This window comes from Paenibacillus caui (assembly GCF_019904135.1).
GTDB classification, from domain to species: domain Bacteria; phylum Bacillota; class Bacilli; order Paenibacillales; family Paenibacillaceae; genus Fontibacillus; species Fontibacillus caui.
Genome location: NZ_JAIOGQ010000013.1, coordinates 1 through 56,294, shown reverse-complemented (window position 1 = coordinate 56,294; position 56,294 = coordinate 1). Strand labels below are relative to the sequence as shown.

Sequence of the window (56,294 nt, the reverse complement as noted above, 5' to 3'; positions counted from 1 at the left end):
ATTTAGTTGTCATAACAACTATATGGAACTCGTGTATCCCTGTCAATAAAAAAAATGCGCTCACGGACCGGATCATCCATGAACGCAAAGGAATTATTGTAAATTACAAACTGCCAAATGTATCGGTAAGCACAGGAACGATCTGCGATTTACGGGAGACGACTCCCTTAAGTACAGCCTTGTTGTCCTGAAGGCTTACGTTGTAGGCTTTTTCAACCGCGGAAGCCTTGCTTCCAAGCGCTACGCCGACGGAATCATTATTCAGAATGTCCGTGACGACAAACAGGAACAAATCCAGTCCCTTTTTCGAAATGATTTCGGACAGGGCAGCCTCAAGTTCATCCTGACGGCTGAGCACATCATTGACGTCTACTGCGTTAACCTGAGCGATCTCGACTTTGGAACCGCCCATTTGGAATTCCTTGGCATCGAGAGTGACGAGCTCGGCAATCGTTTTTTGGCTAAGATCGGCTCCGGCCTTCAGCATGTCCAGTCCGTAAGCATCCGCATCCACGCCGGCGATTTCAGCCAGTTCGCGGGCTGCGGCCACATCTTCCTCCGTGCAGGTCGGGGATTTGAACAGCAAGGAATCGGAGATGATCGCCGACAGCATGAGCCCCGCAATGTTGGCCGGAATTTCGATGCCATTCTCCTTGTAGAGCTTTTTCAGAATTGTAGCTGTGCAGCCAACCGGCTCTGCCCGGTAATAAAGCGGTCCGCTTGTCTCAAAATTGGCGATCCGGTGGTGGTCGATAACCTCGATAACCCGCACCTTCTCGATATCGGAAGCGCTTTGTTGGCGCTCGTTATGGTCAACCAGAATGACTTCTTTCGCTTCTTCGGCTACGGCTTCTACAAGACGCGGAGCTTCGGTTTCAAAACGGTCCAGCGCAAACTGGGTTTCTCCGTTGACGGAACCGAGACGTACCGCCTCGACCTCTACACCAAGCTCTTTTTTCAAATGCGCATAGGCAATTGCCGAACAAATTGTATCCGTATCCGGATTCTTATGACCAAAGATCAATACTTTTCCCATGTCACTGCTCCTTTTATTTCGACTTTTTGGCGAGACAAGTATAACCTATCTCGTGATTTACTATCAAGATTATACCCGAAATAATAGCTTATTCCTATCCTATTAATAGGAATAAGCCTTTCCTTTGAAGCTCTAAATATTCAATCTTTCTCTTAAAGCTGTAATATGGGCAATATGATGATTGCCATGCCAGGCATAGAAACCCAGGTTATAGTCCAGGCTGATGGATTGACCGGATTCGGGATGATAAAACTGCTTTTTAAAGTCAACTTCATTTAACGAGTTCAGCAGTATGACCCATCTTGTGTGCAAGGCTTCGAGCAGCTTGATCGAAATTTGGATGTCGCCGGTCAAGGCGTCCGAAAGATTGGCCCAACGGTCTTCAAAATAAGGTTTTATAGCCGGTTTCTCTTCCGTGAGAGCCAGTTTGAACCGGGTATAACTGTTGATGTGACTATCCGCCAAATGATGCACAACCTTCCTTACGGTCCATCCTCCCTCCCGATACGGAAGGTCCAGCTGTTCTTCGCTTAATCCTTGTACAGCTTCTTTCAATTTCCCAGGAAATTCGCTAATTTCAGCAATCCACTTCTCTCTCTGGGCTGCCGGGATTTCACCCTCGAACTCGAACTTGCCAATAGGGTACCTAATGTCCATAAAGAGGATTCTCCTTTTGCGCCTGGTCTTCCAGGTTTTTGCGGTTTACGGGCTTTGCAAGTTAGCATAATTTATATCTCTATGTCCGTCAATCCACCGTCCTCCTGTATCTATCCGAATATGATTTTCGTTATTATAGATAGTAAGCCTATGCTTCCGAAGCAAGTTTTGTTGCGAAGTTGATCATGGGAGCTTATGCTTCACAAAACTATGCCTATGCTTCCGAAGCAAGTTTTGTTGCGAAGTTGGTCATGGGAGCTTATGCTTCACAAAACTTTTAGGAGGAACGGTATGAAGGTATTGGTACTCGGCGGTACCCGTTTTTTTGGCAAAAGATTGGTGGAACTGCTCATTGAAGCAGGCGATCAGGTCACGATCGCTACACGCGGCCTGACAGCGGATTCGTTTGGGGATCGCGTAACCCGGGTAAAGGCGGACCGGCAGGTGCGGGAAGATTTGGAGGACTTGGTGAAGCACGGGCCATGGGACATCATTTACGATAATATCTGCTATGCCTCGCAGGATGCACAGGATGCGGCCGATCTGTTCGCCGGCTTCACTAAAAATATATTCTCACCTCCTCTTTATCCGTCTATAAAGAAGGGAGCGATCAGCGCAAGGAGGATGAAGTGGATACGCTGCATTACCCGGTAACCTTGGGCAGACGCGAGCAGTTCAGCTACGATGAAGGCAAACGCCAGGCTGAAGCTGTGCTGCTGCAGCAGGCGTCTTTCCCTGTGGCGGCGGTAAGATTCCCATTTGTTGTCGGGGAAGATGATTACACGGAGCGCCTCCTGTTTCATGTAAGGAAGGCGGCAGCGGGCAAAGCGGTACAGGCCTTTAATCCCGACGCGCGCATCTCGTTTATCTCGTCTCAGGAAGCGGCGCAGTTTCTGTTCTGGCTTGGCCGGCAGAGCCTGTCGGGGCCGGTAAACGCCTGCTCCAAGGGGGCCCTGTCCCTGCAGGAGATCATGAACATCATAGAACGGGCGACCGGCAAACGGACGGAGATTGAACACATAAGTCCGGGGAAGGAAACGGATCCTTTCCGCCTTACCCCTTATGCCGTTCAAGCTTCTTACGGCATGAACACCGATAAGGCTGAAGCCGCCGGCTTCACATTCTCCCGTACGGAAGACTGGTTCCCGGGCTTGATTCAAAGCTTCGCAGCGGTACATATTACGAAAGAATAAAGGAGCAGATGTTGCTTCTTTGTCTTGTACGATATAGGGGCTTCCCGGCTGTATGGACGGGAAGCCCCTGTTCACTTTAAAAGCAGCCGTTAGCTGAACTGCGGCAGCCAATCTCCATGCGCTTCAATCAAATCATCGCAAAGGCTGACAATATCGTCGATCGACAATTCAGCCGAGGTGTGCGGATCGAGCAGGGCCGCATGGTAAATGTGCTCTTTCTTCCGCGTGCGGGCCGCTTCCAGCGTAAGCAGCTGTGTGTTGATGTTGGTCCGGTTCAAGGCCGCGCACTGCGGCGGCAGATCGCCGATATAGGTTGGATTAACGCCGCTTCCGTCCACCAGGCATGGAACCTCCACACAGGCCTCCTTGGGCAGGTTCGTAATGAGCCCTTTGTTCATTACGTTTCCCCCGATTTTGAACGGTACGTTGGTTTCGATCGCTTCCATAATAAACGAAGCATATTCTTTGGACCTTTTGTGCTGCAGGTCCTTGTTGTTTACCAGATCATTTTTCATTGTTTTCCATTTGTTGATCTGGTTTACACAGCGTCTTGGATATTCATCAAGCGGAATGTTGAAGCGTTCGATCAATTCCGGATAATTCTTTTTGATGAAATAGGGATGATATTCCGCATTGTGCTCCGATGATTCCGTTATGTAATACCCGAATTTAAGCATCATTTCCAATCTCACCATATCATGATGCTTCTCCTTCTGTTTCTCTCTGGCGCGGCGTTTAATTTCCGGATACAGGTCCACGCCTTCACGGGTTACTTCAAGCAGCCAGGCCATATGGTTGATCCCCGCGATCCTCCCCGTAACGCCTGTAGGGTCCATCCCTACGTGCAAAAACAGATCCCGTATGCAGACCTGAACGCTGTGGCACAAGCCGACTGTTTCAATCCCGCCGTATGTATTCATCCAGTTCGTAAGTACGGCCATCGGGTTCGTATAATTCAGGAACAGGGCATTCGGACAAACTTCATGCATGTCGCGGGCTATGCCTTCAAGGACCGGGATCGTTCTGAGGTTGCGGAAGATCCCGCCAATTCCTACCGTATCGGCAATCGTCTGACGCAACCCGTATTTCTTCGGAATTTCAAAATCCGTAATCGTACAGGGATCATATCCTCCGACCTGAATGGCGTTGATGACATAATCCGCCCCCTGTAGAGCCTCCCTCCGGTCCGCGTATGATTTTATAGTACACCTGCTTCGGGCATTCTCTTTAATATTCCGCAGCATTTGCTCCGATTCCTGAAGGCGCTGCATATCAATATCGAACAAAGCCAGCTCAAAGTCTTGCAAAGCAGGGGTAAGCATGCAATCGCCGAGCACATTTTTCGCAAAAACCGTACTTCCTGCACCGATAAAAGTAATCCTGGGCATACCAGTAATCCTCCCTTGGTTAATCCTTAGTGATTTGTCGAAGACGCTTTTAATATAACGCAAAGGGAAGTTGGAAAATATAGATACTTGCTACACCAATATGGAGATTTGTAGTATTCTTAAATCAGCTTGCCGTACATTTTCCAAGGAGAGCCGGTGCTATTAACGATGAGCTTTCTTAAAATGATTCGTAATCCTGCGGCTGCGTCAAGCAGCGAGATTACCGTGCTGTTCTGCGGAGAACAGCAAACTCCGCCCGGGCACAAATATGTTCAGGTTCATCTGGATCATGTGCTTGTGCACTTTGTCCTTTCGGGGCGTGGACGCTTCATGCCCTCCGGGAAAGCATATGATTTAAATCCGGGCGACAGCTTTTTTATTTTCCCGGGCGAGGTATCCGGATATATTTCCGATGATGAGCAGCCCTGGAAATATCAATGGGTTGCGCTCAAAGGGGGTTATGTGCTGCGCTTCCTGAAGGAAATAGGCATCACTCCGGAATCCCCCATCTCCAGCACCGCCCGCCCCGAGAGGCTAATCAGGCTGTATCGCAGCATTTACCGGACGTTCGAGCAAAACCAGGTTTCCTGTGATATGGAGGCAGGAGGAACAGCACGTCTGCTGCTTGCCCGTTATATGGAGGATCAGCAGCTTCTCAGTCCCTCCATCGCTTCCATGGATACCGAGATCAAACAGCAAATCAACCAGATGGCCGGCTGGATCAACACCAGATACATGGAGCCGCTTTCGATTGAGGATATGTCCCGGCAGCTCGGCTATCACCGCACCTATCTGACCCGGATGTTCAGGGAGCAGCTCGGCATGTCCCCCATGCAGTATCTGACCTCTGTTCGCCTGGAAAGGGCCGCCGTCCTGCTGAGAAGCTCGTATCCGCTGACTATAGAAGAAGTCGGCCACTCGGTAGGCTATAGGGACGCCCTGTATTTCTCCAAGCTGTTCAAGCAGAAGTTTGGTACGGCGCCTTCAGCATACCGGATGCGGAGGATGGAATAACATGATTAATAGCAAAAAACGGCCGCTCCCCGTTAGGCTGGCAGGGAGCGGCCGTACATAAGAAGTCTGCTTTAGCCGGTCTTATCTTACCTTCAATCCATCATTCCATACTTTCGTTCCGGAGCACCATATGGATGTGGTCTTCCCACACCCCATTGATCTTCAAATATTTGAACGCAAGCCCTTCTTCGTAAAAACCCAGCTTTCGAACTGTCCGAAAGGAAGCTTCATTGCGCGGCATAATATTAGCCTCGATTCTGTGCAAGCCCAGCTCATTGAAGGCATACCCGGTCACAGCACCTAAGGCTTCTGTCATATAGCCTTTATTCCGTTCACTTTGATCCAGCTTGTAGCCCAAATGACAGGATTCAAAGACGCCTTTCACAATATTGCTGAGCGCGGCGGAGCCGATCAGCCGGCTGTTCTCCCCGCAGGTATAGATCCACACCTTGAACAATTGGCCGTCGTCCATTTTCCGAGCCTCATCCTGCAGAAGCCGCTTTTGGGTTTCAAGCGTGTAATAGGACAAATCCCTCCGGGGTTCCCAAGGTTCAAGAAATTCCTTGTTCCGTTTGATGTATTCCAGCACCTCCGGGGCTGCGGTCTCCGTAACACTCTTCAGAATCAGCCGTTCTGTTTCTATTGTTATATTCATGTTTAATCCTCCGTGCTATCTTAAACGTGATGATCCAAAAAGGCATGCCGCTTGTATTTGGCGAGAAGCTGCACAAGACAAACGTCAACGATCAGCAGCAGCGCGCCGATAACCAGAAGCGCAAGCGGACTTAACAAGAGCATCCCGGTCGCCTGACTGACAACAAGGCCGAGTACCGGCAGTACAGCAAGTCCCCCTAGCTGGTACGCTTCCTGGAACCCTTTGACCTTGGCGGAAATCAATACGTTAATCAAAATAACAAATAAGCTGACAGCCGGCACCACGACCAGCATCAACAAGATCCAGCTTGCATTCGGAAAGATGAGCCGGCCAAACATCGGATAAGCTACTACATCAACTATGATACCGTACATAATAATAGCTCCCGCTGTCAAAAGAAGCGACGGCACAAAAGCGGCCAATATTTTTCCAAGAAACAGTTCTTTCATCGTAATCGGCGTATAAAGCAGCCCTTCTAGCGTTTTGCGCTCTTTTTCTCCAGCGAAACTGTTGGCTGTAATAATGCTGGACGACATAATCGGAATAAGTAAAAATAACGGCGCGAACAAATACAGACTGAGAAAATAGACGAGCTGGTGGTTTTCGGAAGGCATCGATCCAAAGTCCGGCTTCCCACTGGAATTGGAGATCGACTGCAGCATCTGCACCAGTTTACCCAAGCTGCTCATGGCGGACAAATCGGCCAGCCGCGCCCAGGTAAGCAGAACACCCGGAAACACAATACCGAAGAGCACCGGCACGACAAGCATGGGCAGCCATAGCTGAACACTGGCGCGCAGCGCGTACACATCTTTTTTGGCAATCGTCCAAACCGCTTTTTTATCCAGCATGGCTATTCCTCCTGATTTGAAAATAAATGCTTTCCAGATCGGCGTTTCGCGTCTGGGCTCCGTACAGTTCCCCGGCACTCGCTAACCGCCGCAGCAGCTCCGCCATCTGTTCGCGGTCCGGTACCGTGAATCGAAAGCGGTCATCGTCCAGCCTGACGGGATGGAACTCGGCGAAGCTCTCCAGCGGCTCTCCGAGCGCCGCCTCCACCTCAACCGTCCGTTCGCGAATATATTTCCGTTCCAGCTCTTTCCTTGTGCCTTCCTCGATTTTGGTTCCTTTCTCCAGAAAAAGATAACGGGTACACACCCCTTCAAGCTGGCTGAGCACGTGGGAGCAGATTAGAATCGTCGTCCGCTCGTGCTGGTTGAGCGCTTTAATATGATCCAGCACCTGCTTCGTTCCGTCGGGGTCAAGTCCGTTGGTAGGCTCATCCAGCAGCAGGACGGCCGGACGGTGGAGCAGCACCTTGGCCAGACCAAGCCTTTTTTTCATCCCCGTACTGTACGTTCCGACGCTGCGCTCTACAAAAGAACGAAGCTCCAGCAAGTCAATCAGCTCCTCGATGCGCCCGGGATCACTGACATGATACAAATCGGCAAAAAAACGCAGGTTTGCCCGCCCGCTCATATGTTCATACAGTCCCGTATGCTCCGTAAGCGTTCCGCATAAAGCCCGCACACGCTCCCCTTGCCGTATCGGGTCCATCCCTTGCACCCTCACCTGGCCCGATGTCGGAGCAAGCAGGCCGTTCAGCAGCCGGATAATCGTTGTTTTGCCGGCGCCGTTCGGTCCTAACAGACCGACGATCTCCCCTTTGTCGATCCGCATATCCAGCTCTCTCACTGCACGGTTACTGCCGAACGCTTTGGTCAATTGCTGTGTGTCAATCATAGAACCTCTCCTTAAAGCAGAAATAAATGGTGACTTTAGTAGCTGTCTCGCTCTTTCTTGTCAGGGCGGTTATTCCGCCATTTACCTGTTAGACGTGCCAGAGAGCCGAATCGTTCAATACTGCTTAGCCAATTTTTGCAGCGCGCCATAAAAAAGGCCGCCCCTTTCGTCATCTTTGATGACTTTTGGGACAGCCCAGTTATTATTGTGCAGAAGCCAGCTCTTTCAGAACAGCCAGATCTTCCTCATCCAGTTCCGCTAAAGGACCGGCTTTAATCAGGTCTGAGAACTTTTCATCAGGCACCATGGTTGTGAGACAGTACATGCGAGTATTCCCCGTGTTGATAATATCATGGTGGTTGCCCGGCGGTATGACTATGAAAGATCCCTGCCGAATCGGAGTCTCATATTCACTGCCTACTTTGGCTATTCCTTCGCCTTTTAATACGTAAAAATATTCGTAGGCTTCGCGGTGTTCATTTGACGGGGTTCTGCCACCCACATCAAAAATTTCCAAAAATGAAGTGAACGACACCTGCTCCCTGTCAAACAGCAACACGAATTTATTCGTATCCTTCGCCGAAATTTTGTGTACGGGGTAATCTTCGAAGTTGCCCGCTATCAAACCTGGAATATGAACCATAGACATTAAACCTCGCTTTTTATATGATTGATAATCCGATAAAACTCATCCTTCAGTTTCATTCTGACGGGCAGGCGCTTTAGCCAATTCGCTCACAAGCCAATTGGAGTCAGCCACAAACCCGTAGCACTGCTTGATATTGTAAATGGTTGCTTCGGTGCAGTATGCCGGGGAGCTTGTTGCCGAGCAGTCCTCCAACAGTATGCAGTCGTACCCCAGACAGCCTGCGTCCTGCAGCGTATGCATCACGCATTGATCTAAATTAACTCCCGCAAACAGCACAGTCTGAATATCCAGATTTCTTAAAATACTATCCAGCGGCGTATCCCAGAATCCGCTCATGCGATATTTATCTACATAGATATCATCGGGTTTTGTATCCAAACCATCTACAATCGCCGCTCCCCAGCTGCCTTTCTCCAGCACCTTGGAGCCATTTCCCGGAAGATGGTCACCGATGCCGGTTCCCCTTCCATCCGAATTGTAAACGTGAAGGACGGAAGGAGGCACGTTCATACGGTCCTCCCGGTTCCCCCAATTCACCCAGATCACAGGAACATCCGCTTTACGCAATTCGGGCAGCAGGCGGTTCAACCGGCTGACCGGATTCATTAGCGGCGACGTATCGACGCCGATCGAATCCAGCCACCCTCCAGGCGTGCAGAAATCATTCTGCATATCTACGACAATGATTGCTGTACGCTCCAGATCAAAGATCACTTCCTGCGGCTGTGCCGGAAGAGTTACGGAGCGGCTCGGCTTACGGATGCGCCGAACATCCGCAAGCGTTCCGGATACCTGCCAATAACTTTTGCGATTCCCAAGTTTAAACATAAGCTTACCTCATTTTCTCGAAATCCTGATTTCAGCCGGCCCCATGTACTTGCATACACTGATGTTATGGCTTGGCTAGAAATTCAGTTCTAAATGCTTCTTTTACGTCCTGCTTCTTCGTCAAGCTGCCGCTTTCGATCATTTGATCCATCAAGGTGTTCCAACGTTCTTCCGTCATATAACCGATTCCACTGGCCTTAGTCTCTTCATTGATAATGAATGGTTTCTCTTGCTCAGCCTCGTAATTCATCGCTTCTACGGTCATATCCGGGTTATAGGTCTGAATGAGCGGATTGACGGTTTTGTAATTATCGAGGTAATAGCTCCAGCCTTGCTGGCTCGCCTGCACGACGGCCTTCACGATATCAGGATTTTTTTTCAAATAATCTTCAGTGGTAAAGAGCACATCCGCATAATTTGCATAACCGGAATCGGCAATTTTCAGATAATCTACGTCAACCCCCTGTTTGGAAAGCGCATAGGGTTCATTCGTGATATACCCCTGATTCAGCGAATTCGGATTATTGATAAAGTTTACAAGCTGTCCGTTGTACTTCATTTCATTTACTTCATTCAATTTGTACTTGCTCTTGATAAATTCCCAGTACGGCACGCCTGTACCAATATAAACGGTTTTGCCATTCAGATCGGAGAAATCGCCGATTTTCTGGCCTTTATGATAAATCAATACTTGCGGAGTGCTTTGAAAGCCTGCAAGAATGCCGACTACAGGAATCCCTTGTTCCCTTGCTTTTAAAATTTCATCGGCATAGGAAATACCGAAATCAGCCTTGCCAGCTGCGACAAGCTGCAAACCTGAGACCTCAGGTCCTCCGGGCTGAATCGTCATATCAATTCCCTTATCCTTATAATAGTTCTGCTGCAATGCCGCGAAGTAGCCGCCGTCTTCACCTTTTGCGTACCAGCCTTCAATCAGCCTCACTTTCTTCAGGTCGGCGCTTTTTTCTCCGCCTTCAGCTGAAGAGGAACCCTTATTGGAAGCATTATTGGAGCAAGCGCTCATCAGCATCAAGACCAACGCAGCGCCTGCCAACAGCCACTTTTTGGAACTTGGCTTGAATAAATGATTGAACATGTAGACCCTCTCCTCGCTGTGAATGTGTTCCTTAAAATTTTTTCAATCATAATTCTTCAAATCTTTGTTGTAAATATAGTTAACGCAGTTTTGGCTCAAGACCTAAGCGATAGCCTTTTCAATTGTATAAAAAACAAAATTATCGCATTTTGATGTAAAGTTATATGACATTCAGGTGGGATTAGGATTGCAGGCTTCTGCCGGAAAGCTTTATAATTTTTAAAAGCTTAAGACTGCGATTAGGCCGCAAATCAGGCTTATGCCATGCAGCGGGCGTAAGCGCCCATGCCAAATAAAGGGGAATTTCACATGCGCTTAACCGTTGAAGATGCTTTAAAGATCTATCCGTTATCTAAGGGAAAACTGGTGGCCGGCAAAGACGGAATCTCACGCATCATCAGTTCCATCAATCTTATGGATGCGCCGGATGTAATCAATTGGATGAAGGAAGGCGAACTGCTGCTGACCACAGCTTATGCCATCAAGGATTCACCTGAGGAGTTTGTGACTTTGCTGCAAAAGCTGAATGAACGAGGATCATCGGGACTTGGCATTAAGCTTGGACGATATTGGAGGGAAATACCGGAAATCGTGTTGCTTGAGGCTGACCGTTTGCAGATTCCACTGATCGAACTGCCTTTCGAGTTTACATTCTCCGAGCAGATCACGGCGCTTTTCCAGTCTGAATTCCAGCGTGACACCCGCAGGCTTAATGAGCTGCTTGAAACACAGAAAAAACTGGTGGACTTTGCAATGAGGGCGAATGAATATACCAACTATTTTCAGGGTGTTGCCGACATTTTAGGCCTTCCCCTTGCCGTAGTCAGATCGGACGGGCAGATTTTGTATAATGCAACCGGGTGTTCGCAGCAGGAACTGCTGACGGGTTGGCCTTGGCAGCCGGACAATCAATTATCCAAAACAGCCGACAAGCTGCTATACCGGATTCCACTGCTGAAAAATGGCAAATTGTACGGTTATCTGATGCTGCAAACGGACTATTTCAATGATGTTCATGATATGGAGGGTATTTTTCACCAGGCTGCCGTTATCTTGTCCTTTCACCTGGAGGTCATTCAGAATCAGGAGGCTTTCGCAGTAAGCAGTAAGCTCGGCATCATCATGGAGCGTTACTTGAAGGGGAGTACATCCTGGGAGCGGGTCCGTGAGTTTGCAGAAGCGCTCAGCAGCAAATTTTGGAATTCCCCTTATCTATTTATGATTTCTTCGGTTAGGGAAAACTCCGAAAATACGGAACAACAAGGGCGAGAATTACGGGAAATTCAAAACAGGTTGCGCGAGCATCCGAATACGGCGTCTATTGAATCCTATCATTTTTATATGATGAACAGGCTGTGCTCCCTCATCTCTATTCGGGAAGAGGAGGCCAGAGATAGCATCCGGTGTGAGCAAGTTGCCCGCCTATACGCAGACTTGATGTACTCCTGGGGCGAACCCAAAACCTCAAATACCAGTTATGCCAGCAAAGTCCGGATCGGAGTAGAAGAGTTTATTGAGAGTCTGCGGGAGTGTGTCGAAGCCGAAAGAATTAGTACAGAACTCGGTTTTGACCGGCCTGTCATTATGTTTGCCGATATCGAGTTCACTTACTTGTTCCGGCATATTCCCGAGGAAGTCATGAGCAATTATTGCGCTTACTTGTTCCGTCCTCTGATGGAGAGGGATGAAGAGTATGCGGGGGAAATGATGCGTACGCTTGAATCGTATTTTTCCAACTGCGGTCAGATTAATGAAATAGCCAGAGAACTGTTCATTCACCGCAACACTGTGTTTTATCGGCTGGAGAAAATCTCGGCGATTTTGAATCTGGACTTAAAAAACACGGATGACATGCTGAAACTAAAGATGGCATTTATGTTCAAGCATTTGATGTCGGTAGACAGATCGAAATAATGCTCGATGCCTTTTTATAATTGTAAAAGGAGAAAGTCCAAGCAACCTAAACGGGGCATTTCAGGTGGTTTAGGTTGCTAATCTGCTTTCCCTGACATACTTACTTAAATGCTGCTCAAGAAGCTCTGCATTCCGTTCTATAGCCGGTTCAATCCTCACAGCCTCGTAATCGCGAATCACTCCGTTCTCGTACTCACAATGATGATCATACACACGGTCATCGTTCAATATAGCGTCCAGTGTCCTCGGGATATTGGCAGCGACGCCCTGATTGCTCTCATGCAATATCCAGCCAATTTCCTTCCAGTCCAGAATCCCTTCGTCCGTCTTGACCGGTGTCTGAAAAACAAAGTCATCCGCCACTTCCGCCAAATAGGTGTACATGCCCCCGACTTCGGCGCCATCTACGCTCCACGTTATTAATCCTTTGAAGTGCAAGGTATAGTCCTCTATGCCCGTCTCTTCAGACATTTCCCGGACCATCGACTGACGCGATGTCTCGCCTTGTTCCAGCTTCCCGCCTATGCCGTTCCAGCATCCCATCCAGCTGGCCCGTTCCCGGTTAAGCAGCAAAAGCTGACCGCCTCGCTTGATAAAACAAATATTGTATTTGATCATGTCATGAGCCCCTCCCCGATCCTTTCATACCCACTTAAAAAATTTCTTCTCCACCATCGGAACCTTGTTCATTTTAGCCCAATGGGCCAACTCTTTCATAGCCTCGTCTTCGTCTTCCGCAAATTTGAACCCGAGCTTCATGGGCACGATTCTTCGGCCCTTCGGCCGGATGCCGATCAGCCGTCTTGCCAATCCGTTGATCAGAATTTCGTCCAATTCGGATGCCTCCAAGGTCCTTCCGTTTACCGTAATCGAGGTTCTGCCAAGCAGAAGCTCTGTCGGCTTCTTTACCACCTTTACCAAGGCCAAAATCAACATCCAGATGCAATACAACAGAACAAGGGCGAAAATATAAAACAGGAGATCCCCGTCACTTGCGTAGGTCCGGCGAAGGAGGTTGCCGACAACGATAACTGCGATCAGCATCACAACAACCGACTCCACTCCGGTGGCGCTTTTAATTCTGAATTTTTGCTCCGCGTGCTTCATAAAACTCTCCATTTCTTTAATCAGCTTGAAATATTCACCTATTATTATACAAGCATTCCGGTTTGGATGTTAGCCTTGTTTCTTTTCCGGATCCGTACATGAGCCTACGTGCTGTTTCCCGGCAAAAATAAATGAGGGCCGCACGGGCCCTCATTTTGTATGTCTATGAATGAAAATCAAGCCACTGCGGACTCAAGAATGAACGGCTTCCAGCGGAGCCACCCGGCCATAGGACGACTTGGCTCCTTGTACGGGAGCGGCCCACAATATGGCGTTCGAAATGACATGGAGAATTTCCGGTTGATGGTACACAGGGAATTCCTCATGCCCCGGTCTGAAATAAAAGATGTTCCCTTTGCCTCTTTTGTAGCAGCAGCCGCTGCGGAACACCTCTCCGCCTTCAAACCAGGAGATGAAGACCAGCTCATCCGGAGCCGGTATCTCGAACCGTTCCCCGTACATTTCTTCCTTTGGAATCTCGATATATTCACCCAGTCCGTTTGCGATAGGATGGCCGGGCTCAATGACCCAAATCCGCTCCTTCTCGCCATCATCGCGCCACTTCAAAATGCCAGTGTTCGTTCCCATCAGCTTCTGGAATATTTTCGATGCGTGTCCGGAATGGAGGACGATCAGTCCCATCCCATCCAGCACCCTCGCACGTACTCTTTCCACAATCTCATCCTGCACTTCGCCATGAGCCAGATGTCCCCACCAGATCAGCACATCCGTGTTGTTCAGCGTTTCTTCGGTCAGGCCGTGTTCCGGTTCATCGAGGACAGCCGTCTTGATTTCAAAGCTTTCATTGCCTGCCAAATGACCCGCAATTGCCATGTGAATGCCTTCAGGGTAAATGCCTTTCACTTTCTCGTTGTGTCTTTCGTGCCGGAATTCGTTCCATATCGTGACTTTGATTTTGCTCATGATCCATATCCTCCGTCATCTGATTTCGGTCTGCTGGCCGACTTAAGTCTATTCTCATGCTGCCATCTGGAATACCTATCCCAGTATAGGATGTGTTAGAATGAACTGGAATGTTCGATAGATACTCTTTTTGTACAAAAACGACTTTTAAATAATCACAGGGGGCTTTGGCCGTGCTGATCGTAAACATGCATTTTACACCCAATATCAAGCTGATGGGTTTTGTATCCTACCCCCACCCATGGCTTCACTTCAAAAGAAACGTCAATGAATACATCCTTTATTTCATTAAGAGCGGAGAGCTTCACATCCAGGAGAACGGAATCCCTTACGTATTGAAAAAAGGCGACCTGCTGCTGCTTGAGCCCAATCTCGATCACAGCGGCATCCAGGAGCACATTTGCGATTACTACTATATCCATTTTGAGCATTCCGATATTCAGAACGTAAAGACCGAAGATCCTCTAAGCGTGGCCCAGCGTTATCTGATTGAACAGGAACCGGAACAGCCCAGGGAGGACAGCCAAGCCTGCTATTTTCCCAAAACCTGCACCTTGTCCAAAAAAGGATTCCATCAGGCTCTCCACAGCATGAACGAGATGCTGCAGCTGTACAAACGCAAAAACTTCAACCGCATGTTAACCGCTTTAAAGTTTTCCGAGTTTCTGATTGACGTATCCCGCGACCATTTCCTGAGCGAACTGCAGGAGCCCGGAAACAGCCGCACCAAATCTTATATTAAGGTGCATGATCTGCTGGATTATATTCATGAGCATTACCCGAGCAAAATTACAAGCGCCGAAATTGAGCAGCAATTTGAATGCAATTACGATTACATCAACCGCGTGTTTACCAGGCTGACCGGGGATCCGATCATGCGTTATGTAAACAAAGTCCGCATCAACCATGCCCGGGAGCTGATCGAAGCGACCCATTTGAGCTTTTATGAAATCGGGTATTTGACGGGACTGAACGATCCGTTCTATTTCAGCAAAGTATTCAAAAAATACGTGGGCATGTCTCCAAAGCAGTATTACAAGACGATCAGGGAGGATCACTAAGGAGATTCATGCTTGAAAAAAATATCCAACTGTATATAATCATACATATACAGTATATACTGAAGTTACACATGAACTGAGGGAACAACAATGAGAGTGATCATCTCTAATTCAGCTGGATTGCCCATCTACACGCAAATCAAGAACCAAATCAAAGACGCCGTGCTCACCGGGGAATTCAAGGAAGGGGACGCCCTTCCTTCCATCCGCAAGCTGGCCGCCGAGCTTCGGGTCAGTGTGATTACGACAACCAAGGCGTACAGCGAACTGGAAGACGAAGGCTTCATCTCGGCTGTACAAGGCAAAGGTTATTTTGTCACGCTCAATAAGGAGAGGATCCGGGAGGAATACCTGTACAAAATTGAGCATCAGCTGCTTGAAGCCATCGAGTTCGCCAAAGCAGCTGGGATAACAAGGGAAGAATTGCTGGAAACGATGTCGTTTTTAATGAGGGAGGAAGATCTATGAGCGGCCATATTCTGGAGCTGCATCAGGTGCGCAAGCACTTTAGGAATTTTACATTGTCGGATATCAATTTTACATTGCCCAAGGGGTACATTATGGGATTGGTCGGGCCTAACGGAGCGGGCAAAAGCACGACCATCAAATCGATTATGAATACGGTGGACATTGACAGCGGCAGCATTCGTGTGCTTGGCAAGGATACAAAAAAGAATGAAGCTGCCGTTAAATCAACCATCGGTTATGTTTCGGACACTTGTATATTCGGTGACACTTGGACCGTTAAAAATGTGGCTTTTCTGATGAAGCATATCCATCCAAGCTGGAATTCCACCACGTTTAACGATTATGTCAAGGAATTTGAGCTGCCGTGGAACAAGCCGCTTAAAGATTTTTCGCGCGGTATGAAGCTTAAACTGATGCTGGCCGCGGCACTCTCCCGCGACACTTCCTTTTTGCTGCTCGACGAGCCGACAGGCGGGCTTGATCCCGTCATGCGGGACCGGTTTCTGCAGCTGATGCAGCAGTATGTCGAAGGCGGCGAGCACAGCATCTTATTTTCCACCCATATTACAACCGATCTTGAGAAAATCGCCGATTACATAACCTTTATTCACGGCGGTAACATGATCTTTACCGGTGAAACGGAGGAGCTAAGAAGCAGCTTCTGTCTCATAAAAGGCAGCGATCGGGAATTGAAAGAGCTTAAGGCAGAGCCTGTCGGCATTCGCCGCAGCTCATTCGGCTTTGAAGCATTGATGCGAACGGAACATATCCGGAGTTTACCGCACACCGTGGTGGTTGAAGCTCCAACCCTTGACGATATCGTTGTATTTCATACTCTGGGAAATAAGGAGAGTTCTCTGTTATGAACGCTATTAAAAATTGCCTGCTCGTTGACCTGATGTCGGTGATGAGCAAAAAAAGTCTCCTGCTATTTGTAGCCTTGCTATTGTTCTATACCTACCTGCAGTCCGGTCCTATCATGATTATCTTGCCGTTTATGTTTGCTTTTTTTCCGTTTGTGAATGAGGACAAAGGCGTAACCGCACTCTATTTCTCACCTTCCGGCAAAAAAGACGTCGTCCGCGCCCGCTATCTGTACTGCATGCTGCTCCTTCTGGCCACACTGTTGATCAGCGCTGTCGCCGTACCTGTAATGACCGCTGTTACGGATAAAGATTTGCAGCTTATGAACCCTTCCGAGTACCTGTTCTTGTTTGCCGCGTTCACGACGATGATGGCTATCCTGCTCCCTTTTTATTTCAAATACGGGTACGCCAAATGCCAATACTCGATGATTGCTGTTGTCTTTGGAGTGGGGATATTAGGTATGACCATTCGAAAAATCCCATGGCTCTCCAAAGCGCTTCAGCATTTAGCCACTCTTGACCAGACACTCGTTTCCGAGATTGCAGCCGGGGCAGCGGCCGTTATGCTGCTGGTTTCCCTGGCGGTTTCGACTTCGATTGTGGTGAAAAAAGATATTTGAAGAGCGATAGGATACTTCAAGAGTTACCGTCTCGATGCCAACTGCTTGATCTTATGCTTCATTACAAGGTCAAGCAGGATGGTGTTATTGCGGATCATTCAGGAACAAGGACATCCTGAAAGACATACATATATAAGGAAATGAGGCGTTTAAATGTTTAAATTAGGAAATATTGCGATACTAATAGGCATTTTTCTTATACTTGCAGCTGCAATTGGTAATATTCTGGATATTCTACCTGAAAATTTTGATTCCTACTATTTAGCAAGTGCAGGAACAGTGTTTACCGCTTCAGGGATCATTATAAAAAGAAGAAAACCGATTGATAGAAAATAGAGAATGCCGATTTTCTTACAAGCTTCACATCTCAGCGTCTAGGCTCGGGCGAAAGCGTACGGGCCTTGCCGAATCCCTAATGATATTTTGTCTGGACATGATCGCCCCAATCATCAACCCTCCATCTCATATTATCGGACTTATCAAAATTTGATCTGAAATTAGCTCTAGAAAATCCCGGTTAACCCGCATAAGCAGGAGGGAATTGGAGAACCTAAACTTTATTCAAAGGTGTAAACGGATTGATTGCTTGAGATAACCATGGGGAAGAACGAAACGATTCTCGCCGGAATAGGTGGCTGAATTAATATGAAAAGTAAAGAAAGAAATCGCATTTTATTAAACGGCATGTTTATTTCAATAGGTCTGTTAGCCGTACTTGATAATGTTTTTTCACACTGGCTTTTTAAGTGGCATAGAATTTTACCAAACGAGACCCTATCAGAATACTTAGAAGCTGCTTTATTTATTCTCGGGCTAGTATTGCTTGGAACAGGTTTACTCAGAGAGATAAGAAACAGAAGGACTAAAGATTCTTAGAAATTCCTTTAGGATATCCTCCCAACTAATAGTCTTGCCTACGCATTGTTGTTTGAAGGAGTTTATGAGCAATATATAGCACAAAAATAAATATGCATGCAGCAAATATATTAACCGTAAAGAGCGTTTGTCTTCCAATCCACGCTATTAATAAAAGGATAGCCATTACACTTCCGCCTATAAATCCACCTATTATGAACTTTATTGGTTTACTTTGCGTATGCTTCTTTTCCGGATTTAAGGATGTTCTTCCAATTACATGAACAATAAGCAAAGCGGCTGCAAGGATAATCACATAAGACAGCAAATGATCAATCGAAATAGAAATTTCAAATTTCAATGGCTGGCCTGCAATCACATTATGGATCAATGCAATGGTGTCTTTTGAAAAAATCAAATTTATTGTACCAAGAATGGTTGTACCCATCAGAATAGTATCAATTAAATCCAGGACCCGTTCTTTATTGCTTTTCTTAGGCAGACTTTCTATGACTTCGTCGCAAAATGCTTTGTAATCTTTACCGATCACCGTTTGGATATTGTCTCCGCGTTCTTGTGCAGATAACACCATCTCCAATAAGTCTTGCCGGATTACCTCCTGATGATAATCCCACATATTTGCCACGCGCAGGTAGCAGACAATATCGGTCATTGCTTTGCTGTTTTCTTCGTTCAACTGTTTATCCATTTCGTTATTCCTTCGATTCAGCATCTTTGTTTGGGCATTCATCGCTTGTTCCTCCAGTATAAAATAATTGATTTACAGCATGTTCAAGTTCTCGCCAGCTGACTAAGAAAGAATCTAATTCTTGTTCCCCTGCCCGCGTAATGGAAAAATATTTGCGTTTTGGCCCAAGAGCAGACTGGCGATATTGTGCTGTAATAAATCCATTCTTCTCAAGCCGAAGTAAAAGCGGATAAATTGTCCCCTCTGCAATATCAGAAAAACCATATTTCTGTATTTGTTGAGAAATCTCATAGCCATAAGTTTCTTTACTGCTGATTACTTTTAAAATACAGCCCTCTAATGTCCCCTTAAGCATTTGCGATGGGATCAATTACGCCACACCTCTTTTCACCAGCTACTTTGCATTGCAATATACTGTAGCTATATTGTTATAAAAAGTAGTTATGATGTCAATCGGTTACGCAAAAAATGTGCACAACAAAAAAATGAGTTGTCAGAATTGAAGCAGACAACTCATTTTTACATGGCAAAACTATTTATTCACTAAAATGCGTTCTACACAGCTTCTGTGGCTTCATCCGAGGGTCTTAGGACTAGGTCCCATCCGCGAGCTTCGGATTTCTTCCAAAGCAAGCTCTATAAAAGCTTGCAAACCCAGCACTTCCTGCTCCGCTTCTCCCCGCTTCCGTACGGACACCGTGTTCTCCGCTTTTTCCTGTTCGCCAAGCACCAGCATGTACGGCACTTTCTCCAGGCGGGCTTCCCGGATTTTGTAGCCGAGCTTCTCATTGCGGCCGTCGACCTCGACGCGAATTCCCGCTGCGGCCAGCGCCTGCTTCACCTGCAGGGCATAATCAGTGCAGTGGTCCGATACCGGAAGCACCTTAACCTGTACCGGGGCAAGCCAGAGCGGGAACGCTCCGCTGTAATGCTCCGTCAAAATGCCGATGAAGCGGTCGATTGACCCGTATACCGCCCGGTGAATGACGACAGGCCGATGCTTTCGGCTGTCTTCGCCGACATAGGAGAGATCGAATTTCTCCGGCATTTGAAAATCCAGCTGTACCGTCGCGCACTGCCAGCTTCGCTTCAGCGCATCCAAAATATGAAAGTCGATCTTCGGACCGTAGAAGGCTCCGTCTCCCTCATTGATGCGATAACTCATCCCGCGGCTGTCCAATACATTTTGCAGGGCCGATTCCGCCTGATTCCACAGCTCTTCGGAACCCATGGAATCGTCCGGACGCGTAGACAGCTCCACTTTGTATTCAAAGCCGAACACCTTGTAAAATTGATCAATCAGCGCCATGACCTTGCCGATTTCCTCCTCAATCTGGTCGGGACGGACAAAGAGATGAGCGTCATCCTGACAGAAGGTCCGCACCCGCATCATTCCGTTCAAGGCGCCGGAGTGCTCATGGCGGTGCACCTGACCGAACTCGGAGATTCTGAGCGGCAGTTCCCGGTAGGAACGCAGCTCATTTTTGAAAATGAGCATATGCCCCGGACAGTTCATCGGCTTGAGTGCAAAGCGGGTATCATCGACCTCTGTAAAATACATATTTTCATGGTAATGATCCCAGTGGCCGGATTGCTCCCACAGGCGCTGATTCATCATGAAAGGCGTGCGCACCTCTTCATAATCCTCTTTGGTCTGCAATTCCCTCGAGAAATTTTCGAGCTCGGTCCGGATGGTCATGCCCTTCGGGAGATAGAACGGCATGCCCGGAGCCTCTTCCGAGAACATGAACAGGCCCAGTTCCTTGCCGAGCTTCCGGTGATCCCGCTTCTTCGCTTCCTCAAGCATATGGAGATGTTCATCCAGTTCGGCCTGCTTCGAAAAAGCGGTGCCGTAGATGCGCTGCAGCATCTTGTTATCGGAATCGCCGCGCCAGTAGGCTCCAGCCACGCTCATCAGCTTGAAGGCCTTGATCCGGCCAGTGGAAGGCAAATGCGGCCCCCGGCACAAATCGACAAACTCGCCTTGTCGGTACAGCGTGATCTCCGCATCTTCCGGCAGATCCCGGATCAGCTCCAGCTTCAGCGGATCGCCGATTTGCTCAAAGGTCCGGATCGCTTCCTCCCGGCTAACCTCTTCGCGCCGAATCGGCAAATTTTCCTGCACGATCTTGCGCATTTCCGCTTCAATATCAGCCAGATCATCGGCTGAAATGGAATGGTCCAAGTCAATATCGTAGTAGAATCCATCCTCTATGACCGGCCCGATGCCGAGCTTGACGTTGTGCTCCCCGTATACGCGTTTCAGCGCCTGGGCCAGCAGATGCGCCGTACTGTGGCGGCAGACTTCAAGCCCTTCCTGGCTGTCCAGCGTAATGATTTCAACATGGCAGTCCGCATCCACCGTGCGGCTTAGATCGACCATCTTCCCGTTCAATTTGCCGGCAACCGCCGCCTTCTTGAGTCCGGGGCTGATCGATTGGGCAATGGCTTCTACGGTTGTACCGTATCCATACTCCCTGACCGATCCGTTCGGAAATGTAACTTGAATAGACATTGTAATTCCTCCGATATCCACGAAATTTGAACGCAAAAAAACGCATCACATCCCATAGGGACGAGTGCGTTCAGCTCGTGGTTCCACCCTAATTTGACCGTTCTCTGTCTTTCATCAGCCCACTTAGGAGCAAGTCTGAAAGGCGGGAAGGTCCTCATTAAAGCATCCGTTATCGGGGATGAGACGGTGAAATATACTTTCGCTTGCCGGGGGCAGGCGGGTTCCAAATCACAGCTGCAAAGGGGTAACTCCATCGCCGTCGTTGAAGGAGCTTTCAGCAGGCGCCCCTCTCTCTGTACAACTTGACCTATGGAATCTTGTCTTTGGTCATCGCTCTAAACTATGATTAATTCGAATTATAGTGCTTGATTTTGTTTTGTCAAGCGGTAAATCCACCATTGATTTTCAGCCCGAAAGGGGATACTATAGTTTCATGGATATTAAACAATTAAACAATGACGAGATCAAAGTCCAAATGCTCAAAGCGCTGGCCGACGAAACCAGACTGCAAATTGTAAGAATGCTTCGGGACGTGGAGGGTGAATTAAACTGCGGCGAGATCGGGGAGAGAATTCACATTTCAAAGTCCACAGCCGCTTATCACTTCAAGACTTTGCGCGAAGCAGGGCTTACCTCGACAAGGAAGGATTCACGCTGCAAATATGTCCGTCTCCGCACAGACACATTTCGCGAGTATTTGCCCGGATTCCTGGACTCCCTGTGAGCTCCGGGATTATTTTTACATAATAGTTCAATAATTGTTTAACTATAGAACATTAACCAAAGGAGTGGATTCCACTTGAAAAAAATTTCTCTGCTGTACTTTCTCGTCATGTTTGTCATCGGCACCGATACGTTTCTGATCTCTCCCCTCCTGCCGGCACTCAGGGAGACTTACCACATTTCCGAGTCCATGTCCGGCTGGATGGTCAGTGCTTATGCGCTCGGCTATGCCCTTTTCGCGCTTATTGCCGGCCCCTTGTCGGACGGGATGGACCGCAAGCGTACGATGATTTTCGGACTGATCGCTTTTACGATTTCAACAGCCCTTTGCGGTCTTGCTCCAAGCTTCTGGACGATGTTTTTATTCCGGCTGCTGGCCGGCATCAGCGCTGCCATCGTAAGCCCACAGGTTTGGGCCTCCATTCCGGCTCTGGTGAAGCCTGAATCCATCATCCAAGTGATGGGTCTTGCCACAGCCGGGCTGTCGGTTTCCCAAATGGTCGGCGTTCCGATCGGCGGATGGCTGGCCGTCTATTCCTGGCACACCCCGTTCTTCGCCATTGCCGGAGCGGCCCTGGTTATGACCGTAGTTATCGGCATTGCGCTGCCGCCTATGCCAAGCGTCAAGAAGGAGCGCAAGGAGTCCATCCTTCGTATCTATCAAGAGCTTCTCATGGCGCCTCGCGCCGTCAAATATCTGGCCGCCTATTTTATATTCCAAACCGGCAACTTTGCCGCATTCTCCTTTATCGGCTCCTGGTTTACGGCCGATTTCTCCCTGGACGTCGCCGCTGTCGGAACGGCCATGATCGCTCTCGGCCTGGGCAATACGATCGGCTCCTTGTTCGGCAGCCGCCTTGTGCGCCGGTTGGGTCAGCCGGGCTCCTTAAGGGCAGCGCTGCTGGCGCTCATCGTTCTATATATCCTGCTGCCCTTCTCGGGGAATCTTGTCGCCGCGGAAATCATTTTCTTTGGCGTCTTCACGATTGGGGGATTCGTATTCCCCGTATTTATGAGCACGCTGCAAAGCTTGACGACGACCGCCCGCGGCACCGTTTCCGCTTTGGCCAATGCCACCATGTACGGTGGAACCACGATCGGAGGCGCGATCGGCGGTGTTCTGCTTAGCGGTTTCCCCGGATTTTTCGGGAACTCCTGGTTCACTGCCGTATTATTCATCGTGTCCTTGCTAGTGTACCAAAGCAGCGGACTGTTCGGCAGCAAAGCGGCGGCGGGTGTATCTGCGAAATAAGCAAGTGAAAATAAACCGAGAAATCAAATCACAAACATCTCGGTGAAGATCTTATCAAAAAGAGGGCAGCGCCATGTGAAAAACATTGGCTCTGTCCTCCTTTTTGTGTTCCCTGTACTCTTTTTCCGGTGGCTATGGCATGCGAATCAGCATCGTGACGGCTTCAGCCCGGCTTGCGGCAGCATCGGGCTCAAACTTGCCGCCGGAGCGGCCCTCTGCGATGCCCAGCTGCAAGGCCGCCGACGCTGCCGCCTTCGCCCAGGCGGGAATGCTTGCCGCATCCCCAAACGGGGCTTCAGCAGCAGGCTCAGCGGTGCCCAGCGCCCGGATCAGCATCGTCACCATTTCGGCGCGTGTAATGTTCGCGCCAGGACGGAAGGTGCCGTCATCATATCCGGCGATCAGCTTTCGCGAGACGGCTTCGGCGATGGCCGGCTGCGCCCATGCCCCAATAGCGTCTTTGTCTTTGAAGGACAGGGTTCCGTTTGCGGACCCGGCCCCCTTCGCATCCAGCGCCCGCATGAGCATCGCCGTAAATTCAGCCCGGCTGACCGGCTGATCGGGATGGAAGCCTCCATCCGGAAATCCTGTCACGATGCCGCGGCTTGCTGCCTTCGCGATGGCTTCCTCGCCCCAGTGTCCAGCCGTATCCTTGAAGGTGACCGCCGGAGCTTGCGGCGGTTCCTCCTGCGCCGGAGCTTCCTTCGGAACGGAGAATACGGCGGCATACTTGGCGAAGTGATCGGCCTCGGACGTAAATTCGCTGCCCTGAACCGATCCCGGTACTTCCATCCACTTGCGGCCGGATTCATCGTAATAGAACAAACCGGCTCTCCGGTCAGCACCCAATTCCAAGTCCCCATTTTGGAGATTAAAGTGAAGCGTGACCGGCTTCTTGAAGCTGCCTTCAAAGCTCTTGGTCAGCTCAAACACCGGGCTCAGCAGCTTCATAGAATCCGGAATGATGCCGGCGGGAGGCTGGACTTTTCCGATCGTCAGAATAAAGCTGCTGTCCGCCGCATTTTCCGGAATATCAACGCCAAGTTCGCTGCCAAGCTTCGCGGTACAGCCGGCAGGGCCGCAGGCTGTAGAGCTCGTACTCGGATCTGCAACAGGCGGCACAGGGATGGCTGGCGGCTGACCACCCGTTCCCGGGCCGGGACCAGGCTGCTCCGTCTTCCATACCTCGACATTGGCCGAAGCGGTGAACGCGCCGTACCGGACAACAATCTCCGCACGGCCAGGTGAAACCCCGGTAACCGTCCCGTTCTCATCCACGGTTGCGACATCCGGTTGAAGCGAAGTATAAGTGACTCCTTCCTTAACCGGCTCCTCTCTGCCACCCGCATATACCGCTTTGGTGACTGTAGAGTGTGCGGCCCCGACTTCCAGACGGTAGGAAGAAGAATCCAGCACAATCCCGGTCGGCTCGTCCGGATTCGGTTCTTCCTTCGCCATCACGATGATACGCACCGCTGCCGTTTTTCCATCCGGATTGATAATCCCCGGGGGCGGTACAAGGGTGCCTGTAAACGTATAAGTCCCGGGTACGTTGCCGTCATAAGGCGGAACACCTTCGTCCCATGTTACGGGAACTGAAACTTCATCTCCGCTGCTCAGCGTAACCTTCACGTTATCCAGCAGCCCCACTTCCTCAAAAGATGTGCCGTAAGGGGCATAAATATCCGGCATGTAAGCTACGTCGGTTACCGTTTGATCCGTCTCTGACTTCGGATCTACCACAACATTGATTTTGGCCTTTTTGCCATCCGGATTGACCGCTCCTTGAGGCAGGGTTACCGTCCCGGTAAACGCGTACGTCCCTGCGTGATTCGCGTCATATTCCGGGCTCCCTCCATCCCACCGTACAGCCGCCTGCTCCTGAACCGCTCCGTTCAGCGTGAACTCCACCTTGTCAGGCAGGGGGACATTGGAGAGCGGAGTTCCATAAGGAACGTGAAGATCCTGAATAGCGCTGACCTCCGTAAGCTTGTCTGCCGTAAAGGCATAGGAGGCCGGTTCGCCGACTTCATACCCTGCCGCCGGATCGGCTTTGTATCTTACCAGCACCTGCCGGTCTCCGTAAAAAACAGGCGGCGTGGAAGTGTCAAAGGCTGTATAAGTCGCTCCGTTATCCAGGGAATATTCCATCCTGGAATCCATTCCCGCAAGTACATTCCGATTGTCATCGGCTGTCAGCCCCTTTGGCGGCCCTACCCAAAGCTTCATAACAAAGGATTGGAACATGCCGCCAGCCACCCGGTAGCTCCCGTCCCCAAGTTGGGTAACCGCCCTCCCGTTTCCATATCCAAGCAGGATTTGATCCCACTGCTTTACGCCTTGAGCGTCCGTTTTCAGCAAATACGTGCCCAGGATGTTATCGCCTCCTGAGACGATATAGCCGCCGTCTTTCGTTGGCCATACGGATATGCCCAAACTATTCCCCGGAAAAGAGTAGGTCTTCAGCCATTCCTCGGAGCCGCCTGACGCCGTTTTCAACAGCAGCATTTGCTGGCTGGAACCGGCAATCATATTTCCGGTCACAATATAACCGCCGTCAGTTCCTCTTTGAATCCCTTGCAAATTGTATAAAGCGCCGCTGCCACCGTACACCCTGTCCCACTGAACCGATCCTAAAGCATCGATCTTGACCATGTACCCCTTCGTTTCCTGTGTATCGTTCACGACAGTGCTGCCTGCCAAAATGTATCCTCCGTCAGCGGAAGGGATCGAATCATAAATAAATTGATCCTTAGGCTTCAACAGCTGTTTATCCCAGAGAGGGGCACCGTCCAAAGTCGTCCGTACAACGGCCGCTTCCAGCTCGCCACCCTGAGAAACCCGGGTATACCCTGTAACGAGGATGCCAGGTCCGGCGGCGTCATCTACCTCCATAATATCCCCTGCCATACCGTCATAATTAACTGCAAAGCTCATGATCGTCCAGAGCGGTTGCCCGTTCCCGTTCACCTTTCCGAAGAAAAAATGATTGAAGGCTTGTCCCGAAAATAAATACCCGCCATCCGCAGCCTGCTCCACATCGTTTAAAATGTTCGCGATCACAGGAACCGTCCATATTTGCTTACCTTCGGCATCAAACTTTACTAGACTGGACGTAAGGCCTGGTCCACTGCCAGCAGCAATATAGCCGCCGTCGCCGGTTTGCTCCATATGAGAGATTTGACCCGGAGCCCCATAGGTTAATACGGAGTAAGCCAGCCGGTCATCGGCCAATACCGGACGGGTAAACATAAAGGCTGCGATAAGTGCACAAATAGACGCCGCAATGACCCGGCTTCGCTTTAGCAACAACACTCATCCCCTCCTCATCCATATATTTGAAATTGGACTACCCCTCATTGTAGAACATTCCCAAACACAAAAAATCCCCCGAGAGGGGGATGCTGGAGTGATTCGTGTCATTGCAATATTGAAGCGGCGCATTCACAGCGGCGGGAGCAGCTGGTATTATCAGGCAAAGCCTTTACTCACTGCGCTTTCCCATTTCATGTTCAGCCGGCTTGTCCAGTTCCATGGCCCGGCGGATCGCTTCGTCCTTGCTGCTTGCCCCGAGCTTGTCGTAAATGCGGCTGCGGTGTGTTTTGACGGTTTCAGGGGAAATGTTCAGCTTCTCCGCGATTTGTTTGCCGCTTAGCCCGTCGAGCAGCCCCTGATAGACGTCCATTTCTCTGGCCGTCAGCAGCACGGCGAGCGGCTCTGCCCCGTCCAGGTCAGCCGGAAGACTTCCCATTCCCGAAAAAATGGACCGGATAAACTGGAGCGACGTTGCCCTCGGTCCCCGAAAGTATCCCTGCTGCTTCGCAGCCGCCAGTTCGCCCAGCAAGTCTTTGATCTCATCGCCCTCGTCGATCAGAATGCGGACCAGATCGCCGGCTTCCGCGATTCTCAGCCCCTCTTCGAGCTGCTGCATCGCTTCTTCGCGTTCACCGGTCTGCAGCAGCAGTGCGGCGCGCATGGACAGCAGCTCAATCTGATCAATCGGCCGCAGCTCCCGTTCGGCAAGCGGAATGAGCTTGTCCAGCAGCAGGGAAGCCTCCTCATGCCGTTGTTCCCGCACCAGCAGCCTGACAAACAACTCATAATCGCACAGTTCATAAATGGACACCCTGTCGCGGGCGGAATAGCGGCAGGCTCTCATCCACTCCAGTGCCCGGCCGGGCTTTCCATGCTGAAGCTCAAGACGCGAAAGCGCAAGCTCCAGCAGCTCCGCACCGCGAACAACGCCCTTCTCCCGCATCGCGTCCCGTCCCCGCTCCAGAAGGTCCAGCGCTTCGGGAAGACGGCCGGCGGCCGCCTTCAGCTTGCTCTGCAGAATCCAGGCGGGCAGCAGGTCGTATTCAACCTGAACTTTCTTCTGCACAATCCACGTCACCGCTTCATCCAAGGCAGCCGCGGCTCCCGCCAGATCGTTCCAGTAATAGCGCATCTCCGCAAGATTCAGAAGCAATCGTCCGAGAAACAGCGGATTGACGAGGCGGTAAAGCTCCGCGAGCTGAAGCGAGTAAGCCTCCGCAATATGGCGGGAAGCGTGCCCCGGACCGATTTTATAGGTTTTGACGGTAATGGGCTGAAGCGGCTTCTCATACTGGCCGAACATCAGCCGGATGCCCTGCGGCGCATAATGAAGAACACGTTCATAGTGCGCCTTGGCTTGCTGCAGATCATGGCTGCCGAACACCATCATCGTACCGCGGACGTAATGCTTCAGGGCAAGGAACAAATGCAGCTCTTCTTCCGTCATGCCTGCTTGCTCTTTGGCCAGCCATTCCTCGGCCAGCTTCATCAGCCTTTCGGCGGCAGCTATGTCTCCTGCATCCTCGGCTACAAGCGAATTGACATAGGAAAAAAACAGCACCGGATGCCGGAGCAAACGATCGGTTGGAATGACGGAAAGCCATTTGCCAAGGCTGGACCATTCCCAGCCTACGACTCCGGAAGCCATCTTTTCCATTAGGACTACCGCCTGAGTAAAATGACCCCCGAGCAAAAAATACTCCACCGCTTCTTCCTCAAGCCCCTCCGCAAGGCACCAGTTCCCCGCTGCTTCATACAGCTTGGGCACCTCTTCCCCCCTGCTTCCTTTCAGCTGCTGCTGCAGAAAATCAGAGAATAGATGGTGGTACCTGTACCAAGCGCCAGCCGGATCAAGCGAAATGACGAACAAGCGGCTTTTTTCCAGCTGGTCAATTTGCTGACGGCTATCCGCATCACCGGTCACCGCATGACAAAGGGAAGCATTCCATCTCTTCAGGATGGAGGTTTTGAGCAGAAACTCTTTCTGGGACACGGGCAGCGTAAGGAAGATCTCTTCCATCAAAAACTGCCGGATATGCCGGTTATCCCCCGCAAAAGTCCGGGTAAACTTTGCCGGCTCCCCCTCCCGCTGCAGCGACAGGGCTGCCAGCTTGAGGCCGGTAATCCATCCTTCCGTGCGGCGAACGAGCAGAGCTGCCTGCTCTTCGTCCAGAAGCGGCTGATGCGCGTGCAAAAAGCTTATCCCTTCTTCTTCGGTGAAACGCAAATCCTCCTCTTCGATCCGAACCGCCATCTGGCGCGCTTCCAGTCTGGACAGCGGAATGCCCGGTCCGCTTCGGCTGAGCAGGCAGAGATGTATTTGAGGCGGCAAATATTCAATGAAGTAAGCCATTCCCTGCAGCAGTCGTTCATTTTCAATCGTATGAAAATCATCCAGACACAATACGAGGCTCCCGTCCAGCCGGCTTAGCGCGTTCAGAAACAGAATAAGCCCGTGCTCATATCCGCCAAGCTGCAGCGAAGACAGCACCGGCATCACTTCCGCAAGAAATCCGGGACGAACCGTGCCAATCGCGGCGGCTATATAGCGCCACAGCCTTGCGCCGGCATTATCCCGGGCGTCCAGAGAGACCCAGGCTGCCGGCAGCTTGCTCTGCCGGATCCATTCCGCCGCCAGGGTCGTCTTGCCGAATCCGGCAGGCGCCAAAATCAGCGTCAGCTTGCCCGCAAGGCCCCTGTCCAGCTTCCCGATCAGCCGGGAACGCAGAACGGACTCGGCATTTTGGCGGGGAACCGCTATTTTGGAGAGCAAAAGGGGAGCCTCCGTGCCTAGATGATCCATTCGTTCGTTCATCCCTATTCCTCCGCCCTGAGAAAAAGTATGTAGTGCCAAACCTTATTTCTATTTATTTTAACTCAACTTTCGTAGAGTCAAAATCGGGTTAATATCAGATATAACATGGGTTTATCGCCTGTGAGTATCCAGCTTTTAAAAATAGAAAAAACCACTTCGTTTGGTAAAGTGAGAGGGCCGAGCAATCACTACCACACAGAAGAGGTGTCTTCTCTATGGTAGCGCAAAAACCGTTCTTGGATCAACTTCCTAAGAAATTAAATCCGCGTTTCAGGAACTACGGTACAAGGCGATCACTAGCCAGCCGTTTTTGAACATTATACGGTCCATTGTTCAAATGGAGAAGCTTGAGTTTATGTAAAGATGTCTCATCTCGTGCTGGGGCTAATCTTCTGCAACCTTCTGAGAATAAGCTCCGTCCTGTTTAGATAAGAAGTAAGTTTTTTGTAATTGTCCAGGTATTCGCGGGTAATATTGCCAATTATCCCGCAGAAAAACAAGAACAAACATATTGGTGTTGGGCTGCATCGAGTGTGAGTATATTGAGTTATTATGGCCAATCTGTTTCACAATGCTCCTTTGTTAAAGCAACTAAATTAACGACAACATGTGATAACGAATCTGCTACTGTAAGAGAAGCGCAGACCGGCTTAGCTTGGTACTCTATTCATACTCAGTATTATGACGGCAGTTTATCATGGACCAGTCTCAAATCACAAATTGATGCCACATATCCTATTTATGTTTCCTGGGGTTGGACAGATGGAAGTGGCGGCCATGCAGTTGTTATTTATGGTTATAGTGAATCCGGACAATATGTTAACTATATGGATCCCCAATATGGAACAAAAACATTCAAAACCTATACTTCTTTTGTCGGCGGTAGTTCCTATGACCAATACTGGAGATGGGGTTTATATGAGATCCATAATTAAGTTTAAGGGGGCATAACGAAAATGAAAAAATTTGTGGTAACCTTGCTCATGTTTGTTTTAACACTCTCTTTCAGCAGTGTAGCATTTGGTAAAGCACCGGACGACATTAATGCTTTTGCTGCTTCAGAAGGGTTAAAAACCTTTAAAGAACTTGTTTCTAGTGACCCTGCGGGTTATGGATACAGTGGAAAAGAAGAAATCGAAAACGTTCAATTAGGGGACGGTTTTCAAGTAAACTACATTGATCCCGCAAAACTAAAGTCAGCAGATAGCAAGGCTAGTATTAAGTCAATTATTAGAGCAGTGGATCAATGGGATTATGTTGTGCTTTCCAATGGCAAGCCAAAATCATTCTTAACTATTGGCTATGAAAATAATGAACTGAAAGTTATTTCTGGTGGGGGCACTGCCGCCGAGTTCGGGGATGCCTACGACAAATTAATTTCGAACACAACAGATAAAGATAAACTAAACTTGGTTATTAGCAAAGAAATTCGTATTTTGGTGGGCGAAAAAGACAGTGCGGAAATAGTCGTTCCGGGAATTTCACCGAAAAAATCAGCATATTTGGATGGAATCGATAATACGAAAGTATCTACTTCGACAGAACTAATCTCTATCTTAAAGAAAGCACAGGATAATCCTAAACAAGACGAGGACTCTGGTGGACTTGTAACTACACCATATAAAACAACACATTTTCCTTGGGGTGCGATACTTATCAGTCTGGTGGTTGCCCTTGCGGTAGCATTTTTTCTAAGTAAAAAAATGAGGCATAACTAACGCAATTGAAAAAGAGGATTTCAATAAATGGAAGTAAGGGGCTGCCGTCGGCAGCCCCTTTTTCTTGTTACTCCAGCAGGGGCTCTCGGGTTTGCCCAAATACATCAAGGCATATCTGCCGATATCGAGCTGCAAAAATTGAGATTCTAATATATCATTTTTTTGGAATAACGAATGAGCCATTGATGAAAGACAGACATGAGCTTGTGCAAAATATAAAGATTCACAATCATAATCACGATGCTTAACAGCGAAAATAGCGACACGTGTACCCAATCGGGATTTAGAATATGCCAAGCTTTAACGATTAAAATCGCACACAATGGAGTGAATATAACACTCGTTATAAGACCGGGCACGTATTTTTTATATTGGATCGACCAGATGATATGAACAACCAAGTGAACCGAAAAGGCAACAAATAAGCCAACCCAAAAGTTGTAATTGCTGTAATACTGCGAAAGGATGGTTGCAATGCACAAAATAACAAACTCTTCCGCCACTGCTATTGAAGCTGATGCGGCCGATTGAATCGAATGAAATGGAGCTTTCGGATTTTGCATCCATTCGGAGTTTCGTTTTTTCCAAGCTTCAACCATGATGATTTCTTCAAAATCATGAACCATAAACAAAACCGGCAAAAACCAGATTAACAATTGAATATTATCCATAAGCTCTCCTCCTTCAATTTGAAGTGTCACAGTTGTGACACCTCCTGCTAGGGAATATAATAAAAAAGGAATATGGATTATTCAATACTTTGCGAGCAAGTGCTACATACGCAAGCGATTTGAGACAGTGCAGGGAGCGAAAGGAGAGTTTTGATGGGCGAGAAGGACAAAGTGAATCCAATTTCCATGCAGTCAAAAAAATGGATCGCCGAGGCGTTATTAAGGCTGTTAAAGAATAAGTCTTACCACCATATCACAATTACTGAAATTGCCGATGAAGCGCAGTTAGCGAGAAGAACCTTTTACCGGAATTTCCAGTCCAAAAATGATATTTTATATTTCTATATTGAAGATTTATACCATGAATATGTCGCGCTCCTGAAAAAACAAAATGAACTGACGATGTTCCATGTGGCTAAGGTCTATTTCACATTTTGGAGAAGACATCAGGAATTTTTAATCCTTCTGATGAAAAATGATTTATTCTTTCTTTTGCTGCAAAAATATAATGACTACTTGCCGGTCATTCATCAAATGTTCCAAGAAAACGATGAGGCTAAACAGCAATCTGAACAGTTTTTGACTTATGGACTCGCTTTTAGCGCGGGCGGATTTTGGAATGTACTTTTGAGCTGGATCGAAAACGGAGCACGAGAAGAGCCGGAACAATTGGCAGAAATTGTGGGGAAAATGATTCAGCGCATATGAGCGCAGGTAAAGAAAAGCAGCCCGAACTATAGCAATAGTCCGAGCTGCTCTATGGTTTATAGGAACGTGATTATCCCCTAAATAACGGTTCAATCACGCACTGGCAGTACTTCGCCGCAATCTGCTCCGTATCATATCCTAAATCATGGAGAAACTGGATGAGCTCAGGCTTTAATGACGAAGCAATCATGACAGACGTAAAGGCTGGATCAAGCGGGACTGATTCGCCCTGGTCCGCCGCCTCCTTCAGCAATTCCTCGATCTTATCCCGGATAAAGATGAAAGGAGGGCACTGATAATGGTTGGCCTTGGCTTCCTCCAGCCGGCCGGAGCTCATCAACACTTTGAGCCCTTCCAGGTCTTCGTCCAGATTTAGTATCAGCTTGCTCATCATCCAGGACAACCGCTGCATCACGGGCAAGGATTGGGAGCTTTGGAGAAATCCCTCGATTTCTCCGATCAGCCGTTTAAACTTGTTCTCCATGAGCGAAAGACAAAGCTTGCTCTTGCTCGGGTAGCGCCGGTATAAAGTCCCTTGCCCAATTCCCGCTTCCTTGGCGATCCGGTGCATGGAGACTTCTTCAATGCCCAGCCTGTCAAACAGGGACTTGGCTGTCTCCTGAATTTTGAGGGACAGTTCATCCGGTTCTTTATTGTTCGGCAACGACTTTCACTTCTTTCGGATCCGCTTCTTCCTTTTCCTTGGAGAATGTGCGCTTGACAAAAATGCCCAGAATGAGAGCAGCAATCGTCAGATATACACCCGTCAGGAAGGAATTGTGAAGTCCGGCCACCATCGCTTCTGTAAGATCCAGGTTCCCGGTATTCGATACGTAGTTCTTCGCGCCTGAAGACATGATGCTGACAAACAGAGCCGTTCCGATGGCTCCGGCCACTTGCTGCAAAGTGTTGATAATGGCTGTGCCGTGCGGATACAGCTGCCGGGGCAGCTGGTTCAAACCCGTCGTCTGGGCCGGCATCATAACCATGGAGATCCCGATCATCATCATGACATGCAAGAAGATGACGTATCCTCCCGTCCACGAAGACTCAATTCTCGAAAAGAGGAAAATCGACAGGCACATCAGGGCAAGACCAGGAATAACCAACATTCTCGGACCGAATTTGTCAAACAGCTTCCCGGAAATCGGAGCCATAAGTCCGTTCACAAGTCCGCCCGGCATCAGCACCAGCCCTGCAGACAAAGCGGTCAGACCAAGCACTTTTTGCAGGAACAATGGAAGCATGATCATCGTCGAGAACATGCTCATCATCAGCACGAGCATTAAAACCGCAACGAGCGAGAACATTGGGTATTTAAATGCCCGAAGATCCAGCATCGGGTCCTTCATCGTCAATTGGCGCCATACAAATAGCAGCAAGCTGAGTGCCCCCGCCGCAATGGTCCAGACGACCTGGGGATCAGACCAGTCTCCTTCTCCGGCGCTGCTGAAGCCGTAAACGATGCCGCCAAACCCTACCGAAGACAAAAGAATCGACAGAATATCAACCTTCGGTTTGGTCAGCTCCGTCACGTTCTTCAAATAACCGGCTGCAAAAACAATAGAAAACACGGCAAGCGGAACAATCAGGAAGAACAGCCATCTCCAGTTGAACGATTCAATGATAAGCCCGGACAGAGTCGGTCCTATGGCAGGTGCGGTCATAATGACCAGCCCGATCATGCCCATAGCCGCTCCACGGTTTTCGGGCGGGAAAATGACCAGAATCGTGTTCATCAGAACGGGCAGCAAAAGCCCGGTTCCAAGCGCCTGAATAATCCGGCCGCCCAGCAGCATGCCGAATACCGGAGAAAACCCGCAAATCAGGGTTCCTGCCAGAAACAGGGTCATGGCTCCAATAAACATTTGTCTTGTGGTAAACCACTGCTGCAGGAGCGCCGTGATTGGTACCAGAATCCCTACAACAAGCATATACGCGGTAGCCAGCCACTGAACAGTTGACTCACCGATGCCAAAATCTCTCATCAGATAGGGGAATGCAATGTTCAGCAAGGTTTCATTCAAAATGGATACAAATGCCCCGATAATCAGGGCGGCAATAATCGGCCCTCTCTTTATTTTGCTTAAATCAATCTTGGCCGTCTGGGGTCCAGCTCCAATATCCAAGACTCCACTCCTCCTTTATCTGTATCGCGGACAATTGTCCGATATGTCGTTTATCATAGCCGACTTGGGTTCGCATGTCAATGGCTGGAAAATTCTATATCTGTAAGCGGCATGCCCATCAAAAGAAATCCATCAACGCTGTCGGTCTCGCAGGAATCATCCGTTCCAGCACCAAAGCGGCCCTTTCGGAACCCAGGAGACGTCCGTAGCGGAACATTTCCACCGGGCGCTTGTAACCAAGCAGCATGGCCGTCAAGGTCTGAATATCGCAGATCAGTCCAGCTTCAGCCTGACCGGTCTCCTCCCCGGCCAGCAGATTCCCAGTTCCGTCCGGAGCGATCTCAAGGCTCCACAAGCCATCGTTCCACGGGGCAAATTCATCCTGAATTTGCAGGCTCGCCTTCATCCCCGAATCCGACGGGCTAAAAGGATATTCCCGGACAAAAGCGCCGGCATTGACAATGCGGGCCATAAAGTAGGGCACGGTCTCCTGCTTGAAGCGCGGATCATCGAGCAAAAACGGCAGTATATCATCCGCCGGAACGTTGTTCACTTCGGCCTCTGCAACCATCGAATCGTGATTGGCCAGATACGTCCATAGAGCCCGGCGAGCCATTTCATTCAGAAACACAAATTCGTCGATGTCCAGCTTTTTCTTGTCACATTTGTACAGAATATAACCTTCCGCCTCCCCCGCTTCCGAATAGTACACGGCGGTGTGCATTTCCTCATCCAGCACCGACTGCTCCCACCAGCTGGCGTCGCGCACCAGCATGCCGTTATACCGCTTTGCAAACAAATGGTACACCCGGTCCAGCAGGGAAATGTCTTTGATATCCCTTTTTACGGCGCCTTCGGCCTGTGTCTTAGCCGGGAACTTGTCGACCGGAAGAATGTACTTTTTGTAATCGGTGTACACTTCCCAGCCAAATTTGCGGTAAAACGGAATGGAAAAAGGATGCAGGCAAGAGATGCTGCGTCCCTGTTCATTCAGCTTGGTCAAAGCGTGAAATAACAGCCGGCTGACGAGGCCCTTCCGCCGCATCTCCGGCCATGTGGCTACGCCCGCAATTCCGCCCATTTCAAACGCTTTGCCCTGTATGTATATTTGCAGCGGCAGCAGCATCAGACGCGCCTGCAGCTCCCCGTTCTCAAACGCTCCCCAAAACCGTTCCGGCAAGAACGACTCACGGCGTTTATCCCTTGCCTCCGGAGACAATTTATATTGAAAGGCATATTCGGACAAATTCATGCTGACCTCAAATTCCTCCGGCTTTAACTGTCTGATTTCCAAGTGAGTTTCACCTCTTACGTCAGGATTTGCGGGTCAATATCTTTTCCCCATACCCTAAGAGTCTGGCATATTTAACCAAGGGTGTCAATTGATATAGTTCCTCTTTCAGCAATGGTTCGGCCCAGGAACACCGCCACTCTTTTCCCCAGTTAATACAGGCCTGTCCAATTGCTCCACGCTTCCAAATAGGCGTCCAGATCCTTTGGATGATGCCTGATGCAAGCGTCTAACCGGAAATACAAACCGACCAGCACTTCCGACTTTAGGTCATAGCTTTTGTGCAGCGCTGCCGATAACCGCTCCATGGACGGCCGGATGATATCCGGACGCAGCTCGTCAGGCGAAGAACAGAACGCATAGATCAAGTCATACACAGGGTCCCCCACAACCGGCGTCGGATCGATCACGCCCGCAAGTTTGCCCTGGCTGAACAAAAAATTATGAACGCCGCAGTCGCCATGAAGCAGGTACCGAAGGGAACTATCCGCTGTATCAAGGAGTTCGGCAACCCGGTCATGCTCTTGCAGGGCAAGCCGATCCCCAATCACGCTTCCCGCTTCGAAAGCCCGGGTTCTCAAAAAATCCCGCCATGTAGGAATACACGAGAAAGCGGTGATCCTTGTCTTCATAGATTAGCCTCGGCAATATGGCAACATCCTCATAGGTGCGAAGATATAAGGATTCGGCTCGCGTTATTTCGGCATCGTTCTGCTTGACCATATATCGCGGAGGCCCTTCAGCCGGGACAGCATAGATCCGACTCATGGTGCCGCCGGATAGAGACCTCCCGTCCGTCAGACCTCCTTCGATAATCCCCTTGCCGCGCAGTTCCTGCAAAATCTCCTGAATATTCATTTTCCCTCCTGTTCCCCCCGTAATCCCTGACGATCAAGCTCCACCCACAATCGCACCTGCTTCTATTCCCTTAAGGCGTACGATTTTCAAAAAATGCTTTGCCTCTCCACGCTGCAGCCACTTCAGCTTCAGATAACGCTGATTGTAGAACATAATGATCGCCTCATCCGCCTTTACGCCCGCTACATCCCGGTACTCATACGTACAAATGCGCTCCGCTGCGAAGAAACAAGGAGCCTCCAGCATTAATCTATGGGTCGTAGCCGTCAGCTCTCCATACTTGTAATGAATACCGCCCAGCTCCATTTCCTCAAAAAAACCTGTGATGCTTCCGTATATTTTCTCGCCAGGCAGCAAGTGATGGTTTAAGTGCTCCATTGTTCAATCCTCTCCTCACCCGAAATGGTCATGCTCATCCTGCAAACAGCTCTTGTAGTTGTTTTATTTGATGAAAACATTTTCAGGTCAAGCAGAAATTTTGGAGCCCGTCATCAGACGCTGCGGACCGTCCCTCTTTCGACAATTTCATGACGTACACAGATTTGTTTGGGCTCACCGGCCAAAAACAGCGCAAAAGACTGCCTTCCGATCTCCTTGATATTCTGGTCTATCGTCGTCAGCTCCAGCGCTTCCGAGAAAGGCTGATTGCCTGCGCCTACAATGGACAAATCGCCGGGAACGGACAGTCCGTCCGTTCTGGCCTGCACCAGCATGCCGGCCGCCACCTCATCCCCGTTAACCAGCATGGCCGATGGACGATGATCCATTTGCATCAAATGCCGTATGACTCTTTTTCCATCCTCCAGCGTAAAGCATTCCGGGAAAATCCACGATTCATTGGCAGACATACCGGTTTCCTCACTAAACCTGCGGTAAGCGGAGAGCCGCATCCCGCTGCTGGCACCGCCCGCTCTCGCTGTACAATAACCGATATTCTGATGCCCCCGGTCCCTCAAATAGCGCATCCCATCCAGAAAAGCGGCATAATGGTTGGTATATACGCACGGCAGAGCGTTCGTATATTCGCAGGCGACTATCGGCCCGTACTCCTGAAAGGGCAAAATAGTCTCCCACGAATTGGCATGGGAACAGACAATCAATCCGTCAATCTGCTTTCTTTGCAGCATGAACAAATATTTCAATTCCTCTTCTTCGTTGTAAGCCGTTGGACAGCAGATCACTGAATATTGATGCCGGAAAGCCGCCTCCATCACGCCGCCAACCATAAGCTGAAAATACGGATAGTCGATATTGGGCAGCAAAACGCCTACCGTCATGGTCTTTCCTTTAACAAGGTGAACCGCGTTCAAATTTTGCCGGTAGTTCAGCTTCCGGACAATTTCTTCCACCCTTCTGCGCTTCTCATCGTTCACATAAGGATGGTTGTTCAACACGCGGGATACCGTCGTGATGGAGACGCCCGCCAGCTTGGCGATATCCTTGATCGTAGCCAATTGCGTCCCTCCTTCAGCCTGCTGGTTATCCAGCACAAAAAGACACGGTCAGGATGAACTCTCCTCGAACAAGGCCGGGTCTTCGTTGAATTGGACTTAATATATCATTATTCATTCTGATTTCATGATTTTTTCAGTTTCTCAAGGATATAACTTTCTTCGCGGGGATGATGGGAGTTTCGTTTCTCCACCAGCTTGAAGCCGCATTTTTGGATATAGAAGTAGTGATTCCGTTTGGAATATCCAGGGGTCTCCGTCATCCACTTGGTGACTGAGGGATATTTAGCTTCTATGAAGCTCCAAATTTTAAAGCCGATCCCCTGATTATTAAAGCTCGGATCAATAAAAAGAATTTCGAGAATGCCTGTACCGTCTTCAAGAAACCTTACAATAACGGCACCTGCGAGTCTTGGCCCTACGGACAATTTGAAGGCAGGACAAGACGATTCCAAAGCCAACCTCCTGATAAATACTCCTGTGTCGTAGCCTCTGGGGCCCCCTTTTTCTTCACCCAGAAACTGCTTCGTATCGTCATCAAAGGCACGGGTCATAATTTCTGTCAGCGCGTCAACGTCATTCTCTGTTATAGAATCAAATATAAGATCCTCAAAGATTTCCATAGCTGTCTCCTTAAACTTACCGTCTACAAAATATTGTTAGGGATTTCATCCAAACGCCGAACGGTATAATCCGGTTTCACTTCGTGGTTCCAGTTTGCTTGGGTCCGGTTCAACCAGACCGCCTTGATTCCTGCTCTCTTGGCCCCTAACACATCGGCGGGTGAGTCGCCAATGTGCAGGATATTCTCCGGGGCGGCTTCGTAATATTTAATGATCTCTGTGAACATTTTATTGGCTTGATCATTTTTATAAGACTTGAATTGTTCAGATGTAAAAACCTGAATGGGATACTTTTTGTAAAAAGGAGGAAGCATCTGCTCGTCCGTGTCACTGACAATGCACACCTTCACTTTTTTCAATAAAAATTCAAGGAAAGCCTCCGTTTCCTCGTAAAATTCGGATGCCCGATGCTCTTCAAATAAATGGTCAACGGCTGCCTTATAATCGTACTGAATATTGTTATGTAAAAAAATATTTTTGAAGCTCTGCAAGTAGATGTCGCGGGTCAAGCTAAATCTTCCTAACGCCCTTACTTCATTGGAAACGGCATAATAATTGGCAAGTAATGATTCCCCGAGACGCTTAGCTTGGTCTTCCGTATAGTATAATTCCGCTGCAAAATCTTCCACCAGACGTATTTTCCCCTGCTCTGAACATCAACCAGCGTTTGAAACATGTCCAGGCTGACAACCTCTATACCATTCTCTAATGCCAATGAAAACACCCCCTTTTTCTTTAGCATACAATCATTTCCACATTAATGCTATTAAACAAAATACAGCAAAAACCGGAATCCCCTCTGCAATGGCTGGGTAATTCCGGATTTCTTATTGATCTAAAGCTGTTTCCGTATTTGCTGGCTTAAGTTTAATTAGCAATCGCCGATTTGCCGTGCTCTTCCCCGGACTTGCCCGGCGCGGCGTCTCTCACCTTCACGGCGAGCGCAGCGCTTTTTCGGGTGCCGAAAGCATTGGTCAGCTCGCACTTATATACATAAGTGCCGTTCGCTTTGCCTTTGATCTCGGTGCTGACGGTTTGCGGGGACGGCGAGAAATCGGTCAATTTCTGCGTGCTGATGAGCACGCCGTTCTCGTACAGCTTGTAGGTGGTTCCGTTGTTTCCGGACCGCATGTTCATCGTAATCGTATAATCGCCGTCACTGAAGCCTGCCTGATTTCCGGCATCCGATGATAATACCGGCTTCCCGGGAACTCCGCTTGCAAGCGTTTTCTCGTTAACGCTAAAGGAATAGCTCTGCTCGGCGGTATTGCCAGCCAGGTCCGTTACGCGATATTGAACCGTATGGTCTCCTATCCCAAGGTCGCTGGCTTGCAGCGTTTCTCCGCTGGAAACGGCCTGCCCATCCAGCAGCAGCTGCTCGGCGGCTATTCCCGACAAGTCATCCGTGGCGGCCAGTTTAAACGTGACCGTATCCTGTTCGGCCACATCGGTTACGCCATGGCCCGACTCGGTCAACACAACATTCGGAGCCGTCCGGTCGAGCTTGACCTCCAGCGTTTTGGCCTCCTCTTTGCTTCCTGAAGCCGAAGTGGAATAATAGGCAATCGTATGTATGCCATCCGCATTCAATATAACCGGGCCGCTGTAGGCGACGCTCTCAGCGCCGTCTACAGCATAAACCGTGGTGATCATTCCGCTTCCCGCGCCAGTGGAGGTCAGCGTCAGCGTAACCGGCTGATTAAACCATCCCCGGGCATTAGGCGTTGCAGACAGCGCCGCGGTTGTTACCGGAGCGGCGCTGCCTGCTTGCAAGGAGAAGTCATCCAGGTTTCTTGGCTTAAGCTGAAAAACGCCTTTGAAAATGGATGCAATGCCTTTAATATTCAGGACATCTCCTTCCCGGTAAGGGAAGGAGTCCTGTGTAATTCCTGTCCGCGCATCCACGCGGACATGGATGCTCGCGCCTCCGCTTGAGGCATCAAACTCAAACGAGCCTATGGGCGATGCGCTGATGATATTCGTAACGGTCACGCCGTCCAGCTCTACAAGCTGTCCCTGGTTGCTGTCCGTTACAGCGCTGACCACGAGCGGCTGCGGCAATTCGGCCGTTCCGGTCTTCGCGATTTCAACAGGGCTTGCAAGCTCAAGCTCACTGTTATAAAGGGCTGTAGAAGCCGTCACCTTTACCTTATCGCCGGCATGGAAACCGCTCTGGCTTTGATATACATAAATGCCGCCTGTCGTATCTTGCAGGTAAAACGCCTGTCCGCCGTAGATCCCCGGCTCGGTCGTGACTACCCCTTCGACTGTAACCAGGCTGCCGACGGTTTTGCTCCGGGCTTCCCCGATGGAAATGGTACTTGAAGTCGGGTTTCCTTCCGCCGGCAGCGGTTCAGCCGAAACATTGCCGATCGTTACCGACTCGGTCTTGACGCTCGTTCCGTTAAGACGCAACCGCAGACTGGCTGCTCCCGTCGTTCCCGGCTTGATCCGGACCGTCAAATCCTTGTAGGCATGTCCGTTGCTATCCGCAGTCAGGCTGAAGGCCGTGCTGTAACCGTAAGTGGACGGCCAGGTTCCGTCGGCATTTTGAATCATGGCGACCTGTGTCCCGCCGCTCAGGTAAATGCCGGCGGAGAACCCGGAGACGGTCGTGCCTGCCGCCAGATTGTCCGCGACGACCCGAATCTGGAAATCTGCCGCATTCGGCAGCGTCGCCTGATGAATTAAGCTGTAAGCGGGGCTTGCTGCCGCAGTCGATCCACCGTAGGAGCCCGCTTTGAAGGTAGAGCGGTCAAACCATTTGTAGCCGGGTTCCGGCGCTGCCCAAGGCTCGCTCTGCGGCTCCGTGGAGGCTGCCGGAGCTTCAAACGCCAGCAGCGCCGTCGGCTGATCCAGCTGGAGTCCGCTCACTTCGGACAAGCGGGTATAGCTTTCTTTGGTGGACAGCCAGTTGACGGTGTTCACCAGCAGCGTTCCGTCATTCACTTCCTTGAAGCCGTCATAGGTTGTCTTTCTAGCGCCGGTATCTTCGCGCAAATACTTCGGAGAGGCATCTTCAACCGGGGAGGAATCGCCGATGAATGCCGCTTTGCCCGCTCCTTTTTTCGCTACAGCTACAAACGGGCCTTCGGCTACCCCTCCGCCATTGTAGACCCCTTGATCCACGGCGTGGCCCCAGGCGTCATTCGTCTCAGGCAGGTAGACGATCCCCTTCGCTTTGTCCGGGTCGATAATGGCCAGTGTCGAGCCCGCATGCATCGCTACAGCGGAGACGCCCTCCGTAATGCCGAACGCCTGGTTCGGCGAAACGATGTTTGTTGCGCTAATATCGCCAAGCGCATTATACCGGAAGCGTACGCCGAATTCGTTTGCCAGCCAGTCGGAGCTGACTACGCCCTGCATCGCTTCGGAGCTTGCTTCCTCCGTGCTCATGCCTTTGGCCGGATTGTCCCAGGCGCCGCGCCGGTAGCCGTTGAATACCTCCGAACCGTCCCAACGGTTCTTGTTGCGGTCGGCGTTATAATGGTCGCCGATGAAGAAAATGCTGCCTCCATTTTGCACGTACTCGGCCATAGCCGCCTGCTCGGTTGCTTTATAAGGCACGTTTGATTCAGCGACAACAAACACGTCATAGCCGCTGAGATCGCTTAAAGTAATGGGAGTCGTCTTGCGCAGCTCTTTTACATAGTAGCCGTCTGCTGCCAGCGCATTCGCAAAATCCGAAAATCCGCCGTCAATAACCCAGTCGGCAGCTCCAGCCGTTTGCTCGTGCGTGTTGTCGAACAGTACTTTCTTGCCTGCATTCTCGTTCACCACTTTGGCTTCAATATACGGTGCCGGATCTGTCGGCCCCTCAGCCTTGACACTCTGTCCATTGTTAACCGCCAGCAGCTGCAGCGGGATGGCTAACGCCACCGCAAGCGCAGTTTTCAGCAGTTTTGCTTTCCAGCTCGAACCCATTTTCTTCATAAACTTCCTCCTCAAAAAATAATAGAAAAACAAGATAATTGCTTTGGACCGAATAAACTAGAGAGCTTGTCCCTCATACACTGAAAATTGGAAATGTTCAGGCATATAACTTATTTCAATAGTTCATTCGGAGATGGATTTGCAAATATACTAACATGGAAAAATCAGGAGATGTATGGATTTATGTAAAAAATGCCAAGTTTGTACTTTAGTCCTACGCTTAAAGCATTGCCCATGTCAGTTCCGTACTGAAAAACTCGGGAATTTCAGGAAGTTATGGAATGTTATTTTACACATAATTAACTTCTAGTTAACATCTGTTTAATAATTCTATGAGCTGTTCGTCTGTCCACGTGTCCAAACCAAAGAGCTCCTGATAAGGATCTCCTTCAAGATGAAGCAGCGCCGCAAAAGCCGGCTCGGTCTTTAATCCCCGGCTCCGGCATTAATCCAAAAACGTCATATGCGGCTTTTCCTGGCGGTAATAATCCATCCGGTCCTGCAGGCAGCCGGTATGAAACTCAAATTTATGCCCGTCCGGGTCCGTAAAATAAACCGATCGCTTATCCCGCTCATCCCGCGTTCGGCCCGGCAGAATTTGCACTTCAAGCCGGTGCAGCTTGTCCATCCACCCCTCAAACTCGTCCTCTGAAACCGTAAATGCCAGATGGGTATAGGAATGGGCGATTTCATTCCGCGGAATATCCCTCTCCTCGTTCAGCGCAATCCAAAGCCCGCCCAGGTCAAAATAAGCAAGCTTGCGGCCGGTGACCAGCAGTCTGGCTCCGAAAACCTGCTCATAGAACGCAATAGACCGCTGCAAATCGGATACGGAAAAACAAATATGGTTGATGCCTTTCAGCTGCATTTCTGCCACCCCTGCCTCTCCCCTTTATCCCTCGCTTTTCTCGGGCATAAATTGTGCCGGATTCATCTCCTCCGATTCAATCACGAATGCCGTTAATCCTTGGAGACTCAAGGTTTCATGCCACTCGCCCTGTTCCCAGAAAATGGCGTCCCCCGCTTTGACCTCGGCAATAACCTGAGCGCTGTCGTTCTTCCCGCCGCTTCGCACCTGCCCTTCGCCTTGAACAATCAGCAGCAGCTGCGGCACCGGCGCCTGATGGTACCCGATAATGCCGTTTGCCTCCAGATGCATGCAGCCTACCCGCGCCGGGGCATCATTGCTCAAAATACGGCTCATGATAAAGTTTGAATCGTAGTGGGTAATGGGATTTCCCACTTCCTTGCCAAAATTATAAATTTTCATAGATTAAATTCCTCCTGTTGTTTAATTCTACCTCCTGTGGTCGAATACCTTTCTTGTGCTTTCAAGAACCTGCACCAAGCCGCTGCACCGGCCTCCACTCCTTTATTCATAGACCCATAACCATCTGGAACGGATTACATCATCCGGTTTAATTCCTCCAGCGTACGAAGCATATAATTAACCAGTTTCGGAAGATCCTCCATTTGATCCTCGTTAATCTTGCGCGGAAACCCAACTTCAATGGTGTTGTGGTAAAGGATAGGCTCCCGGCCATAGATGTACCGAATGGTTTGTACAGTCGGAAGCTCCGGTTCCCATATCTTCTCTATGATTTGCGAGATATGCTGGCACTCCCGGGAAACGTCTGCAATATCCTTATAAAAGCGCAGCTTCAGCTCACAGCCCGGCTGCTGATCCTGTGTCTCCAGAATCTCGGCCGCCAGGTCGTGCAGTCCGGCTTCCAGCCAGATCTCGGCGGAAACACCCTTCTGCCCGGCCAGTTCGAATGTCAGGCCGAAGCTTCTCGACATGACGGCCATATCCAGACGATCCGTCCGTCCCGTCACGTTAATGATCCCAGCTTGATTGTCGAGGTCATAGACCACATTCTCGATGCCAACCTTTAAGTTTTCAAATATAGTGGGGTCAAACATAGCGCACATCCTTTGCCATGAAAATTTGAGCTCGCGGTAGTGGAGCAAATATAGCATAACTCAACTTTCCGAGAAAAATAACTGGACCTGCATACAACAATCCATCGTACGGAAAATGGAAAGATTGACCAAACAAAGGGCTCATGGTAGGATGATGACAATAACAGTAAAATTTATTTTACCGGTAAAATAAACAGAGGTGTTAAAGTGAACGTTACAGGCATCTACAAAATTAAAACCCATGAGCAGCTAAAAGCGATAGCGGATCCTTTGCGTACCAAGATACTTATGAATCTGGTCAAGGAGGCCTATACCGGACAGCAGCTCGCAGAGATGCTGGATATAACGCGGAATAATATCTATTTTCATCTGAAGGAACTGGAGAAGCACGGCGTTATTCATGTCGTCAGGAAGGAAGAGAAGAACGGAATCGTTCAGAAATATTACCGGGCCGTAGCAAGCCGCTTCATTCCCGAGGACCATCTGCTGCCAAGCTTGGACCTTGTGGAAACGTCAAGGCAGGTGTTTAAGGAGACGCTGGATGTTACCCGCGCGAAGATTGAGAGTGCGCCTGCATCTTCTTTTGCCCTGGACAGCACAAATGAGAACCGGAGGAAAAATATCGCCTCGACCTATCGCTTTCATGCGACGAGCGAGAGCTTCCATGCTTTCCTGGAAGAGTTCAAGCAGTTGGTGGACAAGCATTTCGCCATGGACGCTTCCGAAGGGAGCCCTGCCGCTCCGCCAGAGGAGGAGAAGAAAAGCTATTATATGTCCTTGATCGCTTTTCAGGATGACAACGAGGATATTCGAATCAATTGATTTTTATAAGGAGGAGGGATACCGATGCAAAATACACAAAATAACATCGTCATCGACGATGCCTGGTTTACCGTATCGAAGCTGGATGAGACTACGTTTGCGATCAGTGAATACGGACACTGGGAGAAGGTCCATTCGTATCTGCTTATTGGCCAGCAGCGTGCCGCTCTTATCGATACGGGGCTTGGCATTGATAACATGAAACGGATGACGGACCTGCTTACAGATCTGCCGATCATCGTATTGACGACGCATGTTCACGTAGACCATATTGGAAGCCACGGCCAGTACCCGGAAATTTACGTGCATGAGGCTGAAGAGGACTGGCTTGTGAGCGGGATTAAAGGGCTGTCCATTGAACAGATCCGCAAGGATATAGCCCGGGAAATTACGAGACCGGTACCGGCTTCCTTTAATCCGGCAACGTATACGCCGTATCGGGGCAAACCGCAAGGCCTTCTGCATGACGGGGACGTGATCGAACTGGGAGAGCGAGGTCTGGTTGTTTATCATACCCCGGGACATTCTCCAGGGCATATCGCTTTGTTTGATCCTAGCCGAGGGTATTTGTTTACAGGAGATTTATTGTATGATGAAACGCCGGTATATGCTTTCTATCCAACCACAAGCCCGGAGGATCTCGTAAACTCGCTGCTGAAGATTTCGGAAATTGCAGGAGTGAAGCAAATCTACGGCGGCCATAACCGAATTGGATTGGACCCCGGTCTGCTGGAGGTCGTGAAAGATGCCGTAAGGGAGCTGCGCGAGAAAGATCTTGTCCGTTTCGGTACGGGCATTCACCGCTTTAACGGGTTTTCGGTTCAGTTCTAATCTCCCCTATTTCAGCGGGGAGCCTCCCGTCAAACGTTCTTTCATCAACTCGTTGCTGATATCAAGCGCTTCCTGCCGCGTGTGCGCAGGGGCTGAAATCATGAAGCCGTCCCTGCCGGACCAGCTCTGACCGCCGCCTTCGTCATGCATCAGCAGCAGCGTCACCTGACTCATGTCCCGGTTCGATAACAGGCTGCCAAGATGGTATATTTTAAATTCCCCGTTCTTGATTTGGATATAATCGATGATTACACCGTCTTTCTCGGGCAATTTGATGGTCACGTTTCCGTTTTCTTTGGAAAATGGGATATCTTCTTGAGCATCAATTGTCCCTGAGAAGGTTGCGCGGCCAAACAGGCTGCGGTTAACCGAACCCTCCAGCCTAACCGTTACAGGTTTAAGGAACGATGCGTTCTCCTCCCCCAGCTGATATTTTACCCCTTTCAGTTCTATGGACACATGCCTCGGGTAGGTGTACCAGAATAAGGTACCGATAAGAACAACAACAAGGCCATAGACCCAGATTTTCAACCTTTTCATACCGTCCCTCCTCTAATTAGTCTCTTCTTAGCTAACTCTAGCATAGATTTACAGAGTATGGAAAACAATAAAAAAACTGAAGGAATTCACACGAACATGGATTCCTTCAGCCTGCGTTTGGTTCGCATGCACCCTTAGTACGGGCTGCGCAGTCTGCTATTCTCAGTAAAGCCGTTCTTCAAACACCGCACCGTTTCTGGGATTTCAACAGTTCTATGATCCGGCCGCCGCCCCTTTGCCCAGCTTCTTAAGCTGTTCAGTCAGTTCCCGCTTCTCTTGTGCAGACAGACCGGGCATCATGCCATCCACAAAGGCTGCATGCCTCGGGAAAATATCGTCAAACAGCTCTTTGCCGCTTGCCGTAATTTCGGCATAAATGACTCTGCGGTCCTGTTCGCAGGGAACCCGCTTCAGCAGTCCTCTTTTCTCAAGCTTGTCAATGTTGTACGTAATGCTGCCGCTCGTGATCAGAACCTTCTCTCCGATATGCTGAAGCGGGATACTGCCTTTATGGTACAAAACCTCCAGAATGGCAAACTCCGATGCGGACAATCCATACTGCTTCATATCCCTGACCGCACGGTCCATCAATGCTCTGTAGGCTTTGGACAGCACTGTGAAAAGCTTTAGCGAATCGTCATAAGAGCCGTCCAGCACTGCTTCCCGTTCTTCTCTTTCCTGTTCTCCCATGGGTAGATCACCTCCTGACTGGAATACTGTATATAAGAATTACATCGGCAAAAGGACGCTGGCCGGCCAATTCCGCTTAGAGCCGGAGCCCTGTCATCCCTGTCATATCCCTTTACTGGGTGAAAATGTTCCCTTACTCCGGACGCTCCACCGAAAACCGCTTGCCAAGCGTGGCATAATAGGTTCCCGCGAGCCGGCTGACCGGGTTCAATTTTTCCGGATCGATACGCCCGTTATTGTAGATGTCATCGGCCACGTGGAAACGGACCACTCTTGCAATCAATAAATCGGAACCGGGCTGACCGTCCGCTCCGGCAAGCGTTACCGATTGCTCCAGCACACATTCCATCCGGATTTTCGCCTCCGCAATTCCCGGAACCGAAACACAATCGCTGGTCACGGGGGTAAGCGCAGTCAGCGCGAGCTCGCTTTCGTCCGGCGGGGAATTGGCTGCGGTCCTATTCATCTCCGTAACTATCGCCTCATCCACGATGTGAATGACGAGTTCCTTCTGTTCAATCGCATTTCGTGCCGTATCCTTCATGACGCCGTTCTTTCGCTGGATCGAAACGGACAAGAGCGGCGGCGAGTTCGATACAATCGAGAAATAGCTGAATGGAGCGGCGTTCAGGGTTCCGTCCCCGCTGAGTGTAGTCACAAAAGCAATCGGTCTCGGAATGACGCTGCCGATGAGCAGCTTGTAATTATCCTGCCCGCTTTGCCGATCCGGATCTATGGATATCATGACGATTCTCCTCTCTTATAAGCTTGAATTTTACTGTCCGAAGCGGTCCAGATACCAGGCTTTGGCGGCTTCGACCTCCTGCATGGTCAACTGATGCCCGAAGCTTTCCCAATGCGTTTCCACGGTTGCTCCCGCCTCTTTCAGCAGGCCGGCCAGTTCCTCCGTCTCCCGTCGCTGTACAAGCGGATCATTGGTTCCCGCGCCGATAAAGACAGGCAGACCCTGTGACGGCGGAAGCGGGATGCCTCTGCGCGGAACCATCGGGTGGAACAGAATCGCGCCTTTCAAAGCCGACTCGTAATGGAACAAGAGGCTTGCAATGATATTCGCCCCGTTGGAATAACCGGCGGCAACCAGATTGCCGCGGTCCAGCCCATACTGCCGGGAAGCCTCATCAAGATACTCATGCACTTCCTTGGTCCGGGCGATCAAATCCGCTTCGTCAAAAACCCCTTCCGCCAAACGCTTGAAGAAACGCGGCACTCCATTCTCCAGCACATTGCCCCTTAGCCCCAGTACGGACGATGCCGGCGAAATCATCTCGGCAACAGGCAGCAGATCCCGCTCCGTGCCCCCTGTTCCGTGGAACAAGACAAAAGTCGGCGCCTGCGGATGGCTTCCCGGAATAAATACATGCTTCATGACTTTACTCGTCCTCCTCCAATACTCTGACCTCGATCGGCAGCAAACCCGCTTCGATCGCTTTGCGCTGCGGCTCATACCAGGACGGCAGCTTCAGCTCTTGTCCAAGCTCATCCTCTCGTTCATTAACCGCAAATCCCGGCGGATCTGTGGCGATTTCAAAGAGAATGCCGCCCTCTTCCCGAAAATACAGCGCTTTGAAATATTGACGATCCACAACGCCCGTTGTACCAAATCCGCTTTGCTCCACATGGCGCTTCCATTCCAGATGCTCATCATAATCTTTGGCTCTCCAGGCGATATGGTGAACGGTGCCCGCTCCTCCTGCTCCCCAAGGAACATCGGAAACGGGAATATCGATTACATTCCCCAGCTCCCCGGCCGCTTTGTATCGGATGTAGCCTACGTCTTCCCCGAGCTTGTTCATGCCAAGCACAGCTTCCAGCACTTGCCGCGTGGCGGCGGAATGCGCGCTGTACAGGACAGCGCCTCCGAAACCTTTGATTGCCTTGCCGGCGGGAACGCCTCCAAACGACCACACGCTTGCGGGTCCCTCTGCCCGTTCGACCAGTTCCAGCTTCATGCCTTCATTGTCCGTGAACTGGAGATACTGCTCCCCGAAACGTGAAGCCTTCATGGTGGAAATATCGAATTTCCGCAGCCGTTCCTCCCAGAACGGAAGCGATCCGGGCGGTACGACAAACGTCGTCATTCCGACCTGGCCGCCGCCAATACGGCCTCTCCGAGCTCCTGGAGACGGGAAGAAGGTCATAATCGTTCCCGGTGCCCCTGCCTTATTACCAAAGTATAAATGATAGATGTCAGGCGCATCAAAATTGATCGTTTTTTTAACCAGTCTAAGCCCGAGCACACCGGCGTAAAAGTCCACATTCGCCTGCGGATCGCTCGCGAAAGCAGTAATATGGTGAATACCCGCTGTTTGCAATTTCATGATTATCCACTCCTTTTTTTCGATTGGATCTATGACCTATAGAGATTTTATCTTTAACTGAAATATCTTTAATTAAAGATTAATCGATAAATTCCTCGATGTCAATCATTTATTTGGAAAAATCATGTGTTCCCAGATAAAAAGGGCTACCTCTTTAGGAGATAGCCCTTTGCTTATTTTCCAAAGGCAAGAACAAGCTTATGAACCCGTTCCGGTTTCCGGTTTTCCGTTCCGCTTTTCAGGTTAGACCGTTTCCTCTTTCCTCTCCAGCCTGTAGCTGGCTAGCACAAGGATTAAGCCGAAGCCAACCAGCATCGCACCGGCCCACGGCAGGGAAGTCAACCCCATATGCGTGATCACAAAACCGCCAATGTAAGCCCCTCCGGCATTGCCCAAATTAGCCACCGAATGGTTAGAGGTTGAAGCGAGAGCGGGCGGGGCTCCGGCGAGGTTCATAATTCGGACCTGCAGCTCTGGCATAACCGCGAAAGCTGCGATCCCCCAATTGAAGTCTCCCGCCACCTACGGGTTGTACCCTTAGAGGTAAGTGTGGGATTCAAACGTTCCAAGTCTTAGCCGACTAGGATACGCTTCGGATGCTTCAAACACCCATTATCCCTTGCTGAACGAATCAGATCAGGACTACCTTTTTGGTTCAGGTATTTCCGCAATATATTCAGACTTCCATTTACATCCGCATTGATCGCAAGTCCCATATTCGATACGAATAGCCCGCGATGAATCCTGCGCCCCGGTGCATAAGCTTTCTGCGAAATGTTCTCTTCGTCCAAAGCCGAACAGCCGCTCGTGAAGGCTTCATTCTGCCGCGTTACTTTAATCCCAGCGAGCTTTGCCTTATAGGTGATGAGATCAACGAAGCGGGCATGAGGGATTTGGACAAACATTTTCCATGAATGTTCTTGCTTGATTCCCTTCATCTTGCCGATGACGATCGTGCGGCATTGATGCTCCACAGCCAGATCCACGATCTGCCGGCTGGCTTGATGCAGAAAGTTGTGAACATACCGGTTTCGTTTCCCCTGCAGAGAACGAATGCGTCGGGTGCGGACGAAGTCCTCGCTCGTTCCGGCTTGCTTCATAACGATGGAGGTAAGACGCGCGATTTCTTTGTTGTAATAGCTGTTTTTGCTCTTCAAGGGCTTTCCATTGATGAGGTAACTGTCCTCGCCTTCTAGAAACGTGAGCGCAGCCAAATTGTCGACTCCCAAATCAATGGACATGGTGTTGGTAAAGGTCTTCAGCAGTACCCGCTCTTTCTGTTGGTAGATCATCACCATCTCCCATGTACGGAGACTTTGCCGCCACTGGAAGCGAATCTGCTGAAGGGTGGTGACGTCAAACGGCATGTTGTCCGGATTAAGGACAACATGAAAACTGTCAACCTGATGACGTTCCTGCATCTTCTTCGATAACGATAACTTGAGCACATTCTCCTGTACACGGATTGCAAACTGGGTGAAGATGATTTCATTTTTTAGATGGTTGACGTGCTTGTACTTAGGAGGCTGGGGAGTGCCTTTGTATTTATGCGGGTTCTTCTTGAAGTCTTTGCTGGAAGCAAAGAAGCTCTTCCAGTTCTGCTCCACCATTTTCAGACATTGCTGGTAGGTATGCGAGTGGAGATAATCGCGGTGCCAATTCGACTTTAGTTCTTTCTCGAGCTTTACGTAGGGAAGGAATCCCTCTTCCCTACACCGGTGATTGGCGATATTGTAAAGCTTGGTTGTATGAAAAGCCAAATCTTCCAAAAGAGAGAGTTGCTTCGTCGTGAACCTCGGCGTCCACTTGTAGACCAATTTCAATTTATTTCACCTCCTTATCCAACATTTTACCACAAAACAAAACATATGTTCTTATAAAAAACACAGAAAGTCAAAAAAAACCGCATTCATCTCACCACCTATAGAGGAGGGAGTCTTCTGCGGTTAATTGATAAATTCAGTCATGCCGATCGCAAAAGCGCCGACGGTGAGGGAGAGAATGGATACCGAAGCGCGTTCTTTCGGTGCCGGGTTGGCTTCGGAAAAGGGAATGGAGTTCATGCTGCTGTGTTCAGACCTTTCTGTGTGCCCTAAGTTTTACCTGAGTCACTGGCACTTCTGGAGGCTCATAACAGACAAGGAAAATAACCCCCTTCCTGACAAGGGGGTTATTCATGAGATTTCCGGTTAAAACAGCAGGTTCTGCGAGTAATGCTCTCCTGCCAGCATGTCGTACTCAACCAGTTTGTAATCGTGAAGCAATGCTTGCTGCTCGGCTGTTAATTTCGTAAGAGTACCGGAAGAGCCTAGAAGCACATTTTTGCTTAAGCCCGGAATTTCCGATTTCACTTTCTCCAGCAGCTTGTAGTAAGGGGGCAGCTTCTGTCCAGTCAGCCCGAACACGGTAGGCCCGATAAAGGCCGGACTTTGGGTCCCGACCGGCTCTTGTCCGATATCAAAATTAGCCATATAGAGCAGCTTTGTCTCATGCTTCAGTTTCGGATTGGCATCCCAGCCTGCCTGCGTATAAATGCCGGCTGACAACGCAGGCAGATGATCGCCCCAAAAGACGACGACCGTCGGCCGTTTGATGGTCTTCAGCTGCTCGCTCAAATAGGCCAGTGCCTGGTCCGTAAGCTTCGCATCCTGCACGTAGGTTTCCAGTTCATCTTTCTCTCCAGGCTGCACACCTTCAACCGTTACCGTATTCGGCCCATTCACGCCTTTCGTGAACGGAAAATGGTTCTGCATCGTCACCAGATGAAGGAACGTCGGCTGATCGGAGGCCTTCAGCTCGCGAACGGCTTCCTCAACGGCCGACTGGTCCGAGATGTACCCGTCCTTCGTGATCCGGCCTGCGTTCTCCATATCCTGCTCGCCCGTGAACTTGTCAAAACCCATGACCTTGTACACCCCGTCCCGGTTATAAAACGTCTTGTCAAAAGGGTGAAGCGCGAGGGCCCGGTATCCGCGGTCCTTCAAAATGCTGACGATCGACGGGAGCGAAGACATTTTTACGATTTTTTGCTGGTAAGGAATCGAACCGTCCTTCAGAAAATACATGGAAAGTCCGGTCAAAGCCTCGAATTCAACATTTGCCGTATTTCCCCCAAACTCAGGCGATAGCAGGAAGCCGGACGGCGTCTTACGCTCCTCCTGATGGATAAACTGCAGCGGATCTTCGCTGAATTTGAAAGCGGTCATCCGCGTCGGATCAAAGAAAGCTTCGTCCATCATATACACGATATTCGGCTGCTCTGGCGCTGCAGCACTCGCAGCCTTGTCAGGCAGCGCACCATATTTTTTGGCGATCTCCTCAATAGCCGCCTTGCTGTAACCCTCCGGCTTCTCCATCAGGTTCTGCTTCAAGTTTCCGGCAAAGGCAAACACAAATCCGTTCTGGGTATAGTTTACTTTCTGATTCCAATACAAATTCTGGTAACGGATGAATGCGGCAAGCTTGGACTGTCCATTAACCATTTGGATAAAGCCTGCAAACACAACCAGCGACAGCACCGCAAAAATGATTCGCAGCGGCAGTCGGATTTTGACCTTGGGAAGCTTAAAAAACAGGTATACGAGCCCGGCGATCACTATAATCGCCAGAACAACAGCCAGAGGCGAGACCATCCCGTGCGTGATTTTGCCCATATCCTTGGCGTTTTTCAGCTGCATCAGATCCCAGGGAAAAAGCGGTTCTCCCGTTGTAGCCAGCTTCTTGTAATCGGCAATTCCGATTAGAACACATATCAGAATAGCTATAAACGCTCCTGTATATATATTTGGAGTGACTGCCGTAAAAAAGAGCAAAATAAAGAAAAAGAGCAAACTGCCGAACACATAGAGCCTTCCGTACTGCGAAATCCATCCGAAAACGCTCCATGCGTTCATATTTAACGAACCTGCTTGTATAAAGAAGTTCAATGCAAACCCGCCGATCAACAGCAAGAGCAGCATATATCCGGTCCGCTTGGTAGGTAAAAACCATTGACGCACATTTATCCTCTCCTATCTCATATAAAAGAGTAGTATACGCCATTTTTCTTAAAATGAGCTTAAATCATAAAAAAATCCTTTACAAACACAAGGATGTACGGATTGTCAGCCATGAGATTTTGCCTGCTCAGGCGCATTTTACGCTTGACACGAAACCAAATGGTTTCATATAATCCTGATAAGAAACCTTTAGGTTTCACTTTAAAGGAAAATACGGAGGTTTGTACAATGCCGGAAAATCAACAACCATCATTGCCGGAAATTCATAAAACGGCCGTTTTTAACGCTCCCATCGAGAAAGTTTGGGCGGCCGTCTCAACATCCGAAGGCATTGCCGCCTGGTTCATGCCTAACACCTTCCAGCCTGAACTGGGATATGAATTTATTTTGCATGCCGGTCCGTTCGGAGATTCCCCGTGTAAAGTAACTGAGCTCGATCCCCCCTATCGCCTCAGCTTTGACTGGGCGAAAGACTGGAGCGTGACCTTTGAGCTGAAGGATCTGGGCGGCAAAACCGAATTTCATCTTTTCCATAAGGGCTGGGATGCAGACAAGGTTACAGAGTTCGGACAGCCTCATACGATTGTTCATGGCAGAATGGATCAAGGGTGGGAAGGCATTGTCGCCAAATTGCAAGGGCTGGTTGAGCAGTGATGGAAGGTGCCTCAGCTCCAAAACACGATGTATTCCAGGCCATCGCCGACCCAAACCGCCGCAAGCTTCTTAGACTGCTGGCAGACAAGGAAATGCCGGTAACCGCCATTTGCGAGCATTTCCCGATAACCCGTACCGCCGTATCCAAGCACCTGCGGATTCTTTCGGACTCCAGCCTTGTCAGCGCCCGGAAAATCGGCCGGGAAACGCGCTACCGACTTGAGCCGGAAGCACTGCTTGAAGTGAGGGAATGGGTCTCTTTTTACGAACGGTTCTGGGATAATAAAATCTCCATGCTCAAGCATTTGGTCGAAAATGACGGCCCGGGGACTTTGACGCTGGTTGAGTCCAAAGCGGACCCAAACTCCGAAGAATAAACAAAGGAGCAGAGGTGGTTCGCCGCCTCTGCTCCTTGCTTCAATCCCTGTTTAACGCGAAGCGCGTATTACTGATTAGGATTATCCAGATATCGTTCCTTGATGATGCCGAAATGGTGAAGTTCATGTCCGGCGATTATATAAGCCAGCGCTCTGACTGTTATATCGTTGCCGGATACACTGCCTTTTCTTGTCCAAGCTTCCTCGGACAGCCCGTTCAGTAAAGTTAATGTAGCGGTCCGCACGGCGGCATACTCTTTGATAATGTCAGAAAAAGAACGGTCAATCACAGCGGCCTGACTCACGTATGCATCCTGATCAAAACCGGGAAACGGCGTCTGATCGCCCCTCGCGATGCAGAGCAAGCGGTAGCTCATCACCCGCTCCGTATCGATGATGTGGCCGAACACTTCTTTCAGCGTCCACTTTCCGGGCGCATAGCGGTAATCGCCGCGCTCTTCCGGAATGGTGCCGATCCAGTCCGAGACACTGTTCAGCTTCCCTGCCAGCAAATCTGTAATCTCTCCTTCTGGAACCTTGGAAATATAGGTTTCATAATACGGGTTATATTCTGCTGCGGGCGGTCTTGTTGACATCAATACGCCACCTTTCTTGGTTTAGAGCCCATCTAAGACTGATTATATTATGGCATAGAAAAATGTAGCAACATAAAGACTTTAGGCTTCGCCTACCGAAATTCATCTCCTATTTTCATCAAGCTTGGAGACTTCTTTCGGAGGTAAGTTAAATGGGGGTTACCACTAGTTAGTCACACTATGTTTTCCTCTGGTTTGCCTTCCATCTTTTAAAGAAATTGTATCACTTTGCTTGATTTCACCATCATAGCTTTTATAGTTATATTTAATATTTGGTTCATCTTCGAAAATTACTGAGATTGTTATGCCACTATCCCCCCCTTTTGCTTGAAAAGCATCTATTGACTGTATTTCCTTCAGTGGAATTTTCTGCTCATTAACTAGGTAATCCCTTGTTCTATCCTCAAACCTATTGAATTGACTATTCTTATAAAAGTAATAACCACCATACACAACTGCTATACATCCCAATATAATGATCAGCTTCTTCAGTTTTTTCATGGTTATTCCCCCTCTGTTGAGCGATACTTTTGAACAAGTTCAACTCGATTTTTTGAATTATATTTTTTAAATAAATTACTAATTCTATTCCGCAATGTCGATTTACTAATCGAGCATTTTGCATAATTCCGTGATTGAGAATTAGACAGCAGAATCTAAGGAGTAGTTGGTGGTGTATTTTCGTCTCAGGTGACTTCGGACATAAAAAAGGGCAGACCTGCAGAATTTCTGTTCGTTC

Annotated in this window: 60 protein-coding genes and 2 pseudogenes; 20 read left to right on the top strand and 42 right to left on the bottom strand. The window is 49.5% G+C overall.

What is annotated here, in order from left to right; all coding sequences use genetic code 11:
• Positions 1-103: 103 nt before the first annotated feature.
• Positions 104-1,036 carry a manganese-dependent inorganic pyrophosphatase gene (locus tag K7397_RS09655; protein ID WP_223067743.1) on the bottom strand — a complete coding sequence of 311 codons (933 nt, stop codon included), beginning with the start codon at positions 1,034-1,036 and terminating at the stop codon, positions 104-106.
• A gap of 132 nt (positions 1,037-1,168) precedes the next feature.
• Positions 1,169-1,693 (bottom strand): YfiT family bacillithiol transferase, encoded by a 525-nt coding sequence (locus tag K7397_RS09650; protein WP_237690813.1) that lies wholly within the window; start codon positions 1,691-1,693, stop codon positions 1,169-1,171.
• Between the two features lie 291 nt (positions 1,694-1,984).
• On the opposite strand from K7397_RS09650, the gene K7397_RS21490 reads away from it, so the two are divergent.
• Both K7397_RS21490 and K7397_RS21485 read left to right on the top strand, forming a co-directional pair.
• Positions 1,985-2,347 carry an NAD-dependent epimerase/dehydratase family protein gene (locus K7397_RS21490; protein ID WP_237690812.1) on the top strand — a complete coding sequence of 121 codons (363 nt, stop codon included), beginning with the start codon at positions 1,985-1,987 and terminating at the stop codon, positions 2,345-2,347.
• Positions 2,323-2,886, top strand: a complete 564-nt coding sequence (locus K7397_RS21485) for a Rossmann-fold NAD(P)-binding domain-containing protein (protein ID WP_237690811.1) — start codon at positions 2,323-2,325, stop codon at positions 2,884-2,886. The genes K7397_RS21490 and K7397_RS21485 overlap by 25 nt, the downstream gene beginning before the upstream one ends.
• 89 nt (positions 2,887-2,975) lie before the next feature.
• Here K7397_RS21485 and melA read toward each other — a convergent pair whose 3' ends face one another.
• Positions 2,976-4,274 (bottom strand): alpha-glucosidase/alpha-galactosidase, encoded by a 1,299-nt coding sequence (melA, locus tag K7397_RS09640; RefSeq protein WP_223067742.1) that lies wholly within the window; start codon positions 4,272-4,274, stop codon positions 2,976-2,978.
• A gap of 168 nt (positions 4,275-4,442) precedes the next feature.
• On the opposite strand from melA, the gene K7397_RS09635 reads away from it, so the two are divergent.
• Positions 4,443-5,288: an AraC family transcriptional regulator gene (locus tag K7397_RS09635; RefSeq protein ID WP_223067741.1), complete on the top strand. Its 846-nt coding sequence runs from the start codon at positions 4,443-4,445 to the stop codon at positions 5,286-5,288.
• Between the two features lie 100 nt (positions 5,289-5,388).
• On the opposite strand, the gene K7397_RS09630 is transcribed toward K7397_RS09635, so the two are convergent.
• The 6 genes from K7397_RS09630 to K7397_RS09605 form a co-directional block, all read right to left on the bottom strand.
• On the bottom strand, positions 5,389-5,943 hold the full coding sequence (locus K7397_RS09630; protein ID WP_223067740.1) for a GNAT family N-acetyltransferase: 555 nt from the start codon (positions 5,941-5,943) through the stop codon (positions 5,389-5,391).
• Positions 5,944-5,963: 20 nt separating this feature from the next.
• Positions 5,964-6,794 (bottom strand): ABC transporter permease subunit, encoded by an 831-nt coding sequence (locus tag K7397_RS09625; RefSeq protein WP_223067739.1) that lies wholly within the window; start codon positions 6,792-6,794, stop codon positions 5,964-5,966.
• Positions 6,784-7,686 carry an ABC transporter ATP-binding protein gene (locus tag K7397_RS09620; protein ID WP_223067738.1) on the bottom strand — a complete coding sequence of 301 codons (903 nt, stop codon included), beginning with the start codon at positions 7,684-7,686 and terminating at the stop codon, positions 6,784-6,786. Before K7397_RS09620 ends, K7397_RS09625 begins: the two co-directional genes overlap by 11 nt.
• A gap of 202 nt (positions 7,687-7,888) precedes the next feature.
• Entirely contained in the window at positions 7,889-8,329 is a 441-nt protein-coding gene (locus tag K7397_RS09615; RefSeq protein WP_223067737.1) for a cupin domain-containing protein, read from the bottom strand.
• Between the two features lie 45 nt (positions 8,330-8,374).
• Positions 8,375-9,163: a cysteine hydrolase family protein gene (locus K7397_RS09610; RefSeq protein WP_223067736.1), complete on the bottom strand. Its 789-nt coding sequence runs from the start codon at positions 9,161-9,163 to the stop codon at positions 8,375-8,377.
• Between the two features lie 64 nt (positions 9,164-9,227).
• Positions 9,228-10,259: an ABC transporter substrate-binding protein gene (locus K7397_RS09605; protein WP_223067735.1), complete on the bottom strand. Its 1,032-nt coding sequence runs from the start codon at positions 10,257-10,259 to the stop codon at positions 9,228-9,230.
• Positions 10,260-10,568: 309 nt separating this feature from the next.
• On the opposite strand from K7397_RS09605, the gene K7397_RS09600 reads away from it, so the two are divergent.
• Positions 10,569-12,173 carry a PucR family transcriptional regulator gene (locus tag K7397_RS09600; protein ID WP_223067734.1) on the top strand — a complete coding sequence of 535 codons (1,605 nt, stop codon included), beginning with the start codon at positions 10,569-10,571 and terminating at the stop codon, positions 12,171-12,173.
• Between the two features lie 69 nt (positions 12,174-12,242).
• Here K7397_RS09600 and K7397_RS09595 read toward each other — a convergent pair whose 3' ends face one another.
• From K7397_RS09595 to K7397_RS09585, 3 genes are all read right to left on the bottom strand, one after another.
• Complete coding sequence (locus K7397_RS09595; protein WP_223067733.1) at positions 12,243-12,791, bottom strand: NUDIX hydrolase; 549 nt, start codon at positions 12,789-12,791, stop codon at positions 12,243-12,245.
• A gap of 24 nt (positions 12,792-12,815) precedes the next feature.
• Positions 12,816-13,280 carry a hypothetical protein gene (locus K7397_RS09590; protein ID WP_223067732.1) on the bottom strand — a complete coding sequence of 155 codons (465 nt, stop codon included), beginning with the start codon at positions 13,278-13,280 and terminating at the stop codon, positions 12,816-12,818.
• Positions 13,281-13,472: 192 nt separating this feature from the next.
• Positions 13,473-14,204, bottom strand: coding sequence for a ThuA domain-containing protein (locus tag K7397_RS09585; protein ID WP_223067731.1), 732 nt, complete (start codon positions 14,202-14,204; stop codon positions 13,473-13,475).
• 173 nt (positions 14,205-14,377) lie between these two features.
• Here K7397_RS09585 and K7397_RS09580 point away from each other — a divergent pair, with 173 nt between their 5' ends.
• The 6 genes from K7397_RS09580 (at position 14,378) to K7397_RS09555 (ending at position 18,095) form a co-directional block, all read left to right on the top strand.
• Complete coding sequence (locus tag K7397_RS09580; protein WP_223067730.1) at positions 14,378-15,265, top strand: AraC family transcriptional regulator; 888 nt, start codon at positions 14,378-14,380, stop codon at positions 15,263-15,265.
• A 90-nt stretch (positions 15,266-15,355) separates the two neighbouring features.
• Positions 15,356-15,733 carry a GntR family transcriptional regulator gene (locus tag K7397_RS09575; protein ID WP_223067729.1) on the top strand — a complete coding sequence of 126 codons (378 nt, stop codon included), beginning with the start codon at positions 15,356-15,358 and terminating at the stop codon, positions 15,731-15,733.
• Positions 15,730-16,599, top strand: coding sequence for an ABC transporter ATP-binding protein (locus K7397_RS09570; RefSeq protein ID WP_223067728.1), 870 nt, complete (start codon positions 15,730-15,732; stop codon positions 16,597-16,599). The genes K7397_RS09575 and K7397_RS09570 overlap by 4 nt, the downstream gene beginning before the upstream one ends.
• Entirely contained in the window at positions 16,596-17,219 is a 624-nt protein-coding gene (locus K7397_RS09565) for an ABC-2 transporter permease (protein ID WP_223067727.1), read from the top strand. The genes K7397_RS09570 and K7397_RS09565 overlap by 4 nt, the downstream gene beginning before the upstream one ends.
• Before the next feature lie 153 nt (positions 17,220-17,372).
• Positions 17,373-17,555: a hypothetical protein gene (locus tag K7397_RS09560; protein ID WP_223067726.1), complete on the top strand. Its 183-nt coding sequence runs from the start codon at positions 17,373-17,375 to the stop codon at positions 17,553-17,555.
• A gap of 309 nt (positions 17,556-17,864) precedes the next feature.
• Positions 17,865-18,095: a hypothetical protein gene (locus tag K7397_RS09555; RefSeq protein WP_223067725.1), complete on the top strand. Its 231-nt coding sequence runs from the start codon at positions 17,865-17,867 to the stop codon at positions 18,093-18,095.
• A 25-nt stretch (positions 18,096-18,120) separates the two neighbouring features.
• Here the strand turns inward: K7397_RS09555 and K7397_RS09550 are convergent, their stop codons facing one another.
• From K7397_RS09550 to thrS, 3 genes are all read right to left on the bottom strand, one after another.
• A complete protein-coding gene (locus tag K7397_RS09550; protein ID WP_223067724.1) occupies positions 18,121-18,825 on the bottom strand; it encodes a hypothetical protein in 705 nt (234 codons plus the stop codon).
• Positions 18,788-19,138, bottom strand: a complete 351-nt coding sequence (locus K7397_RS09545; protein ID WP_420488770.1) for a PadR family transcriptional regulator — start codon at positions 19,136-19,138, stop codon at positions 18,788-18,790. Before K7397_RS09545 ends, K7397_RS09550 begins: the two co-directional genes overlap by 38 nt.
• A 219-nt stretch (positions 19,139-19,357) precedes the next feature.
• Complete coding sequence (gene thrS, locus K7397_RS09540) at positions 19,358-21,298, bottom strand: threonine--tRNA ligase (protein WP_223067722.1); 1,941 nt, start codon at positions 21,296-21,298, stop codon at positions 19,358-19,360.
• Positions 21,299-21,731: 433 nt separating this feature from the next.
• On the opposite strand from thrS, the gene K7397_RS09535 reads away from it, so the two are divergent.
• Complete coding sequence (locus K7397_RS09535; protein ID WP_223067721.1) at positions 21,732-22,022, top strand: ArsR/SmtB family transcription factor; 291 nt, start codon at positions 21,732-21,734, stop codon at positions 22,020-22,022.
• 75 nt (positions 22,023-22,097) lie between these two features.
• Positions 22,098-23,273, top strand: a complete 1,176-nt coding sequence (locus K7397_RS09530; protein ID WP_223067720.1) for an MFS transporter — start codon at positions 22,098-22,100, stop codon at positions 23,271-23,273.
• 132 nt (positions 23,274-23,405) lie between these two features.
• Here the strand turns inward: K7397_RS09530 and K7397_RS09525 are convergent, their stop codons facing one another.
• Both K7397_RS09525 and K7397_RS09520 read right to left on the bottom strand, forming a co-directional pair.
• Positions 23,406-26,588, bottom strand: a complete 3,183-nt coding sequence (locus K7397_RS09525; protein ID WP_223067719.1) for a DUF4073 domain-containing protein — start codon at positions 26,586-26,588, stop codon at positions 23,406-23,408.
• Positions 26,589-26,757: 169 nt separating this feature from the next.
• Complete coding sequence (locus K7397_RS09520) at positions 26,758-29,403, bottom strand: winged helix-turn-helix domain-containing protein (protein WP_223067718.1); 2,646 nt, start codon at positions 29,401-29,403, stop codon at positions 26,758-26,760.
• Between the two features lie 428 nt (positions 29,404-29,831).
• Between K7397_RS09520 and K7397_RS09515 the strand changes: the two genes are divergently transcribed.
• Together K7397_RS09515 and K7397_RS09510 are read left to right on the top strand one after the other, a co-directional pair.
• Positions 29,832-30,338 carry a C39 family peptidase gene (locus K7397_RS09515; RefSeq protein WP_223067805.1) on the top strand — a complete coding sequence of 169 codons (507 nt, stop codon included), beginning with the start codon at positions 29,832-29,834 and terminating at the stop codon, positions 30,336-30,338.
• Positions 30,339-30,359: 21 nt separating this feature from the next.
• Positions 30,360-31,121 carry a hypothetical protein gene (locus K7397_RS09510; RefSeq protein ID WP_223067717.1) on the top strand — a complete coding sequence of 254 codons (762 nt, stop codon included), beginning with the start codon at positions 30,360-30,362 and terminating at the stop codon, positions 31,119-31,121.
• 146 nt (positions 31,122-31,267) lie between these two features.
• Here the strand turns inward: K7397_RS09510 and K7397_RS09505 are convergent, their stop codons facing one another.
• Positions 31,268-31,822, bottom strand: a complete 555-nt coding sequence (locus K7397_RS09505; RefSeq protein ID WP_223067716.1) for an HXXEE domain-containing protein — start codon at positions 31,820-31,822, stop codon at positions 31,268-31,270.
• A 123-nt stretch (positions 31,823-31,945) separates the two neighbouring features.
• Between K7397_RS09505 and K7397_RS09500 the strand changes: the two genes are divergently transcribed.
• On the top strand, positions 31,946-32,500 hold the full coding sequence (locus tag K7397_RS09500) for a TetR/AcrR family transcriptional regulator (protein ID WP_223067715.1): 555 nt from the start codon (positions 31,946-31,948) through the stop codon (positions 32,498-32,500).
• Between the two features lie 70 nt (positions 32,501-32,570).
• Here the strand turns inward: K7397_RS09500 and K7397_RS09495 are convergent, their stop codons facing one another.
• From K7397_RS09495 to K7397_RS09435, 14 genes and pseudogenes are all read right to left on the bottom strand, one after another.
• Positions 32,571-33,164: a TetR/AcrR family transcriptional regulator gene (locus K7397_RS09495; RefSeq protein WP_223067714.1), complete on the bottom strand. Its 594-nt coding sequence runs from the start codon at positions 33,162-33,164 to the stop codon at positions 32,571-32,573.
• A complete protein-coding gene (locus tag K7397_RS09490; RefSeq protein WP_420488769.1) occupies positions 33,151-34,596 on the bottom strand; it encodes a DHA2 family efflux MFS transporter permease subunit in 1,446 nt (481 codons plus the stop codon). Before K7397_RS09490 ends, K7397_RS09495 begins: the two co-directional genes overlap by 14 nt.
• A gap of 151 nt (positions 34,597-34,747) precedes the next feature.
• Positions 34,748-35,923 (bottom strand): GNAT family N-acetyltransferase, encoded by a 1,176-nt coding sequence (locus K7397_RS09485; protein WP_223067712.1) that lies wholly within the window; start codon positions 35,921-35,923, stop codon positions 34,748-34,750.
• Positions 35,924-36,072: 149 nt separating this feature from the next.
• Positions 36,073-36,501, bottom strand: a complete 429-nt coding sequence (locus tag K7397_RS21480) for a phosphotransferase (RefSeq protein WP_237690810.1) — start codon at positions 36,499-36,501, stop codon at positions 36,073-36,075.
• Positions 36,437-36,778: a hypothetical protein gene (locus K7397_RS21475; protein ID WP_237690809.1), complete on the bottom strand. Its 342-nt coding sequence runs from the start codon at positions 36,776-36,778 to the stop codon at positions 36,437-36,439. Before K7397_RS21475 ends, K7397_RS21480 begins: the two co-directional genes overlap by 65 nt.
• Before the next feature lie 33 nt (positions 36,779-36,811).
• Positions 36,812-37,156 (bottom strand): hypothetical protein, encoded by a 345-nt coding sequence (locus K7397_RS09475; protein WP_223067711.1) that lies wholly within the window; start codon positions 37,154-37,156, stop codon positions 36,812-36,814.
• Between the two features lie 113 nt (positions 37,157-37,269).
• Positions 37,270-38,232 (bottom strand): LacI family DNA-binding transcriptional regulator, encoded by a 963-nt coding sequence (locus K7397_RS09470; protein WP_223067710.1) that lies wholly within the window; start codon positions 38,230-38,232, stop codon positions 37,270-37,272.
• Positions 38,233-38,354: 122 nt separating this feature from the next.
• Entirely contained in the window at positions 38,355-38,852 is a 498-nt protein-coding gene (locus K7397_RS09465; protein ID WP_223067709.1) for a GNAT family N-acetyltransferase, read from the bottom strand.
• A gap of 23 nt (positions 38,853-38,875) precedes the next feature.
• Positions 38,876-39,481, bottom strand: a complete 606-nt coding sequence (locus tag K7397_RS09460; RefSeq protein WP_223067708.1) for an HAD family hydrolase — start codon at positions 39,479-39,481, stop codon at positions 38,876-38,878.
• Between the two features lie 238 nt (positions 39,482-39,719).
• Complete coding sequence (locus K7397_RS09455) at positions 39,720-42,785, bottom strand: OmpL47-type beta-barrel domain-containing protein (protein ID WP_223067707.1); 3,066 nt, start codon at positions 42,783-42,785, stop codon at positions 39,720-39,722.
• Positions 42,786-43,095: 310 nt separating this feature from the next.
• Positions 43,096-43,215: pseudogene (locus tag K7397_RS09450) on the bottom strand (DUF4269 domain-containing protein); the annotation flags it as partial.
• 15 nt (positions 43,216-43,230) lie between these two features.
• Positions 43,231-43,653, bottom strand: a complete 423-nt coding sequence (fosB, locus tag K7397_RS09445; RefSeq protein ID WP_223067803.1) for a metallothiol transferase FosB — start codon at positions 43,651-43,653, stop codon at positions 43,231-43,233.
• A 24-nt stretch (positions 43,654-43,677) separates the two neighbouring features.
• Positions 43,678-44,055, bottom strand: coding sequence for a cupin domain-containing protein (locus tag K7397_RS09440; protein WP_223067706.1), 378 nt, complete (start codon positions 44,053-44,055; stop codon positions 43,678-43,680).
• A gap of 134 nt (positions 44,056-44,189) precedes the next feature.
• Complete coding sequence (locus K7397_RS09435; protein WP_223067705.1) at positions 44,190-44,708, bottom strand: hypothetical protein; 519 nt, start codon at positions 44,706-44,708, stop codon at positions 44,190-44,192.
• 207 nt (positions 44,709-44,915) lie between these two features.
• Here K7397_RS09435 and K7397_RS09430 point away from each other — a divergent pair, with 207 nt between their 5' ends.
• Positions 44,916-45,530: a helix-turn-helix domain-containing protein gene (locus tag K7397_RS09430; protein WP_223067704.1), complete on the top strand. Its 615-nt coding sequence runs from the start codon at positions 44,916-44,918 to the stop codon at positions 45,528-45,530.
• Between the two features lie 24 nt (positions 45,531-45,554).
• Complete coding sequence (locus K7397_RS09425; RefSeq protein WP_223067703.1) at positions 45,555-46,361, top strand: MBL fold metallo-hydrolase; 807 nt, start codon at positions 45,555-45,557, stop codon at positions 46,359-46,361.
• Between the two features lie 6 nt (positions 46,362-46,367).
• Here K7397_RS09425 and K7397_RS09420 read toward each other — a convergent pair whose 3' ends face one another.
• The 7 genes and pseudogenes from K7397_RS09420 to K7397_RS09390 all read right to left on the bottom strand — a co-directional run bounded on the left by K7397_RS09420 (position 46,368) and on the right by K7397_RS09390 (position 51,753).
• Positions 46,368-46,901, bottom strand: coding sequence for a hypothetical protein (locus K7397_RS09420; RefSeq protein ID WP_223067702.1), 534 nt, complete (start codon positions 46,899-46,901; stop codon positions 46,368-46,370).
• Positions 46,902-47,114: 213 nt separating this feature from the next.
• Positions 47,115-47,591: a MarR family winged helix-turn-helix transcriptional regulator gene (locus tag K7397_RS09415; RefSeq protein WP_223067701.1), complete on the bottom strand. Its 477-nt coding sequence runs from the start codon at positions 47,589-47,591 to the stop codon at positions 47,115-47,117.
• 133 nt (positions 47,592-47,724) lie between these two features.
• Positions 47,725-48,336, bottom strand: coding sequence for a flavin reductase family protein (locus K7397_RS09410; protein WP_223067700.1), 612 nt, complete (start codon positions 48,334-48,336; stop codon positions 47,725-47,727).
• A gap of 30 nt (positions 48,337-48,366) precedes the next feature.
• Complete coding sequence (locus K7397_RS09405) at positions 48,367-48,978, bottom strand: alpha/beta hydrolase (RefSeq protein WP_223067699.1); 612 nt, start codon at positions 48,976-48,978, stop codon at positions 48,367-48,369.
• Positions 48,979-48,982: 4 nt separating this feature from the next.
• Complete coding sequence (locus tag K7397_RS09400; protein WP_223067698.1) at positions 48,983-49,930, bottom strand: ring-cleaving dioxygenase; 948 nt, start codon at positions 49,928-49,930, stop codon at positions 48,983-48,985.
• 243 nt (positions 49,931-50,173) lie between these two features.
• Positions 50,174-50,440 (bottom strand): annotated as a pseudogene (locus K7397_RS09395) (MFS transporter); the annotation flags it as partial.
• 62 nt (positions 50,441-50,502) lie between these two features.
• On the bottom strand, positions 50,503-51,753 hold the full coding sequence (locus tag K7397_RS09390; protein ID WP_223067697.1) for an RNA-guided endonuclease InsQ/TnpB family protein: 1,251 nt from the start codon (positions 51,751-51,753) through the stop codon (positions 50,503-50,505).
• A gap of 178 nt (positions 51,754-51,931) precedes the next feature.
• Between K7397_RS09390 and K7397_RS09385 the strand changes: the two genes are divergently transcribed.
• Positions 51,932-52,123, top strand: a complete 192-nt coding sequence (locus K7397_RS09385) for a hypothetical protein (protein WP_223067696.1) — start codon at positions 51,932-51,934, stop codon at positions 52,121-52,123.
• Here K7397_RS09385 and K7397_RS22010 read toward each other — a convergent pair.
• Positions 52,120-53,928 (bottom strand): LTA synthase family protein, encoded by a 1,809-nt coding sequence (locus K7397_RS22010; RefSeq protein ID WP_223067695.1) that lies wholly within the window; start codon positions 53,926-53,928, stop codon positions 52,120-52,122. The genes K7397_RS09385 and K7397_RS22010 overlap by 4 nt on opposite strands.
• A gap of 228 nt (positions 53,929-54,156) precedes the next feature.
• Between K7397_RS22010 and K7397_RS09375 the strand changes: the two genes are divergently transcribed.
• Both K7397_RS09375 and K7397_RS09370 read left to right on the top strand, forming a co-directional pair.
• Positions 54,157-54,582 (top strand): SRPBCC family protein, encoded by a 426-nt coding sequence (locus K7397_RS09375; RefSeq protein ID WP_223067694.1) that lies wholly within the window; start codon positions 54,157-54,159, stop codon positions 54,580-54,582.
• Positions 54,582-54,959: an ArsR/SmtB family transcription factor gene (locus tag K7397_RS09370; RefSeq protein WP_223067693.1), complete on the top strand. Its 378-nt coding sequence runs from the start codon at positions 54,582-54,584 to the stop codon at positions 54,957-54,959. The genes K7397_RS09375 and K7397_RS09370 overlap by 1 nt, the downstream gene beginning before the upstream one ends.
• A 68-nt stretch (positions 54,960-55,027) precedes the next feature.
• Here K7397_RS09370 and K7397_RS09365 read toward each other — a convergent pair whose 3' ends face one another.
• Complete coding sequence (locus K7397_RS09365) at positions 55,028-55,555, bottom strand: DinB family protein (protein ID WP_223067692.1); 528 nt, start codon at positions 55,553-55,555, stop codon at positions 55,028-55,030.
• A 165-nt stretch (positions 55,556-55,720) separates the two neighbouring features.
• Positions 55,721-56,056: a DUF3139 domain-containing protein gene (locus tag K7397_RS09360; protein WP_223067691.1), complete on the bottom strand. Its 336-nt coding sequence runs from the start codon at positions 56,054-56,056 to the stop codon at positions 55,721-55,723.
• Between the last annotated feature and the right edge of the window lie 238 nt (positions 56,057-56,294).

Excerpts from the sequence above, each read along its gene's own strand:
- K7397_RS09655 (WP_223067743.1), bottom strand. The coding sequence starts at position 1,036 with ATGGGAAAAGTATTGATCTTTGGTCATAAGAATCCGGATACGGATACA.
- K7397_RS09650 (WP_237690813.1), bottom strand. The coding sequence starts at position 1,693 with ATGGACATTAGGTACCCTATTGGCAAGTTCGAGTTCGAGGGTGAAATC.
- K7397_RS21490 (WP_237690812.1), top strand. The coding sequence starts at position 1,985 with ATGAAGGTATTGGTACTCGGCGGTACCCGTTTTTTTGGCAAAAGATTG.
- melA (WP_223067742.1), bottom strand. The coding sequence starts at position 4,274 with ATGCCCAGGATTACTTTTATCGGTGCAGGAAGTACGGTTTTTGCGAAA.
- K7397_RS09635 (WP_223067741.1), top strand. The coding sequence starts at position 4,443 with ATGAGCTTTCTTAAAATGATTCGTAATCCTGCGGCTGCGTCAAGCAGC.
- K7397_RS09630 (WP_223067740.1), bottom strand. The coding sequence starts at position 5,943 with ATGAATATAACAATAGAAACAGAACGGCTGATTCTGAAGAGTGTTACG.
- K7397_RS09625 (WP_223067739.1), bottom strand. The coding sequence starts at position 6,794 with ATGCTGGATAAAAAAGCGGTTTGGACGATTGCCAAAAAAGATGTGTAC.
- K7397_RS09620 (WP_223067738.1), bottom strand. The coding sequence starts at position 7,686 with ATGATTGACACACAGCAATTGACCAAAGCGTTCGGCAGTAACCGTGCA.
- K7397_RS09615 (WP_223067737.1), bottom strand. The coding sequence starts at position 8,329 with ATGGTTCATATTCCAGGTTTGATAGCGGGCAACTTCGAAGATTACCCC.
- K7397_RS09610 (WP_223067736.1), bottom strand. The coding sequence starts at position 9,163 with ATGTTTAAACTTGGGAATCGCAAAAGTTATTGGCAGGTATCCGGAACG.
- K7397_RS09605 (WP_223067735.1), bottom strand. The coding sequence starts at position 10,259 with ATGTTCAATCATTTATTCAAGCCAAGTTCCAAAAAGTGGCTGTTGGCA.
- K7397_RS09600 (WP_223067734.1), top strand. The coding sequence starts at position 10,569 with ATGCGCTTAACCGTTGAAGATGCTTTAAAGATCTATCCGTTATCTAAG.
- K7397_RS09595 (WP_223067733.1), bottom strand. The coding sequence starts at position 12,791 with ATGATCAAATACAATATTTGTTTTATCAAGCGAGGCGGTCAGCTTTTG.
- K7397_RS09590 (WP_223067732.1), bottom strand. The coding sequence starts at position 13,280 with ATGAAGCACGCGGAGCAAAAATTCAGAATTAAAAGCGCCACCGGAGTG.
- K7397_RS09585 (WP_223067731.1), bottom strand. The coding sequence starts at position 14,204 with ATGAGCAAAATCAAAGTCACGATATGGAACGAATTCCGGCACGAAAGA.
- K7397_RS09575 (WP_223067729.1), top strand. The coding sequence starts at position 15,356 with ATGAGAGTGATCATCTCTAATTCAGCTGGATTGCCCATCTACACGCAA.
- K7397_RS09570 (WP_223067728.1), top strand. The coding sequence starts at position 15,730 with ATGAGCGGCCATATTCTGGAGCTGCATCAGGTGCGCAAGCACTTTAGG.
- K7397_RS09565 (WP_223067727.1), top strand. The coding sequence starts at position 16,596 with ATGAACGCTATTAAAAATTGCCTGCTCGTTGACCTGATGTCGGTGATG.
- K7397_RS09560 (WP_223067726.1), top strand. The coding sequence starts at position 17,373 with ATGTTTAAATTAGGAAATATTGCGATACTAATAGGCATTTTTCTTATA.
- K7397_RS09555 (WP_223067725.1), top strand. The coding sequence starts at position 17,865 with ATGAAAAGTAAAGAAAGAAATCGCATTTTATTAAACGGCATGTTTATT.
- K7397_RS09550 (WP_223067724.1), bottom strand. The coding sequence starts at position 18,825 with ATGAATGCCCAAACAAAGATGCTGAATCGAAGGAATAACGAAATGGAT.
- K7397_RS09545 (WP_420488770.1), bottom strand. The coding sequence starts at position 19,138 with ATGCTTAAGGGGACATTAGAGGGCTGTATTTTAAAAGTAATCAGCAGT.
- thrS (WP_223067722.1), bottom strand. The coding sequence starts at position 21,298 with ATGTCTATTCAAGTTACATTTCCGAACGGATCGGTCAGGGAGTATGGA.
- K7397_RS09535 (WP_223067721.1), top strand. The coding sequence starts at position 21,732 with ATGGATATTAAACAATTAAACAATGACGAGATCAAAGTCCAAATGCTC.
- K7397_RS09520 (WP_223067718.1), bottom strand. The coding sequence starts at position 29,403 with ATGAACGAACGAATGGATCATCTAGGCACGGAGGCTCCCCTTTTGCTC.
- K7397_RS09510 (WP_223067717.1), top strand. The coding sequence starts at position 30,360 with ATGAAAAAATTTGTGGTAACCTTGCTCATGTTTGTTTTAACACTCTCT.
- K7397_RS09500 (WP_223067715.1), top strand. The coding sequence starts at position 31,946 with ATGGGCGAGAAGGACAAAGTGAATCCAATTTCCATGCAGTCAAAAAAA.
- K7397_RS21475 (WP_237690809.1), bottom strand. The coding sequence starts at position 36,778 with ATGAATATTCAGGAGATTTTGCAGGAACTGCGCGGCAAGGGGATTATC.
- K7397_RS09475 (WP_223067711.1), bottom strand. The coding sequence starts at position 37,156 with ATGGAGCACTTAAACCATCACTTGCTGCCTGGCGAGAAAATATACGGA.
- K7397_RS09465 (WP_223067709.1), bottom strand. The coding sequence starts at position 38,852 with ATGGAAATCTTTGAGGATCTTATATTTGATTCTATAACAGAGAATGAC.
- K7397_RS09455 (WP_223067707.1), bottom strand. The coding sequence starts at position 42,785 with ATGAAGAAAATGGGTTCGAGCTGGAAAGCAAAACTGCTGAAAACTGCG.
- fosB (WP_223067803.1), bottom strand. The coding sequence starts at position 43,653 with ATGCAGCTGAAAGGCATCAACCATATTTGTTTTTCCGTATCCGATTTG.
- K7397_RS09440 (WP_223067706.1), bottom strand. The coding sequence starts at position 44,055 with ATGAAAATTTATAATTTTGGCAAGGAAGTGGGAAATCCCATTACCCAC.
- K7397_RS09435 (WP_223067705.1), bottom strand. The coding sequence starts at position 44,708 with ATGTTTGACCCCACTATATTTGAAAACTTAAAGGTTGGCATCGAGAAT.
- K7397_RS09425 (WP_223067703.1), top strand. The coding sequence starts at position 45,555 with ATGCAAAATACACAAAATAACATCGTCATCGACGATGCCTGGTTTACC.
- K7397_RS09420 (WP_223067702.1), bottom strand. The coding sequence starts at position 46,901 with ATGAAAAGGTTGAAAATCTGGGTCTATGGCCTTGTTGTTGTTCTTATC.
- K7397_RS09415 (WP_223067701.1), bottom strand. The coding sequence starts at position 47,591 with ATGGGAGAACAGGAAAGAGAAGAACGGGAAGCAGTGCTGGACGGCTCT.
- K7397_RS09410 (WP_223067700.1), bottom strand. The coding sequence starts at position 48,336 with ATGATATCCATAGATCCGGATCGGCAAAGCGGGCAGGATAATTACAAG.
- K7397_RS09405 (WP_223067699.1), bottom strand. The coding sequence starts at position 48,978 with ATGAAGCATGTATTTATTCCGGGAAGCCATCCGCAGGCGCCGACTTTT.
- K7397_RS09400 (WP_223067698.1), bottom strand. The coding sequence starts at position 49,930 with ATGAAATTGCAAACAGCGGGTATTCACCATATTACTGCTTTCGCGAGC.
- K7397_RS09385 (WP_223067696.1), top strand. The coding sequence starts at position 51,932 with ATGGATACCGAAGCGCGTTCTTTCGGTGCCGGGTTGGCTTCGGAAAAG.
- K7397_RS09375 (WP_223067694.1), top strand. The coding sequence starts at position 54,157 with ATGCCGGAAAATCAACAACCATCATTGCCGGAAATTCATAAAACGGCC.
- K7397_RS09370 (WP_223067693.1), top strand. The coding sequence starts at position 54,582 with ATGGAAGGTGCCTCAGCTCCAAAACACGATGTATTCCAGGCCATCGCC.
- K7397_RS09365 (WP_223067692.1), bottom strand. The coding sequence starts at position 55,555 with ATGTCAACAAGACCGCCCGCAGCAGAATATAACCCGTATTATGAAACC.
- K7397_RS09360 (WP_223067691.1), bottom strand. The coding sequence starts at position 56,056 with ATGAAAAAACTGAAGAAGCTGATCATTATATTGGGATGTATAGCAGTT.